At 71.0% G+C, this 54,236-nt stretch carries 52 protein-coding genes (1 of these 52 only partly in view); 24 read left to right on the plus strand and 28 right to left on the minus strand.

Annotated features, from left to right (window positions below):
* Both ACZ6SA_RS20720 and ACZ6SA_RS20725 read left to right on the plus strand, forming a co-directional pair.
* Positions 1-320: the 3' end of a S9 family peptidase gene (locus tag ACZ6SA_RS20720; RefSeq protein WP_465829641.1), read on the plus strand. Its footprint begins 1,744 nt before the window's first position; the window shows 320 of its 2,064 coding nt (coding positions 1,745-2,064); its start codon lies off the left edge, out of view; the stop codon is at positions 318-320.
* A gap of 170 nt (positions 321-490) precedes the next feature.
* Positions 491-1,873, plus strand: a complete 1,383-nt coding sequence (locus tag ACZ6SA_RS20725; protein ID WP_465829643.1) for an alpha/beta fold hydrolase — start codon at positions 491-493, stop codon at positions 1,871-1,873.
* A 46-nt stretch (positions 1,874-1,919) separates the two neighbouring features.
* Here ACZ6SA_RS20725 and ACZ6SA_RS20730 read toward each other — a convergent pair whose 3' ends face one another.
* From ACZ6SA_RS20730 to ACZ6SA_RS20740, 3 genes are all read right to left on the minus strand, one after another.
* A complete protein-coding gene (locus tag ACZ6SA_RS20730) occupies positions 1,920-3,677 on the minus strand; it encodes an ABC transporter ATP-binding protein (protein WP_347646353.1) in 1,758 nt (585 codons plus the stop codon).
* Positions 3,678-3,680: 3 nt separating this feature from the next.
* Positions 3,681-5,369, minus strand: a complete 1,689-nt coding sequence (locus ACZ6SA_RS20735) for an ABC transporter ATP-binding protein (RefSeq protein ID WP_347646352.1) — start codon at positions 5,367-5,369, stop codon at positions 3,681-3,683.
* A gap of 317 nt (positions 5,370-5,686) precedes the next feature.
* Complete coding sequence (locus ACZ6SA_RS20740) at positions 5,687-6,862, minus strand: MFS transporter (protein WP_347646351.1); 1,176 nt, start codon at positions 6,860-6,862, stop codon at positions 5,687-5,689.
* A 255-nt stretch (positions 6,863-7,117) separates the two neighbouring features.
* On the opposite strand from ACZ6SA_RS20740, the gene ACZ6SA_RS20745 reads away from it, so the two are divergent.
* Both ACZ6SA_RS20745 and ACZ6SA_RS20750 read left to right on the plus strand, forming a co-directional pair.
* Positions 7,118-7,753, plus strand: a complete 636-nt coding sequence (locus ACZ6SA_RS20745; RefSeq protein ID WP_465829646.1) for a phosphotransferase — start codon at positions 7,118-7,120, stop codon at positions 7,751-7,753.
* Between the two features lie 35 nt (positions 7,754-7,788).
* Positions 7,789-8,595 carry an SDR family oxidoreductase gene (locus ACZ6SA_RS20750; protein WP_465829648.1) on the plus strand — a complete coding sequence of 269 codons (807 nt, stop codon included), beginning with the start codon at positions 7,789-7,791 and terminating at the stop codon, positions 8,593-8,595.
* On the opposite strand, the gene ACZ6SA_RS20755 is transcribed toward ACZ6SA_RS20750, so the two are convergent.
* Genes ACZ6SA_RS20755 through ACZ6SA_RS20765 form a run of 3 tightly spaced genes read right to left on the minus strand, consistent with a single transcriptional unit; the run spans position 8,558 to position 10,750 of the window.
* Positions 8,558-9,262, minus strand: a complete 705-nt coding sequence (locus tag ACZ6SA_RS20755; protein ID WP_465829650.1) for a phosphotransferase — start codon at positions 9,260-9,262, stop codon at positions 8,558-8,560. The genes ACZ6SA_RS20750 and ACZ6SA_RS20755 overlap by 38 nt on opposite strands.
* A 24-nt stretch (positions 9,263-9,286) precedes the next feature.
* Complete coding sequence (locus ACZ6SA_RS20760) at positions 9,287-9,850, minus strand: DUF305 domain-containing protein (protein WP_347646347.1); 564 nt, start codon at positions 9,848-9,850, stop codon at positions 9,287-9,289.
* Positions 9,851-9,907: 57 nt separating this feature from the next.
* Positions 9,908-10,750: a DUF1996 domain-containing protein gene (locus ACZ6SA_RS20765; RefSeq protein WP_465829653.1), complete on the minus strand. Its 843-nt coding sequence runs from the start codon at positions 10,748-10,750 to the stop codon at positions 9,908-9,910.
* Positions 10,751-11,330: 580 nt separating this feature from the next.
* Between ACZ6SA_RS20765 and ACZ6SA_RS20770 the strand changes: the two genes are divergently transcribed.
* Positions 11,331-12,485: an RtcB family protein gene (locus ACZ6SA_RS20770; protein ID WP_465829655.1), complete on the plus strand. Its 1,155-nt coding sequence runs from the start codon at positions 11,331-11,333 to the stop codon at positions 12,483-12,485.
* A 76-nt stretch (positions 12,486-12,561) separates the two neighbouring features.
* Entirely contained in the window at positions 12,562-12,945 is a 384-nt protein-coding gene (locus ACZ6SA_RS20775) for a nuclear transport factor 2 family protein (protein ID WP_347646344.1), read from the plus strand.
* 109 nt (positions 12,946-13,054) lie between these two features.
* Here the strand turns inward: ACZ6SA_RS20775 and ACZ6SA_RS20780 are convergent, their stop codons facing one another.
* Positions 13,055-14,494, minus strand: coding sequence for a DHA2 family efflux MFS transporter permease subunit (locus tag ACZ6SA_RS20780; RefSeq protein WP_465829657.1), 1,440 nt, complete (start codon positions 14,492-14,494; stop codon positions 13,055-13,057).
* 106 nt (positions 14,495-14,600) lie between these two features.
* Between ACZ6SA_RS20780 and ACZ6SA_RS20785 the strand changes: the two genes are divergently transcribed.
* The 5 genes from ACZ6SA_RS20785 (at position 14,601) to ACZ6SA_RS20805 (ending at position 17,440) form a co-directional block, all read left to right on the plus strand.
* On the plus strand, positions 14,601-15,230 hold the full coding sequence (locus tag ACZ6SA_RS20785) for a TetR/AcrR family transcriptional regulator (protein ID WP_347646342.1): 630 nt from the start codon (positions 14,601-14,603) through the stop codon (positions 15,228-15,230).
* A 58-nt stretch (positions 15,231-15,288) separates the two neighbouring features.
* Positions 15,289-15,537 carry a hypothetical protein gene (locus ACZ6SA_RS20790; RefSeq protein ID WP_347623248.1) on the plus strand — a complete coding sequence of 83 codons (249 nt, stop codon included), beginning with the start codon at positions 15,289-15,291 and terminating at the stop codon, positions 15,535-15,537.
* The gene (locus ACZ6SA_RS20795; RefSeq protein ID WP_347646341.1) at positions 15,534-15,941 is read left to right on the plus strand and encodes a hypothetical protein; all 408 of its coding nucleotides are present in this window, start codon (positions 15,534-15,536) and stop codon (positions 15,939-15,941) included. Before ACZ6SA_RS20790 ends, ACZ6SA_RS20795 begins: the two co-directional genes overlap by 4 nt.
* 205 nt (positions 15,942-16,146) lie before the next feature.
* A complete protein-coding gene (locus ACZ6SA_RS20800; RefSeq protein WP_347646340.1) occupies positions 16,147-16,635 on the plus strand; it encodes a hypothetical protein in 489 nt (162 codons plus the stop codon).
* A complete protein-coding gene (locus ACZ6SA_RS20805; protein ID WP_465829661.1) occupies positions 16,610-17,440 on the plus strand; it encodes an alpha/beta fold hydrolase in 831 nt (276 codons plus the stop codon). Before ACZ6SA_RS20800 ends, ACZ6SA_RS20805 begins: the two co-directional genes overlap by 26 nt.
* A gap of 10 nt (positions 17,441-17,450) precedes the next feature.
* On the opposite strand, the gene ACZ6SA_RS20810 is transcribed toward ACZ6SA_RS20805, so the two are convergent.
* From ACZ6SA_RS20810 to ACZ6SA_RS20820, 3 genes are all read right to left on the minus strand, one after another.
* Positions 17,451-18,191 (minus strand): succinate dehydrogenase/fumarate reductase iron-sulfur subunit, encoded by a 741-nt coding sequence (locus ACZ6SA_RS20810; protein ID WP_347646338.1) that lies wholly within the window; start codon positions 18,189-18,191, stop codon positions 17,451-17,453.
* A gap of 76 nt (positions 18,192-18,267) precedes the next feature.
* Positions 18,268-20,190, minus strand: a complete 1,923-nt coding sequence (locus ACZ6SA_RS20815; RefSeq protein WP_465829663.1) for a fumarate reductase/succinate dehydrogenase flavoprotein subunit — start codon at positions 20,188-20,190, stop codon at positions 18,268-18,270.
* Positions 20,187-20,933: a succinate dehydrogenase cytochrome b subunit gene (locus ACZ6SA_RS20820; protein WP_347646336.1), complete on the minus strand. Its 747-nt coding sequence runs from the start codon at positions 20,931-20,933 to the stop codon at positions 20,187-20,189. The genes ACZ6SA_RS20815 and ACZ6SA_RS20820 overlap by 4 nt, the downstream gene beginning before the upstream one ends.
* Before the next feature lie 134 nt (positions 20,934-21,067).
* Between ACZ6SA_RS20820 and ACZ6SA_RS20825 the strand changes: the two genes are divergently transcribed.
* The 7 genes from ACZ6SA_RS20825 (at position 21,068) to ACZ6SA_RS20855 (ending at position 28,393) form a co-directional block, all read left to right on the plus strand.
* Positions 21,068-21,997 (plus strand): LysR family transcriptional regulator, encoded by a 930-nt coding sequence (locus tag ACZ6SA_RS20825; RefSeq protein WP_347646335.1) that lies wholly within the window; start codon positions 21,068-21,070, stop codon positions 21,995-21,997.
* A 32-nt stretch (positions 21,998-22,029) separates the two neighbouring features.
* Positions 22,030-23,163 (plus strand): PP2C family protein-serine/threonine phosphatase, encoded by a 1,134-nt coding sequence (locus ACZ6SA_RS20830; protein ID WP_347646334.1) that lies wholly within the window; start codon positions 22,030-22,032, stop codon positions 23,161-23,163.
* Positions 23,160-24,296 carry a sensor histidine kinase gene (locus ACZ6SA_RS20835; RefSeq protein WP_465829666.1) on the plus strand — a complete coding sequence of 379 codons (1,137 nt, stop codon included), beginning with the start codon at positions 23,160-23,162 and terminating at the stop codon, positions 24,294-24,296. The genes ACZ6SA_RS20830 and ACZ6SA_RS20835 overlap by 4 nt, the downstream gene beginning before the upstream one ends.
* 5 nt (positions 24,297-24,301) lie before the next feature.
* On the plus strand, positions 24,302-24,748 hold the full coding sequence (locus ACZ6SA_RS20840) for a response regulator (RefSeq protein WP_347646332.1): 447 nt from the start codon (positions 24,302-24,304) through the stop codon (positions 24,746-24,748).
* A gap of 193 nt (positions 24,749-24,941) precedes the next feature.
* Positions 24,942-25,730 carry a hypothetical protein gene (locus ACZ6SA_RS20845; RefSeq protein WP_347646331.1) on the plus strand — a complete coding sequence of 263 codons (789 nt, stop codon included), beginning with the start codon at positions 24,942-24,944 and terminating at the stop codon, positions 25,728-25,730.
* Between the two features lie 24 nt (positions 25,731-25,754).
* Positions 25,755-27,644: a fumarate reductase/succinate dehydrogenase flavoprotein subunit gene (locus ACZ6SA_RS20850; RefSeq protein ID WP_347646330.1), complete on the plus strand. Its 1,890-nt coding sequence runs from the start codon at positions 25,755-25,757 to the stop codon at positions 27,642-27,644.
* On the plus strand, positions 27,641-28,393 hold the full coding sequence (locus ACZ6SA_RS20855) for a succinate dehydrogenase/fumarate reductase iron-sulfur subunit (RefSeq protein WP_132600105.1): 753 nt from the start codon (positions 27,641-27,643) through the stop codon (positions 28,391-28,393). The genes ACZ6SA_RS20850 and ACZ6SA_RS20855 overlap by 4 nt, the downstream gene beginning before the upstream one ends.
* Before the next feature lie 89 nt (positions 28,394-28,482).
* Here ACZ6SA_RS20855 and ACZ6SA_RS20860 read toward each other — a convergent pair whose 3' ends face one another.
* The 13 genes from ACZ6SA_RS20860 to ACZ6SA_RS20920 all read right to left on the minus strand — a co-directional run bounded on the left by ACZ6SA_RS20860 (position 28,483) and on the right by ACZ6SA_RS20920 (position 45,799).
* On the minus strand, positions 28,483-29,817 hold the full coding sequence (locus tag ACZ6SA_RS20860) for a hypothetical protein (RefSeq protein WP_465829670.1): 1,335 nt from the start codon (positions 29,815-29,817) through the stop codon (positions 28,483-28,485).
* A gap of 73 nt (positions 29,818-29,890) precedes the next feature.
* Positions 29,891-31,741, minus strand: coding sequence for a DNA polymerase III subunit gamma/tau domain-containing protein (locus tag ACZ6SA_RS20865; RefSeq protein ID WP_465829672.1), 1,851 nt, complete (start codon positions 31,739-31,741; stop codon positions 29,891-29,893).
* Between the two features lie 122 nt (positions 31,742-31,863).
* Positions 31,864-32,256, minus strand: a complete 393-nt coding sequence (locus ACZ6SA_RS20870) for a (deoxy)nucleoside triphosphate pyrophosphohydrolase (RefSeq protein ID WP_347646327.1) — start codon at positions 32,254-32,256, stop codon at positions 31,864-31,866.
* 13 nt (positions 32,257-32,269) lie between these two features.
* Positions 32,270-33,355: a C40 family peptidase gene (locus ACZ6SA_RS20875; RefSeq protein WP_347646326.1), complete on the minus strand. Its 1,086-nt coding sequence runs from the start codon at positions 33,353-33,355 to the stop codon at positions 32,270-32,272.
* Positions 33,352-33,978: a hypothetical protein gene (locus ACZ6SA_RS20880; protein WP_347646325.1), complete on the minus strand. Its 627-nt coding sequence runs from the start codon at positions 33,976-33,978 to the stop codon at positions 33,352-33,354. Before ACZ6SA_RS20880 ends, ACZ6SA_RS20875 begins: the two co-directional genes overlap by 4 nt.
* Before the next feature lie 159 nt (positions 33,979-34,137).
* On the minus strand, positions 34,138-36,381 hold the full coding sequence (locus ACZ6SA_RS20885) for a type IV secretion system protein (RefSeq protein ID WP_347646324.1): 2,244 nt from the start codon (positions 36,379-36,381) through the stop codon (positions 34,138-34,140).
* Positions 36,378-38,855 carry an ATP-binding protein gene (locus tag ACZ6SA_RS20890; RefSeq protein WP_347646323.1) on the minus strand — a complete coding sequence of 826 codons (2,478 nt, stop codon included), beginning with the start codon at positions 38,853-38,855 and terminating at the stop codon, positions 36,378-36,380. Before ACZ6SA_RS20890 ends, ACZ6SA_RS20885 begins: the two co-directional genes overlap by 4 nt.
* A 47-nt stretch (positions 38,856-38,902) precedes the next feature.
* Positions 38,903-41,839: a TcpE family conjugal transfer membrane protein gene (locus ACZ6SA_RS20895; protein ID WP_465829676.1), complete on the minus strand. Its 2,937-nt coding sequence runs from the start codon at positions 41,837-41,839 to the stop codon at positions 38,903-38,905.
* 53 nt (positions 41,840-41,892) lie between these two features.
* The gene (locus tag ACZ6SA_RS20900) at positions 41,893-42,138 is read right to left on the minus strand and encodes a hypothetical protein (protein ID WP_246091063.1); all 246 of its coding nucleotides are present in this window, start codon (positions 42,136-42,138) and stop codon (positions 41,893-41,895) included.
* Positions 42,139-42,218: 80 nt separating this feature from the next.
* Positions 42,219-43,235, minus strand: a complete 1,017-nt coding sequence (locus ACZ6SA_RS20905; RefSeq protein ID WP_347646463.1) for a conjugal transfer protein — start codon at positions 43,233-43,235, stop codon at positions 42,219-42,221.
* Positions 43,236-43,563: 328 nt separating this feature from the next.
* Entirely contained in the window at positions 43,564-43,863 is a 300-nt protein-coding gene (locus ACZ6SA_RS20910) for a hypothetical protein (RefSeq protein ID WP_347646321.1), read from the minus strand.
* A 116-nt stretch (positions 43,864-43,979) separates the two neighbouring features.
* Complete coding sequence (ychF, locus tag ACZ6SA_RS20915; protein ID WP_347646320.1) at positions 43,980-45,056, minus strand: redox-regulated ATPase YchF; 1,077 nt, start codon at positions 45,054-45,056, stop codon at positions 43,980-43,982.
* 11 nt (positions 45,057-45,067) lie between these two features.
* Complete coding sequence (locus tag ACZ6SA_RS20920) at positions 45,068-45,799, minus strand: hypothetical protein (protein WP_465829679.1); 732 nt, start codon at positions 45,797-45,799, stop codon at positions 45,068-45,070.
* Between the two features lie 96 nt (positions 45,800-45,895).
* On the opposite strand from ACZ6SA_RS20920, the gene ACZ6SA_RS20925 reads away from it, so the two are divergent.
* Both ACZ6SA_RS20925 and ACZ6SA_RS20930 read left to right on the plus strand, forming a co-directional pair.
* Positions 45,896-47,167 (plus strand): DNA recombination protein RmuC, encoded by a 1,272-nt coding sequence (locus ACZ6SA_RS20925; protein ID WP_443152341.1) that lies wholly within the window; start codon positions 45,896-45,898, stop codon positions 47,165-47,167.
* 14 nt (positions 47,168-47,181) lie between these two features.
* Positions 47,182-47,691, plus strand: coding sequence for a DUF6542 domain-containing protein (locus tag ACZ6SA_RS20930; protein WP_347646318.1), 510 nt, complete (start codon positions 47,182-47,184; stop codon positions 47,689-47,691).
* Positions 47,692-47,713: 22 nt separating this feature from the next.
* On the opposite strand, the gene ACZ6SA_RS20935 is transcribed toward ACZ6SA_RS20930, so the two are convergent.
* Positions 47,714-48,679: a 4-hydroxy-3-methylbut-2-enyl diphosphate reductase gene (locus tag ACZ6SA_RS20935; RefSeq protein ID WP_347646317.1), complete on the minus strand. Its 966-nt coding sequence runs from the start codon at positions 48,677-48,679 to the stop codon at positions 47,714-47,716.
* A gap of 101 nt (positions 48,680-48,780) precedes the next feature.
* Between ACZ6SA_RS20935 and ACZ6SA_RS20940 the strand changes: the two genes are divergently transcribed.
* Genes ACZ6SA_RS20940 through ACZ6SA_RS20950 form a run of 3 tightly spaced genes read left to right on the plus strand, consistent with a single transcriptional unit; the run spans position 48,781 to position 51,618 of the window.
* A complete protein-coding gene (locus ACZ6SA_RS20940; RefSeq protein WP_347646316.1) occupies positions 48,781-49,734 on the plus strand; it encodes a DUF8129 domain-containing protein in 954 nt (317 codons plus the stop codon).
* A 57-nt stretch (positions 49,735-49,791) separates the two neighbouring features.
* Complete coding sequence (gene xseA, locus ACZ6SA_RS20945; RefSeq protein WP_347646315.1) at positions 49,792-51,006, plus strand: exodeoxyribonuclease VII large subunit; 1,215 nt, start codon at positions 49,792-49,794, stop codon at positions 51,004-51,006.
* Positions 51,007-51,021: 15 nt separating this feature from the next.
* Positions 51,022-51,618, plus strand: coding sequence for an MBL fold metallo-hydrolase (locus tag ACZ6SA_RS20950; RefSeq protein ID WP_347646314.1), 597 nt, complete (start codon positions 51,022-51,024; stop codon positions 51,616-51,618).
* Here the strand turns inward: ACZ6SA_RS20950 and ACZ6SA_RS20955 are convergent.
* The gene (locus ACZ6SA_RS20955; protein ID WP_347646313.1) at positions 51,585-52,217 is read right to left on the minus strand and encodes a TetR/AcrR family transcriptional regulator; all 633 of its coding nucleotides are present in this window, start codon (positions 52,215-52,217) and stop codon (positions 51,585-51,587) included. The two genes, ACZ6SA_RS20950 and ACZ6SA_RS20955, sit on opposite strands and share 34 nt — an antisense overlap.
* An 83-nt stretch (positions 52,218-52,300) precedes the next feature.
* Here ACZ6SA_RS20955 and ACZ6SA_RS20960 point away from each other — a divergent pair, with 83 nt between their 5' ends.
* Positions 52,301-52,711: a nitroreductase family deazaflavin-dependent oxidoreductase gene (locus ACZ6SA_RS20960; protein WP_465829684.1), complete on the plus strand. Its 411-nt coding sequence runs from the start codon at positions 52,301-52,303 to the stop codon at positions 52,709-52,711.
* A 232-nt stretch (positions 52,712-52,943) separates the two neighbouring features.
* Here ACZ6SA_RS20960 and ACZ6SA_RS20965 read toward each other — a convergent pair whose 3' ends face one another.
* The 3 genes from ACZ6SA_RS20965 to ACZ6SA_RS20975 all read right to left on the minus strand — a co-directional run bounded on the left by ACZ6SA_RS20965 (position 52,944) and on the right by ACZ6SA_RS20975 (position 54,127).
* Positions 52,944-53,180, minus strand: a complete 237-nt coding sequence (locus ACZ6SA_RS20965; RefSeq protein ID WP_132512172.1) for an exodeoxyribonuclease VII small subunit — start codon at positions 53,178-53,180, stop codon at positions 52,944-52,946.
* An 87-nt stretch (positions 53,181-53,267) separates the two neighbouring features.
* Positions 53,268-53,798 carry a DUF4245 domain-containing protein gene (locus tag ACZ6SA_RS20970; RefSeq protein WP_347646311.1) on the minus strand — a complete coding sequence of 177 codons (531 nt, stop codon included), beginning with the start codon at positions 53,796-53,798 and terminating at the stop codon, positions 53,268-53,270.
* A gap of 11 nt (positions 53,799-53,809) precedes the next feature.
* A complete protein-coding gene (locus ACZ6SA_RS20975) occupies positions 53,810-54,127 on the minus strand; it encodes a hypothetical protein (RefSeq protein ID WP_465829687.1) in 318 nt (105 codons plus the stop codon).
* Positions 54,128-54,236: the final 109 nt, after the last annotated feature.

A 54,236-nucleotide genomic window follows, 5' to 3' on the forward strand; every position in this document is an offset into this window, starting at 1 on the left:
TGACCGACTGGCGGCTGTACGACACGTGCTACACCGAGCGCTACCTGGGCCACCCCGACGAGCAGCCCGAGGTGTACGAGAAGTCGTCGTTGTTCGCCGATGCGAGCAAACTCGAACGCCCGCTGCTGCTGGTCCACGGCCTGGCCGACGACAACGTGGTGGCCGCGCACACGCTGCGCCTGTCCTCGGCGCTGCTCGCGGCGGGGCGCCGGCACAGCGTGCTCCCGCTGTCCGGCGTGACGCACATGACGCCTCAGGAGGTGGTGGCGGAGAACCTGCTGCTGCTGCAGCTGGACTTCCTCAAGCAGGCACTCGCCTGACGGCCGCCGCGCACAGGATCCTTGGGCGGGCCCGACCCGCCGCACCGACAGAACTCCTCAAAGCGGGCGCAGGGCTGACGGTCTGACAAACCCAGGTCCGACACCCACGCCACGAAGATCAAACCCTGGTCCGACGCGATCCCGCCGCCCTCTGCGGGATCGTGAACGCCATGCTGAAACCCCTCGCCCTGACCCTGGCGCTGCTGGGCGCGGGCCTGTCCGCCCCAGCGGCGGCGGCCACCGCCCAGGAGTGGCGCTCGTGCCCCCAAGACAAGATCGATATGGTCTGCGCGGACCTTCGGGTCCCGGCCGACTGGAGCAAACCCGACGGCCGCACGATCACCCTGAAGCTGGGGCGGCTCAAGGCCACCGGCGCCTCGGAGGGCTCGGTGCTGGTGGCCTACGGCGGCCCTGGCGGCCCCGGCATCGCCCTGACCCAGGCCAATCCCGGCTGGTGGGCCAAGCTCCGCGAGCGTATGGACATCGTCACGTGGGACACCCGGGGCTACGGCGAGCAGTTCCAAGGCCTCAGCACCGGCCTGCAGTGCGCCTGGACCCGCGTCCCCCTCCCCGACGACCCGGAAGACGACGCCGCCTTCGGCCGGCTGTCCGACACCAACCGCGGCTACGCCGAGGCCTGCCGGCTCAAGGAGCCCGAGCTGTTCGCCCACATGAGCTCCGCCGACCACGCCGCAGACATGGAGGCCATCAGGAAGTTCCTCGGCGACGCCCGGCTCAACTTCTACGGCGCCTCCTACGCGGGCATCTACGGCCAGGCATATGCCCGCCTCTTCCCCGGCCGCATCCGCACGATGGTCCTCGACGGCACGATCAACCACAGCACCGCGAGCTGGAAACGCGAGCTGGAGGAGTCGGCCAAGACCAACGAGCGCTTCCTGCAGCGCTTCTTCACCTGGTGCAAGGCCAACGGCTGCTCCGACGTCCCCGGCCGCTGGCGGGCGCTGATCGCCAGAGCCGAGCGCACCCCCGTCCCCACCACGACGGCCAATGTCGCCTACAACGGCCGCGACCTGCAGTCCTTCGCCATCAGCAGGGCCCGGCAGGGCAAACCGGCCTGGCCTGACCTGGCCCAGACGATCCGCAAGGCCGCCAGGGGCGACGCGTCCGGCTTCGTGCCCGCTCGCGGCGCCCGCTACCCCGACCAGGCCACGGGCGTCACGGAGTGCACCGACTGGCCCCGCTTCGCCGACCGTGAGGAGATGGCCGCCACCCAAGCCCGCCTGCGCAAGATCGCCCCCAACGCGGGCACCGCCAACACCCTGTCCACGGCGATGCTGGGCTGCATCGGCTGGCCGGTCCCCGTGACCAACAAGCCCGCCCCTCTCCCCAAGGGCCTGCCGCCCCTGCTCGGGGCAGGAGCGTGGGGCGAGTCCGACGCGGTGGCGCGGGCACTGTCCCCGGTCTCGGGCAGCGCCGTCATCCATCACGACGGGCCCGGCCACACGCTCTATGGCTTCAACGAGTGCGCCCGCGACCACATCAACCGCTACTTCACCGACCGCACCGTCCCCGCCAAGTCCGCACGATGCTGACGGGATCCCTCCGGAGATGCCGTCCCGCCCCCGTGGGCAAGCGGTGTCATTGGCGAGCGGAGGAGGTGCCGTGCCAGCTGGTCCAGAGGGCCGCGTAGGAGCCGCCCGCCGCCACCAGCTCGTCGTGGGAGCCCAGCTCGCTGATCCGCCCGTCCTCCACGACGGCCACCCGGTCGGCGTCGTGCGCCGTGTAGAGCCGGTGGGCGATCGCGATGACCGTCCGCCCGTCGAGCACGGCGGCCAGCGAGCGTTCCAGGTGCCTGGCGGCGCGTGGGTCGATGAGGGAGGTGGCCTCGTCCAGCACCAGGGTGTGCGGGTCGGCGAGCACGAGCCGGGCCAGGGCGAGCTGCTGCGCCTGCGCGGGCGAGACGGCCAGCCCGCCGGATCCCACGTGCGTCTCCAGGCCGGCGGGCAGCTCCAGCACCCACTCGAGCGCGTCCACCGCTTCGAGCGCCTTCCTCACGGCCTGGTCGTCGGCGTCGGAGCGGGCGATCACCAGGTTGTCGCGCACCGTGCCCTTGAACACGTGATGTTCCTGGGTGACGAGCGCGACGTGGCCGCGCAGGTCGTCGAGCGGCAGCTCGACCAGCGGCACCCCGCCCACGGCCACCGCGCCGGCGCGCGGTCCGTGGATGCCGGCCAGCAACCGCCCGAGCGTGGACTTCCCGGCGCCCGACGGCCCGACCATGGCCAGCCGCTCCCCCGGCTGGACGGTCAGCGACACGCCGTGCAGCACGTCGCGGCCCTCACGGTAGGCATAACGCACGTCCGACGCCTCCAGCAGCTCGCCGGAGGGCGACGACGACGCGGAGGCCACCCGGTCGTCGGGCACGTTGGCCACGCCGAGCAGACGCGCCATGGAAGCTCCGCCCACCTGCAGCTCGTCGATCCACATGAGAAACCTGTCGAGCGGGTCGATGAGCTGCTGGGCATAGAGCGTCGCGGTCGTCACCTGGGCGAGCGCCACCCAGCCGTTGGTGTAGAAGAGGCCGCCGACCAGCAGTGTGGCCACGACCGGCAGCACATAGCCCAGCTCGACGGCAGGGAACCACACGGTGCGCAGGTGCAGCGTGTAGCGTTCGGCGGCGTACGATCGCGCGATGTCGTCGTCGGTGCGGGCCCGGCGCCGCTCCTGCAGCCCGAGCGCCTCCACCGCCCTGGCGCCTTCGACGGTCTCGGCCAGCCCTTCGGTGAGGTCGGCGTAGGCGGCGTTCTCACGGAGATAGCCGTCGCGCGCCCGCTTCAGATACCACCGGGTGGAGATCCACAACACCGGGCCGGCGATCAGCATGGGCAGCATGAGCAGCGGGCTGACCAGGAGCAGGGCGCCCACGGTGATCACGAAGGTGACGGACGCGATGAGCGTCTCGGGCACGGCGTGCCGCACGGTGCGCGACAGGGCGTCGACGTCACGGGAGGTCCTGGTGATCAGGTCGCCGGCGCCGGCCCGCTCGACCGTGGACAGCGGCAGCCCGAGCACCCGGTCGACGAACTCCTCGCGCAGCTCGGCCAGCACCTTCTCGCCGAGCCTGGCGGAGGCCAGCACGGCATAGCGCACGAGGACACCCTGCAGCAGCAGGAACCCCCCGATGGCGGCGGCCACGACGACGACGTCGACCTCGGCTCCATACTGCACGTCCTGCACCAGCCTGCCGAGCTGCCACGGCACGGCCAGCCCGGCCACGGCGGCCAGACCGTGCAGGAGGAGGGCGAGCGTGAGCTCGCGCGGATAGCGCAGGGTCAGCCGCCTGGCGTAGGCGCGCACCTGTTTGGCGTCGGCGACCGGAAGGATCTCGCGGGCCATGGGTCAGTCCTCCCCGCGGGTCACGGTCGCGGCGTAGGCGGGCGTGCTGTCGAGCAGCTGGCGGTGTGCGCCCTCGGCCAGCACCCTGCCGTCCTCGACGTAGATGACGTGGTCGGTGCGGTCGAGCACCAGCGGGCTGGTCGTGCAGATCAGCGTGGTGCGGCCGGCGCGGGCCTTGGCCAGCCGGCCGGCGATACGGGCCTCGCTGTGGGCGTCGACGGCGCTGGTGGGCTCGACCAGGATGAGCACCTCGGGGTCGGCCAGCAACGCCCTGACCAGGCGCAGCCGCTGCTGCTGCCCGCCGGAGAACTCACGACCGGCCTCGGCCACGACCGTGTCGAGCCCGTCAGGCAGAGCCTCGACGATGTCGTCGGCGCAGGCCGCGTGGAGTGCCTCGCGCAGCTGCGCGTCGGTGGCGCCGCCGCGCACGTCGAGCTCGTCGCGCAGGCGCCCGGTGAACAGGCGGGCGCTGTTGTCGGCGACGAGGATGCGCTCGCGGACCTCGGCGATGGGCAGGTCGGCCAGGTCTGCCGCGCCGAAGGTGACGTCGCCGTCGGCGTAGCGGCCGAGCCGGTCGGCGATGGCGGCGGCGTCGTCGGGCGAGCTCGCGGCGATGGCGGTCAGCGAGCAGGGCTGGAGGGTGACGCCGCTGTAGGAGTCGCGCAGCACGCCACCGGGGCTGCTCCCGGCGCCGCCGGCGACCTCGGGCTCGATCGACAGGATGCGGATCACGCGACCGGCGGCGACGTGGCCCTTGGTGAGCTTGTCGGCGGCCTCGGTGAGGGTGCGCAGGGGGCCGATGAGGAAGACCGCGTAGAGATAGAAGGAAACGAGCTGGCCGGTGGGGATCTCGCCGGCGACGGCGAACGAGGCGCCGACGCCGGTCACGATGGCGATGAGCAGGCCGGGCAGCACGATCTGGGCGCCTTCGAGTACCGACTCGACCCTGGCCACGCCGACGCCCGCCTGGCGGACGAGCTGCGACTCCTCGCGGTAACGGCCGGCGAACACGTGCTCGCCGCCGATGCCGCGCAGCACCCGCAGCCCGGCCACGATGTCGCTCGCCCTGGTGGACAGGTCGCCGACCAGCTCGCGGTGCCTGAGCTGCCGCCGGTGCAGGGGGCGCAGCAGCGGCGAGACGGCGAGGGCCATGATGGGCACGCCGAACAACACGAGCAGGCCGAGCGGCAGCGAGGTCGAGATGAGGATCACGGTGACGGTGACGATCGCCACGATGGAGCCGGTGCCGCGCAGCAGGATGTCCATGGAGTTGCCGATGTGGGCGATGTCGGAGTTGCCGACGCTGACGACCTCGCCGGTGGACAGCCGCTTGGGCAGCGTCGCGCCGAGCCTGGCGGCCTGCCTGGCGGTCACCTGCACGGTGCGGTAGGCGGCCGACAGCCAGGTGTGCACGGCCATCCGGTGGCGCATCAGCCCGGTGTAGGCCTGCAGCAGCCCGAGCGCCAGCAGGACACCCGCCCAGAGCAGCAGCGCCCGGGTGTCCTTGGCGGTGACGGCGTCGATGCCCCTGCCGAGCACGGCCGGCATCAGGGCCTGCACCAGCCACCACAGGGTCGCGAAGCCGATGCCCGGCAGGAGAGACGGCCACTGCCTGCGCGCAGTCCACCACAAATAACGCAGCGGGCTGCGGATGTCGGGCACGCCAGGATCGGCCTCAGGAAGGGAGCGCATAGCCTGACAACCTTGACAAGGCGCGAGGCGGCCCGGCAAACGGTTTTCGACCTGCTGGAACGTTCCCCTGGACGGTCGGGTCCCGACGGCGGCGCCGGACAAACCCGACGAAACCGGCAGAAGCTCCGGCGTCACCTCAGCCTTTCACCCCGTGGGCGATGCGCAGGTCCGCCGCCGCCCTGAGGATGGCGTCGAGCCTCCAGCGCGGGTGTGGCGGCCGGTGCGCAGGGTGGCCGGCACCATCTGATCACCGGACATGTCCCGGTTCGGGTCCGTGGTCGCGGTCGACGAGTGACGGGGCCGGTGCGGCGGTTGCGCTAGCGCCCCTGGAGGCCCTTGAAGGCCCGCATCGTGTACGCCAGCGTCACCAGCGCCGTGAGCGCGAGCAACGCGAAGCCGACCGTGTACGCCCCGGTGGCGGCGTAGACCGCCCCCATGACGAGCGGCGGGAAATAGCCGCCGAGCCCTCCTGCCGCGCCGACGAGCCCGGTCACCGTCCCCACCCTGGACGCCTCGACCAGCTTCGCGACGAGCGCGAACACGCCGCCCGTCCCGAGTCCGAGGAAGAGCGCCATGAGCACGAAGCTCGCCCCCGCGGGCAGCTCGGCCGGCGGCTCCAGCGCCAGTACGAGCGCCATGACCGTGGTGCCGCCGAAAGCGATGAGCAGGACCTTGACCGGGCCGATCCGGTCGGAGAGCGTGCCGCCGAGCGGCCGGGCCAGCACCGCCGCGATCGAGAACCCGGCCGTGCGCAGCCCCGCGCCGGTCTGGGCGAAGCGGTACACGTTCTGCAGCAGGGTCGGCAGGTACGTCGAGAAGGCCACGAACCCGCCGAAGGCCACCGCGTACAGGAAGGCCGACTGCCAGGTCGCCTTGAGCGCCATAGCCTTCCTGATCCGGGGCCACGCGGGGGCGGTCGCGGGCGACCAGCGCGGCGAGTCGCGGCTCGCGCCCAGCATGACGAGACCCGTCACCGCGAGCGCCGCCGCCATCAGCACGTGCGTGAAAGGCCGCCCGAACGTCTCCACCAGGACCGGCGTGCAGAACGCCGACAGCGCCGTGCCGCCCATGCCGGCCCCGAACACGCCGGTGGCGAAACCCCGGCGGGCGGGTTCGTACCATGCGTTGACGAAGGGGATGCCGATCGCGAACGACGTGCCGGGGACGCCCAGCAGGAATCCCCAGAACAGCAGCCAGCCGTACGACGTGGACCAGCCGGTGAACAGGACGGGCACGATCGAGACGAAGCAGACGACCGCGAACATGCGCCGGCCTCCGAACCGGTCGGCCAGCATCCCCACCGGGATCCGCCCCAGCGAGCCGACCACCACGGGGATCGCCACCAGCAGCGAGAGCTGCGTCTGCGACAACCGCAGCTGCCTGCTGTAGCTTCCGGACAGCGGACCGATGAGGTTCCACGCCCAGAACGTCACCGCGAAGGCCACCGTGGCCAGCACCAGGTTCCGCACCTGGCCTGCACGAAGTTCGGACATGCACTCTGTGTAACAGATTCTCGCTTTCCTGTGACGGCGTGAGGGCGTGCGGCGACGACCCGGGCGGACACTCTTTACATGGTGCCCACCGTGGCCGGGATGGTGCTGTCCGCGCCTTTCCCGGTCAGCCGCCCGGAGCGCGCTTCTTCCACCCCGCTGGGCGGTCTGCCCCGTCCTTACATCGTGTATCGCGAGCGCGGGCGATAGTGCGCGGGTGCACCCGGCACGGGTCCCGGTGCGCCAGAATCGACCCTTGTGAAGCACGGGTACACCAACAGCACGGTCGGCGACGGCGCCCTGGTCGTGAAGTGCTACCAGGGGCCCGAGGCGGCGTTCAGGCTCAGCACGGAGAGCAGATATCTGCGCCGCCTGCGCGGCCGCATTCCCGTCCCCCGCGTCCACCAGGTCACCTCGACGAGCCTGACCACCCGCTGGGTCGAGGGCTCCCACGGCCAGGACCTCCTGGACGACGGCCGCGCCGCGGAGGTGCTCGCCGAGTGCGGCCGCATGCTGGCCCGCATCCACAGGCTCGGCATCGTCCACGGCGACTACGGGCCGCAGAACATGCTGTTCCACCCGGCCACGTTCGAGACGACCGCGATCCTCGACTGGGAGTGGGCCCATCCGGGTCGGCCGGTCGAGGACCTCGCCTGGTGCGAGTGGATCGTCCGGATGCACCACCCCGAGCACGTGCCGCTGCTGCCGCGGTTCTTCTCCGCCTACGGCGAGCCCGTGCCCGGCTGGGCGGAGCGCCACGCGGCGATGCTGGCCCGCTGCCGTGATCTGCTCGACTTCTGCGTCCGCTGGGAGCCCGGCGGCGGCGAGAAGATGTGGCGCGAGCGCATCGACACCACGGCCGCCTGGACCGAGCGGGCCGCCGGACGTCTTTGACAGGTTCTGTCGGTGTCCTTTGCTTGACTCGGGGCATGACTCGGCTCGTGATCCTCGTCCTCGGAGCGACAGGCACCATCGGGCGGCGCGTGGCGGAGCGGCTGCGCGCGGCCGGCCACGCCGTGCGTGCAGCCTCCAGAGGCGGTGAGACCACGTTCGACTGGGCGCGGCCCGGCACGTGGGAGCCCGCGGTGAGAGGGGTGTCCAGGGTCTTTCTCATGGCCCCCGACGGCGTCCCGATCGACCCCGCGTTCGTGTCGCTGGCAGTGGATCAGGGGGTCGAGCAGATCGTGCTGCTGTCCAGCGACGGCATCGAGGTCATGGGCGATGAGCGGCTGATGGCCGCGGAGCGCACGGTCCGCGACAGCGGCGCCGGGTGGACGATCCTGCGGCCGAGCTGGTTCGACCAGAACTTCGACGAGGGTTTCCTGCGGCCCGCGGTCATGGCGGGCGAGCTGATGGTGCCGCTGGGCGCCGTGCGCCAGGCGTTCGTCGACGCCGGCGACATCGCGGCCGTCGCCGCCGCGGCCCTCACGCGGGACGGCCACGCGGGGCACTCCTACGAGATCACGGGGCCGCGCGCCCTGTCGTTCGGGGAGGCCGCGGAGATCATCGGCTGGGCGGTCGGCCGCGAGATCATCTATCTGGGCGGCGAGGAGGAGTACATCGCGGCGCAGGGCTTCTCCGGCGACGCCATCCGTGCGGCCAAGGCGTTCACCGCCCTGCGTGCCCTCGGCGACCAGCCGGTCACCGAGGTCGTGAGCCAGGTGACCGACCGGCCGCCGAAGCCGTTCGAGAGCTACGTCACCGAGACGGCGGCGCGGGGCGCCTGGCGGCCGTGAGGCCCAGCTCGCGCACCAGGGCAGCCGCCGCGTCGAGCAGTTCCAGCTCCCTGGTGGTCATCGTGGGGTTCGCGCTCCGGCGGGCCTTGGCGCGGTCGAGGGCGTCGCCGTAGCCCATCGCGGGGCCGAGTCCGGCCAGCAGCGCGCCGAGCACCACCCGCGCCGCCGGCGCGCTCTCGTCCCGTGCGTCGGCCGCGACCTGCGCGAGGATCATCGCTGACATGGCGCAGTCCTCCTCCGGACTGCCCTCCTCGGTGTTGGACCAGTCGATCACGATCGGTCCGCGGGCCGTGAGCATGACGTTGTCCGGGTGCAGGTCCAGGTGGAGCACCCGGGCATCGGGGTCGGCCGAGTGCCGGGCCGGGATCCGGTGCAGGCGCAGGAGCAGCCGCGCGATAGCGTCGCCCGCCGCCTCGAGTCCCAGGTCGCCGTCGAGCATCGCCCGTAACATCGTCGGCCCGGCCAGCCGCTCCATCACCAGGTCGCCGGGCGGCCCTTCTCCCGGATGGACGCGGGGGACGGGATAACCGTGCCCCGCCACGTAGTCCATGACCGCGGCCTCCCGGCGCGCGTCGATGCCCGACCGGTAGCGGCGCAGCACCCGCACCTCGTCGATCGCGTACACGTCGGCGCTGCGGCCCTGCCCCAGCAGTTCGCCTGGCTCCATCCGGTCAACCTACCGAGCCGCGCCTCACGTGCGTCCGGCGATCCTGTCCAGCTCGGCCAGGTGGGCGGTGTGGTCGCGCCGCATGGCGGAGGCGAGCTCGCGGGCCTGTCGCGCGCCGCCCGCGCTCTGCTCGCCCTTCGCCACCAGCGCGAGCTGCTTCAGGTACGCCCGCAGCAACGTGACGAACCGCCGGTCGAACGCGTCGTCCCGCAGCCCGGACAGCGCCGTCAGGTCGGCGGCGGTGGGCATGCCGGGCATGTCATGCCTGGCGTGCGGGTTCTCGCCGGCGACCCGGGCCTGGGCGAGCAGGGCGCGCAGCCGGCCGCGCCCGCTCTCGTGCTCCGCGCCGAGCCGGGCTGCCAGGCCGGCGAGCGGCCGGTCGGCCGCGCGGTCCCGCGCGAGCTCCAGGAGGGGCAGCGCCCGCGTGTGCAGGGCCTCGGCCAGTTGCAGCCAGGCCACGTCCGTGGTGGTGAAGGCGCCGCTGGAGGCGGGCGCCTGAACAGGAGCAGGAACAGGAACGGGGTCAGGAGCGGCCGAGCAGCCGAGCAGCAGGACGGCCGGCAGCAGGAATCCGAGCACCCGTGACACGCGTACGACCTCCGGAGGGCCCGGGCGGTGACGGCCCGCCCGGGCGAGAAGCAGACGTTACGACGGCCGCCCGTCGGCCCCGCACTTGATGACCGGCCGGATGCAGTCGCGCACCCGGCGCTCCATCTCCGCCGCCGGCCACGCGTTGAAGAAGTCACCGTGCATCGTGAAACCGCCACCCGACGCCAGCCGGAAGTGCGAGGGGTCGCCGCTCACCGGGTAACGGATCACCTGCCGCAGCTTGGGCACCGGCACGGGGTGCGTGCTCGGGCAGGCGCCGCCCACCGGATAGGCCATGTGGCTCTTGTGGTCGGCGGAGTCGAGGTCGCGCCCGTTCCAGCACTGCGGGAAGTCCAGGTACGACTCCAGCATCGTCCCCGGCGGGCAGGTGACGAAGTCCTTCGACGCGCCGACGTGCCCGGCGTGCAGGCAGGACCACCGGGAGATCGTCGTGTGGTCGGGCCCGGTCGCCATGGCGTTGCCCGCGACGATCCGCAACCCGAGGGGCAGCGGCTGGGTCCTGGCGACGATGTCGTCGCGCACGCCCTCGCCGAGGTAGTAGAACGTGACGATGGCCGGCTCCACGGGTGCGCCGTCCCTGTAGAGGGTCGGCACCCAGTACGACGACTTGTCCACGGCCGGGTTGCAGTTCGTGGCGCCGTTGAGCAGGTCGTTGAGCTGGGTGTGGGCGTTGGTGACGCGGCTGCCGAAGAAGCTGTGCATGTGCGAGGCGCCCGGCAGGCCGGGGAAGACGATCGGGTCGTCGGGCAGCCGGTGGCTGAACGGGCAGTCGGCGAGGAACTCCGCAACCCGTACGGGCTTGGCCACCGCCGGGCGGGGCACGACGGCGACCAGGCCGATCAGCAGGGTCAGCAGCGCTGAGAGTCGTGAGGCGAGCATGGCGGCTCCCTTGGGCGTCATGGGTGGACGCGCACGATGTCGGTGAGCATCCGTGACGGGGAACGGCGTGGCCGTGTCGGGCGCTCCCGGCCGGTCGCCGCCGGTCGCGAGGGCGGGGGATGGCGGGTCGTAGACCACGGGTCGGGGTGTGGACTCACGACGTCTCCGTCAGGGTGCGAAGCGGGGGGTGTTCGGGGAGCGCTCCCTGATTGGGAGAGTGCTCGCCTCTCCTGCTGCTGTCAAGATGCTCGTTACCAGATGAAAACCCACCTGACACGCACGAGACCGCTCCTTACACACCCATACGCGGCTTCTACCAGTGAGAACGACTCATCTCCCACCGACCGCGACCCTTCTCCCGCGCCGCACCGAACAGGAAACAGTAACCCGGCCATGACCCGCCCGGAACCCCGCACCGAACACCGACAAGGGAGCGCTCTCCCACAAAGGGAGACAACCGCCATGAATGTCAGCCCACGTGAACCTGGAACGGTCGGCGTGACCCGCAGCCGGTAAAATGGGTGGGAAATCCTTACTGGCCCCGCCAAACTGATCAACGAACCAGTAAGGAGCAACTTTCATGCCGAACCAGCCCGCACCGAACCTGCTGTCGTGGGCCAGCGAGATCGACGAAGGCGCGATCATGCAGGCCGCACGCACCGCCCGCCTGCCGTTCGTCTCCGGCCACGTCGCTCTCATGCCCGACGCGCACGTCGGCATCGGTGCGACGGTCGGCTCGGTGATCCCCACAGAGAACGCGATCATTCCCGCCGCCGTCGGCGTCGACATCGGTTGCGGCATGGTGGCCACCGAGACGACGCTCACGGCCGCGGACCTGCCCGACACGCTCGCGGCCCTGATGCCCATGGTGGAGCACCGCATCCCCGCCGGCGTCGGCAAGGGCCACGACGACCCGTCGACCGACCGCGCCCTCAGCGACCTCGGGCTCCCCCACACCGATCTCAACCCGAAGCAGACGAAGAAGGTGGCCGACCAGTTTGGCACCCTCGGCTCCGGCAACCACTTCGTCGAGGTCTGCCTCGACGAGCGCGACCACGTCTGGACGGTGCTGCACTCGGGTTCGCGCGGCATCGGCAACCAGCTCGCCCAGCTGCACATCACGGGCGCCAAGAAGCTGATGAGGAAGCAGGAGGTCGGCCTGGAGGATCCGGACCTGGCGTACTTCGTCCAGAGCACGCCGGAGTTCACCGCGTACATCGAGGACATGTTGTGGGCCCAGCGCTACGCGATGGCCTCGCGTGCCCGGATGGACAGGGTCCTGATCAATGCCCTGTTCCGGGTCGTCGGCCAGGGCCGCCGTGTCCGCACGATCAACTGCCACCACAACTTCACCCAGCAGGAGACCCACTTCGGCAAGTCGATGTGGATCACTCGCAAGGGCGCCATCAAGGCCGACAGGGGTGACGAGGGCGTGATCCCGGGCTCGATGGGCACGCGCTCGTACATCGTGCGCGGGCGCGGAAACCCCGAGTCGTACACCTCGTGCTCCCACGGGGCGGGCCGCCGCATGTCGCGCACGAAGGCCAAGCGCGAGCTGTCGGCGAGCTCGCTCACCGCGGCCATGAGCGGCCGCACCTGGAACGCCGACCGGGCCGCCGCACTGGTGGACGAGCACCCTGAGGCGTACAAGCCCATCGACCAGGTGATGGCGGACCAGACCGATTTGGTGGAGGTACGGCACACGTTGCGCCAGATCTTCAACTACAAGGGCTGACCGGACTCCGGCTCCCCGCCTGCGCGACAGGCGGGGAGCCGTCTTTCTGTCGGTGCCAGAACGTAGGGTTCGGCGGGTGGACGAGACCTCCAGAACCCGGCGTGCCGTGCAGGCCTACGTCGACAACACCGAGCGGCGGGATTGGCAGGCGCTCGGCGACCTGCTCGATGAGGACGTGGTGTACGAGATGCCGCAGACCCGCGAGCGCATCCGCGGGAAGCCGGCCTTTCTCCAGTTCAACAGGGATTATCCCGGTGACTGGCACCTACGGGTGCGGCGCGTCGTCGCCGACGGTCTCCATGCGGCGGCGTGGATCGACGCTCGCGTGGGCGATGAGCCGCTGGACGCGTGCGTCTGGTTCGACGTCTCGCCCCATGGGCTGATCAGCCGCGTCACCGATTACTGGCCGGAGCCCTACGATCCGCCGGCCGGCCGCGAGCACCTCGTGGAGCGCTGGTGACCCGTCCACCGGGTGCGGCGTTCCACGCCAGGGGCACCACGAACGCCAATTCCACACAAGTGGTCCGCATCAAGAACCTGCCGGTGCCGTGGCGCGGGGTGTTCCGTCATCAGGTTCTCACCGCCTCCTTCTGTACGACCTGCGCAGGCGGCCCGCCGGGCAGGAGCGGGATGACCGCCAGCACGATAACCAGCACGGTCACGACGAGCCAGAAGATGCCGTGGAAACCGGCGATCACGTCCCCGGCGGTCTGCAGGACGAGCGTGACGACCGCCACGCCGAGCGCGGCGCCGAGCTGGTTGAGCATGTAGAGCACCGAGCTGCCCTGCGCCACCATGGGCTCGGGCAGCGTGCGATAGAGCGAGCCCATGGTGGGCGCGCTGAAACATCCGCTGCCCAGGCCGAGCGTGAGCGCCGCCAGCGCCGGCCGGATCTCGGGCGTGTGGGCTCCCATCCGGGTGAAGGAGAGCGCGCTGAGCAGGGCGACGACGGTGCCCGCGATGGCCAGTCCGCGCGCGCCGATCCGGTCCGACAGCCACCCGGCCAGCGGCATCGCGATGGAGCCGCCGAGCCCGAGCGGCGCCATCAGCAGCCCGGCGGCGAGCACGCCGTGCCCGTGGGCCTGCTGGTAGTACAGCGGCAGCGCGAACAGCGCCCCGAAGAGGGACAACCCGCCGAGCCCCATGATCGTGACGCTGGCCGTGAACCCGCGGTTGGCGAACAGGCGCAGGTCGATCAGCGGCGGTTTCCTCCGCCCGATGAGCGAACCGGCGGGTGAACCCGCCGGGCGCGCCCGCAGCGCGTGCACCGCATAGCCGGCCAGCAGCAGCACGCCCGTGGCCAGCGGCAGCAGCGCCTGCCAGGCGGCGAACGACCCCTGCTCGGCCGTCTGCGACAGCGCCAGGACGACGGCCGCGAATCCGGGCCCGAGCAGCGCCAGTCCCACGACGTCCAGCCGGGTGGGCGACACGCCGGACGTCCCATGGGACGGCTCGTCGGCGGGGACCACCCGTACGGCCAGCAGCAGGGCGACCAGTCCGACGGGCACGCTGAGCAGGAACATCCACCGCCACGACAGTCCGGCGAGCACCGCGCCGCCCGCGATCGGCCCGAGCACGGGCCCGAGCGAGAGCACCACGCCCATCAGTCCCATCACCCGTCCGGCCCGGCGCGGCCCGGCGGCCCTGGCCAGCAGGATCAGCACGAGCGGGTCGAGCAGTCCCGCCCCGAACCCCTGGAGCACCCGGAAGGCGATCAGGCTGCCGACGTTCCAGGCCAGTCCGGCCAGCAACGATCCGGCCAGGAAGAGCGACAACCCGGCCAGCCAGAGCCGCCTGCCGCCGAACCGGTCGACGGCCCAGGTGGTGAACGGGATGGTGGCGGTGACCGCGAGCAGGAAGCCGGTGGACGTCCAGCCGACCGTGCTGAGCGAGGTGGCGAAGGCGACGGCCAGGGTGTCGATGGCGACGGCGGCCATCGTGCTGTTGAGGATGCCCAGCAGCCCACCGAGCAGGATCACGCCGATCATGCCGAGGAGCCGGGAATCCATCCGGTCATCCGATGGAATTGAACTCATGGGTTCAACGTAGTTATCTCATACGTTCGCATGCAACCCGTACGTCCACGGGAGTGAACCAGCGCGTACAATCACCGGCATGGCCACCAGCACACGCGGGCGCATCGACAAACGCCAGGCGATCCTCGGCGGCGCGTTCGCCGTGTTCGCCCGCCTGGGATACGCGCAGGCCTGCGTGCAGGACATCGCGGACGAGGCCGGCGTGGCCAAACCGACGGTCTACAACCACATGACCGACAAGGCCACGCTGTTCCGGCACGCCGTGGAGGCCGCCTCGCAGGCCGCGCTCGATGCCCGGATCGGCGCGCTCGCGCCGCTGGCCGATCCGGGCGACGATCTGGCCGGCGCGCTGGAGGGCGTCGCGCACGCGCTGCTCCGCCTGCACACCGACGAACGTTCGTGCGCGTTGAAACGGCTGCTCTACTCCGAGATCACGAGATTTCCTGACATCCTCGACGTCGTGACCGGCAGCGGCCCCCACCATCTCACCCAGGCGCTGGCCGACCGCCTGGCCCGGCTCGCACTCTCCGGCCGCCTGCGCGCCGCCGATCCCGACCTCGCGGCCGAGCAGTTCCTCGCCCTGCTCCTCGGCCCGCTGGAGGCCCGCTCCCGCCTGGGCACCCGCCAGATCAGCGACGCCGAGCTCCGTGACCTGGCCCGCGCCACCGTGCGCACCTTCGTGCGCGCCTGGGGCCGGAACGCGCCATAGCCAATGTCGGCGACAAGGCCTCTTGTCGGTGGTAGGCAAGAGATATAGTCTGCCGCGTGTGGTGGAACGAGACGACTACGCGGCCATCCGCGATCGGATCATCGGGCTCTCCCACACCCATGGCTTGCGCTGCGACTGGGCGGAGACGACCAGGCGGCAGCGCTTCCTCCTGCTGTGGGACGCCGAGGGCCGCGTCGCGGCCCGCGCGATCGTCCCGCTCTACCCCGGGGAGACGCCCCATCTGGTCGACTCCCTCGAGCAGGGGCTCGCTCACCTGTTCGGCGACCACTGGCTGGAGGATTCATGACCGCGGACCGCGTTGACGTTCACATCACTCTGGCGGGCAGCCTGTGGCTGGCCCAGGTGGACGGCGTGGCCGGCGGCATGTCCGCGCGCACGCTGAAGGAGCTGCACGCCGACGTCACCGAAGGGCTGCCGTTCCTGTTCGCCGACCGCGACCGGCCGCCCGCGCCCGTCTTCCACTACGCGCTGCCCGGCCTGTCCGAGCAGGACCTCGACGACTTCGCCGCGCTCCAGCGCCAAGCCGCCGCGATCGCCGAAGACTACACGCGCACGCTGAAGAAACGCGTCAAGCACATGCACGAGCTGGGCCTGTCCGACGGCGACATCGGAGAGCTGCTCGGCCTGACCAAGCAGCGCATCCAGCAGATCCGCGCCAACGCCAACGACGAGTCCCGCCAGACCGCCTGACGGAGCTTCCCGCCTGGTCCGACGCGCCAGCCTCCGACAGACGGACGGTCGGGTCGACGGGCTCCACGCCCGAGCACCAGCGCGCCACTTCCACCCGGCCATCGGCCGGGCACGGCACGTCCACACAGCCGGCGTGGCCGAGACCGATGGTGACGCCTTCGTAGTACTTGACGTGAAGGAGCAAGTACTTGCTATTGTGCGTCAAGTGAGTACGCGCGAGCACGTGGCGTTGGCAGGCGAGCTGGTCGAGCTGGTCGAGCGGCGGATCGTCGATCCGCTGGAGATCCTCTTCGGCTCCGGCGAGCAGGTGGACCCGGTCAGGGCCCGCCTGCGGATCGAGGCCGAGGTGTGGGCCGCCCAGTTGCTGGGCCCCGACGAGAGCCTCGCGGTCCGTACGGCGGCGAGGTTGATCGCGGCCGCCTTCCCCGGCGACGGCCCGTTCGATCCCCCCGACGAGTGGTGGAGCACCGCCTTCGGCAGGGCCGTGGCCAGGCGCGCCGGCCATCCGGGCAAGGAGGCGGTGCCGTTCGCCACGGCGGGCGCGATGCTCGGCATCACCCGGCAGGGAGTTCACGACCTGGTCAAGCGCGCGAAGCTCGACCGGCATCCCGACGGCGGGGTGAGCACCCACTCGATCCGCGAACGGCTGAACCAACCTCAGGAGCGTCATGCCGCACGACGTCACCATCACTGACCACGACATCCCCCTCGCCGTACGCGACCACGGCGGGCCCGGCGAGCCCGTCCTCCTCCTCCACGGCCTGGGCGGCACGCTGGAGGCGTGGGACCGGCTCGAACTCGCCGGCCACCGAGCCGTGGCGCCTGACCTGCGGGGCCACGGCCTGTCCGGCGACGGCCCGTGGGAGTGGGAGAGGGCGCTGGACGACCTCGAGGCGGTGGTGGCACACCTGGACCTCGGCAACCCGGCCGTCGCCGGTCACTCGCTGGGCGGCATGCTCGCCGTGTTGTGGGCCAGGCGACATCCCGAATGCCCGGCGATCGTCAACCTCGACGGGCTGCGCTCCGCCGAGAGTTCCCCGGACAACTACCCCGGGATGGACCCCGTGACGAGGGACCGGGAGCTGGCGAGCCTCAAGGCCGTGTTCGACGAGCAGTCCGCGAGCATGGGCCGGCCGCTGCCCGCAGAGCTCCGGCCCATGTTCCCCGCCAGGGCTCTCGCCGAAAGGGACGGGCAGGTCCACGCCCGGCCCGGCGCGGAACTCCTCGAAGCGGTGCGCCACACCCCGGAGTTCCGCGACACGATCCCCCTGCTGCACGAGGTCACCTGCGACGCCCTGGTCGTGATCCCGACCCGCGACCCGCAGGCCATGCCGGGCGGCGAGCTGATGGCGGCGTTCAGGAGAGGAGTGCGCCGCGACCTCGCCTCCCTGCCGCCCCACATCCGGGTCAGGGAGCTGGACTCCGGCCATGACCTGCTCGCCGAGCAGCCGCAGGCGGTCGCCGCCCTGATCACGGACTTCCTCGCCGCCCCGAGGTGAGGTCGGCGGGCTACTTGGCGTTGGCCTTGAGATAGTCGCTGTTCATCTGGGCGATCGTGTCCAGCGGGATGCCCTTGGGGCAGACCGCCGTGCACTCCCCCGTGTTCGTGCAGCCGCCGAACCCCTCCGCGTCCATCTGGTCCACCATGGCCTTGGCGCGGGACACACGTTCCGGCTGACCCTGGGGAAGCAGGCTCAGGTGAGTGATCTTGGCGGCGGTGAACAGCGAGGCCGAGCCGTTCGGGCAGGCGGCCACACAGGCCCCGCAGCCGATGCACGTCGCCGCGTCGAACGCGTCGTCCGCGTCCTCCTTGCGTACGGGGACGCTGTGGGCGTCGGGCGCCGAACCGGCGGGAACGGAGACGAAGCCGCCCGCCTGGATGATCCGGTCGAACGCGCTGCGGTCCACCACCAGGTCCTTCACCACCGGGAACGGCGCCGCCCGCCACGGTTCGATGGTGATCGTGGCGCCGTCCTCGAAGTGGCGCATGTGCAGCTGGCACGTCGTCGTGGCGCGCTGCTCGCCGTGCGCCACGCCGTTGATCACCATGCCGCACATGCCGCAGATGCCCTCGCGGCAGTCGTGGTCGAAGGCGATCGGGTCGTCGCCCTCCAGGATGAGGCGCTCGTTCAGGACGTCCAGCATCTCCAGGAAGGACATGTCCGGGGAGACGTCCTCCACCCGGTACGTCACCATCCGCCCGTCGGCAGAGGGGCCGCTCTGCCGCCAGACCTTCAAGGTCAGGTTCACGCCCGGGGCTCCTTCGCTTCGCTCAGTCGCCCATTCCCGGGCATGAACAGGTTGCTGCGTCTGATGGTTCGCTCGCTCACTTGTAGCTCCGCTGGGTCATCTTGACGTACTCGTACTCGAGCGGTTCCTTGTGCAGCACCGGCCCGTCAGGGGTGCGCTCCCAGGCCGACACGTGCGCGAAGCGGTCGTCGTCGCGCAGCGCCTCGCCGTCGGAGTCCTGTGACTCGGCGCGGAAGTGGCCGCCGCACGACTCCGTGCGGACCAGGGCGTCCAGGCACATGAGCTCGGCGAGGTCGAAGAAGTCGGCGACGCGGCCGGCCTTCTCCAGGACCTGGTTCAGCTCCTCGGCGGTGCCGGTCACCTTGACGTTCTGCCAGAACTCCGCGCGCAGCTCCGGGATGCGCTCCAGCGCCTTGCGCAGCGACTCCTCCGTGCGCTCCATGCCGCAGTAGTCCCACATGAGCTTGCCCAGCTCGCGGTGGAAGGAGTCGGGGGTGCGGGTGCCGTTCACCGACATCAGCCGATCGATCTTGTCGCGGACCCTGATCTCGGCCGCGGCCACGGCCTCCTCGTCGACGTCGTTGTACGGGCCGTCCGCGAGATAGTCACCGAGGGTGGTGGGAAGCACGAAATATCCGTCGGCGAGCCCCTGCATCAGCGCCGACGCGCCGAGCCGGTTGGCGCCGTGGTCGGAGAAGTTGGCCTCCCCGATGACGAACAGGCCGGGGATCGTGGACTGCAGGTCGTAGTCCACCCACAACCCGCCCATCGTGTAGTGCACGGCGGGGTAGATGCGCATCGGCACGTCGTACGGGTTCTCACCCGTGATGCGCTCGTACATCTCGAACAGGTTGCCGTACTTCTTCTCCACGGCGTCGCGCCCGAGCCGGCCGATCGCGTCGCGGAAGTCCAGGTAGACGCCGAGCCCGCCGGGCCCGACGCCGCGGCCCTCGTCGCAGACGTTCTTGGCGGCCCTGGAGGCGATGTCGCGGGGCACGAGGTTCCCGAACGCGGGGTAGATCCGCTCCAGGTAGTAGTCGCGCTCCTGCTCCGGGATGTCACCGGGGGCGCGCGTGTCGTTCTTGCGCAGCGGCACCCAGACGCGGCCGTCGTTGCGCAGCGACTCCGACATCAGGGTCAGCTTCGACTGGTACTCGCCGGAGACCGGGATGCAGGTGGGGTGGATCTGCGTGTAGCAGGGGTTGGCGAAGTACGCGCCCCGCTCGTGCGCCCGCCAGATCGCCGTGGTGTTGCAGCCCTTGGCGTTGGTGGACAGGAAGAACACGTTGCCGTAGCCGCCGGTGGCCAGCACCACGGCGTCGGCCACGTGGCGCTCGATCTCGCCGGTCACCATGTCGCGCACGATGACGCCGCGGGCCCGCCCCTCGGAGACGATCAGGTCGAGCATCTCGTGCCGGGTGTGCATGGTGACGGTCCCGGCCGCGACCTGCCGCTCCAGCGCCTGGTACGCGCCCAGCAGCAGCTGCTGGCCCGTCTGGCCGCGGGCGTAGAACGTACGGGAGACCTGGGCGCCGCCGAACGAGCGGGTGTCGAGCAGGCCTCCGTACTCGCGGGCGAACGGCACGCCCTGCGCGACGGCCTGGTCGATGATGTTCACCGAGACCTGGGCGAGGCGGTAGACGTTCGACTCGCGTGCGCGGAAGTCGCCACCCTTCACGGTGTCGTAGAAGAGCCGGTAGATGCTGTCGCCGTCGCCGCGGTAGTTCTTCGCGGCGTTGATCCCGCCCTGCGCGGCGATGGAGTGGGCGCGTCGGGGTGAGTCCTGGTAGCAGAACGAGGTGACGTTGTAGCCCAGCTCGCCCAGCGTCGCGGCGGCCGAGCCGCCCGCCAGGCCGGTGCCCACCACGATCACGTGGAGTTTGCGCTTGTTGGCCGGGTTGACCAGCTTGGCGCTGAACTTCCGCTTCTCCCACCGCTCCTCGATGGGTCCGGAAGGCGCCTTCGCGTCCCGGATCTCCGAGCCCTCCGTGTACTTCACTGCACAACTCCGAACGTGATCGCGAGGGGCGGGGCGAGGAAACCGATGACCAGCACGGCGGCCAGCAACCCTGCCCCGAGGCGCAGCGTCCTGTTGCGGGCCCGGTTGGCCCAGCCGAGGGTCTGGAACGCGCTCCAGACGCCGTGCCTCAAATGCAGGCCGACCATGACGACGGCGACGACGTAGATGAGCGTCACCCACCACCGGGAGGCGTCGAAGCCCGCGACCATCCGGTCGGCGGGGGCGGAGTCGAAGCCCTTGGGGTTGACGACGCCGAAGGTCAGGTCGAGCAGGTGCCAGACCAGGTACAGCGCGATCGTCAGGCCGCCGAACCGCATGATGTGGGTGGCGTAGCCGCCGGCCTGCGACTTCTTGGCGACGTACTTCACCGGCCTGGCCTTGCCCGCCCGCCGGGCCAGCGAGATCGCGGCCCACATGTGCAGGACGACGGACACGGCGAGCACGACCTCCACGACCGTCAGCACCGTGCGGTAGGGGACTATCGGCTCGAGCAACGTGCGCAGCGCGTGCGCGTACTCGTTGAACGAGTCGCGGCCGAAGAAGATCTTGAGGTTGCCGAGCATGTGGAGGACGAGGAAGAGCACCATCACGGCGCCCGTGACGGCCATGACGGCTTTCTTGCCGTTCGAGGAACCCATGAAGCCGCGCGCTCTGCGGCGCTTCCTGGTGCTGGGAGGGGTGACGGGCGCTGTGGCGGCGCCGCGCTCTATCGTGGCTGTCACGTCTCCAGACGCTATGTACGCAGCGATGATCCGTCCAAGTCATCGTAGGTCTCGTTTCGATAGCCACCGGCTATGATGCGGGTCTGTACGGTCGCCCCACTCCGGGGACGGTCGGCCGATGCGAGGAATGTCACATGCAGCTGCAACAACTGGCCTACTTCGTCGCGGTCGCGGAGACCAGGCACTTCACGCAGGCGGCCGAGCGCATGCGTGTCGCGCAGCCGTCCCTCAGCAAGCAGATCAAGACCCTGGAGAGCGATCTGGGCACCCGGCTGTTCTCCCGGGCCCGGGGCAACGTCACGCTGACCGCGGCGGGCGAGGCGCTGCTGCCGCTGGCGCGCCGGATCCTCGCCGACGCCGACACCGCCCGGCAGGAGGTGGCCGAGCTCGCGGGGCTCCGGCGTGGCCGGGTGCGGCTCGGCGCCACGCCGTCGTTGTGCGCGGGGCTGCTGGCCGACGCGCTGGCCCGCTTCCACCGCGCGTACCCGGGGATCGAGCTGCTGGTGGAGGAGGGCGGCTCGCGTGACCTGGTCAGGGCGCTGGCCCGCGGCCAGCTCGACCTGTCGCTGATCATCATGCCGCTGCACAGCGACGACCCGGCCCTGGTGACGGAGGAGATCCTCAGGGAGAACCTCGTGGTCGCCGCACCCTCCCACGAGGCGGCACGCGGACGATACCTGCACATCGAGGAGCTGCGCGGCCGGCAGATGGTGATGTTCCGGCGCGGCTACGACCTGCGCGATGCCACGCTGGCGGCGTGCCGTCAGGCGGGGTTCGAGCCGAGGTTCGCGGTGCAGGGCGGCGAGATGGACGCGGTGCTGCGGTTCGTGGAGGCGGGCCTGGGCGTGGCCGTGGTGCCGTCGATGGTGCTCGACGGGCGGCCCGGCCTGTCGGGCACGCCGCTCGCGCCGCCGGGGCTCAGCCGCACGATCGCCCTGGCCCACCGCAAGGATGTCGAGCCGGCCAGAGCGGCACAGGCGTTTCGCGAGATCCTGCTAGCTTTCGTGGTGGAATCTGAGCACGAAGGCACGCTTCCGCAAGGCGTGGAGCTCATCGCAAAATGAGCACCACTACTCCGACCCCCCGAAGAGGCGTCTTGACGGCAAATCTCTCAATAACGCTGACGCTGCTCCTCATCGAGGATGACGACGGCGACGCCTTCCTCGTCGAAGAGCTGCTCAAGGAGGCGGAAGCCCCACCAAGGATCTTCCGGGCGCGAAGTCTGCGCGAGGCGAAGGAGAAGCTGACCGAGCACATCCAGTGCGTGCTGGTCGACCTGACCTTGCCCGACGCCAACCGCCTGGAGGCCCTGGAGGAGGTCCTGGAGCTGGCCCCGCACGCCGCCGTGCTCGTGCTCACCGGCCTGCGGGACGTCCACGTCGGCGTCGGCGCCGTCCAGGCCGGCGCCCAGGACTACCTGGTCAAACAGGACATCGACGCGCGGCTGCTGGCCAGAGCCATCCGATACGCGATGGAGCGCAAGCGGGCCGACCTGGCCCACCTGGCGCTGCTGCAGGCGGAGCTGTCGGCAAAGGAGAACGCCAGGCTGGAGGGCGCGCTGCTGCCCGACGCGCTGCTGCGTACCGACGCGATCGAGCACGTCACCCGCTACCTGCCGGGCAGCGGCGGCACGCTGGCCGGCGACTTCTTCGACACCGTGCAGACGCCGGACGGCTCCCTGCACGTCGTGATCGGCGACGTGTGCGGGCACGGACCCGACGAGGCGGCGCTCGGAGTGGCGCTGCGCATCGCCTGGCGCACGCTGGTGCTGGCCGGGCAGACGGACGAGACGATGCTGCGCACGCTCGACGCGCTGCTGCGGGCCGAGCGCCAGGCCCCCGAGATCTTCACCACGCTCTGCACGGCCACCATCTCCCCCGACCTGCTGCACGCGAAGATGCACGTGATCGGCCACCCGCCTCCCGTGCTGGTGCGCGACGGAGGCGCCGAGGCGGTGTGCGACACGCCCTCCGGCCCACCGCTCGGCATCTTCCCCGACGTTGAGTGGCGCGTGATCGACGTCCCGCTGGGCGAGGAGTGGACGATGATGCTCTACACCGACGGCCTGATCGAGGCGGCCGTGGGCGAGCCCGACGGGGAGATCGGGGTGGACGGCCTGATCGAGCTCGTACGCGCCCACGGAGACATCGACCTCGACCGGCTCATCACCCACGTCGGCACGCTGAGCGACGACCTCGCCGTGATCCTGCTGCGCAGGAGGAAAGCATGAGCATCCACCCGCTGCCGCCCGCCCCGGAGCCCACGGGGCTGGGCCGGCTGCCGGTCGCCCGCTGGTTCCTGTTCGTCGGGGCGATCGCCGGCATCGCCTTCGTGGCCGGGGTCACGGTCATCCTGGTGATGAGCGCCCGCACCATGGAGCTGTCCCCGCGCCCCGAGGTCGCCACGCAGCTCACCCGGCTGAACGTCGCGCTGATCGTGGTGTTCGCGGTGCTGCTGGCCTGCGGCGTCGGACTGGCGTTCATCGTGCGCCACGCCGTGCTCAACCCCATCGACCGGCTCACCACACAGGTGCGTACGGTCGCCGGCGGCGACTTCGACCACGTCCTGCACGTCGACCGGCCGGCGGAGCTGGCCGAGCTGGCCGGCCACGTCGACTCCATGCGCGACCGCATCGTCGCGGCCTGGCGGGTCGCCGCCGACCAGAGCGAGGAGCTGCGCAGGTCCAACGGCGAGCTGGAGCAGTTCGCCTACGTCGCCAGCCACGACCTCCAGGAGCCGCTGCGCAAGGTCGCCAGCTTCACCCAGATGCTGGAGCAGCGGTACGGCACGCAACTCGACGACCGGGCCAAGCAGTACATCCACTACGCGGTCGACGGCGCCAAGCGCATGCAACTGCTCATTAACGACCTGCTCGACTTCTCCAGGGTCGGCCGGGTCACCAGCGGCAAGACCGCGATCGAGTCGGGCGTGGCGCTGGACGCGGCGCTGGAGAACCTCTCGGCCGTGATCGAGGACACCGGCGCCACGGTGACCCGCGACGAGCTGCCCCGGGTCACCGGCAACCGGATGCAGCTCACCCGGCTCTTCCAGAACCTGGTCGAGAACGCCGTGAAGTTCCGCGCCGAGGAGCCTCCGCGCATCCACATCGGTGCGGAGAGGTCCGGCGACATGTGGGAGTTCAGCTGCTCCGACAACGGCATCGGGATCGAGCCGAAGTACGCCGACCGCATCTTCCTGATTTTTCAGCGTCTCCACCCCCGCGACGTCTATCCCGGCACCGGAATCGGGCTCGCCCTGTGCCGCAAGATCGTCGAGTACCACGGTGGCCGGTTGTGGCTGGACGGTGACACCGAGGGCAGGGGCACGACGTTCCGCTGGACACTACCTGTGGCTGGAGGCTGATCACGATGGACGTACGACCGATCGATGTGCTTCTCGTCGAGGATGACCAGGCGGACATCCTGCTGACGAAGGAGGCGTTCGACCTCAACAAGGTCCGCAACCGCCTCAACGTGGTCAACGACGGCGAGCAGGCGCTGGCCTACCTGCGCGGGGAGGGCGACTACCGCGACGCGACCCGCCCCGACCTCATCCTGCTCGACCTCAATCTGCCGAGGATGAGCGGCAGCGAGGTGTTGCGGGAGGTCAAGGACGACCCGCTGCTGCGCACGATCCCGGTGGTGATCCTGACGACGTCGGAGGCGGAGGAGGACATTCTGCGCAGCTACCGGCTGCACGCCAACGCGTACGTGTCCAAGCCGGTGGACTTTGAGCAATTTATCCGCGTTGTCCGACAGATAGATAATTTTTTCGTAACGGTGGTTAAACTTCCTACCTCGGGGCAGCCCATGTGACGCACCTACGTGACAGGAATCACAGCGGGTCATCGAAATTGTGAGTGACCCCGCTCACTAAACTCGATCCTGTCGTCGTAACGTATCCCCCACCAACGCGCGCCTGAGCGGAGATCGCCATCCGCGCGCCCAGCGAATACGAAAACCACGGACCCCCTGCGCGATGGGTCCGCGGGAGGTGGAGAGGTCCGCGATGACCCAAACGACGCCCGACGCACCAGCGAGAAGGCAGCGTGCCCAGGTCAAGGTGCGCACGCTGCGCACCGACCGATGGTGGCTCGTACCGCTAGTGACGTTCCTCGGGCTCAGCTCATTCCTTGTCTACGGCGTGTGGGCGATCATCGACACGAGCAACTTCGTCGATCCCTACATCGCCCCGTTCGCCTCGCCCTGCCTGACGACTCAGGAGGTCTGCGACGGCGCGCGGCTGTTCGGATGGGCGCCCGTCGGCGGCTGGTACGCGCTCCCGCCGGGGCTGCTGATCCTCGGCCTGCCCGGCGGGTTCCGGCTGACGTGCTACTACTACCGCAAGTCCTACTACCGCTCGTTCTGGCTGTCGCCGGCGGCGTGCGCCGTGCAGGAGCCCCATGGGAAGTACACCGGTGAGACCCGGTTCCCGCTGATCATCCAGAACATCCACCGCTACTTCTTCTACTTCGCGGTGGTGATCGGCGCCATCCTCACCTACGACGCCGTCCTGGCGCTGGTGCACAAGCCGCTGGGCCTCGGCTCGTGGATCCTGCTCCTCAACGCCGTGCTCATCCTCGGCTACACCTTCGGCTGCCACTCGTGCCGCCACATCACCGCGGGCCGGCTCAACCACTTCTCCCGTCACCCGCTGCGCTATCGGGCCTGGACGTTCGTCTCCAAGCTCAACGCCAAGCACCAGCAGCTCGCGTGGGCCTCGATGTTCTCCGTCATGGGCGCCGACCTCTATGTACGCCTGGTCGCCAAGGGCATCATCGCCTTCCCGTTCGCGTAAGGACCAGCTTCAGTGGAAAACCCGATGAACACAGAGCGCCACGAGTACGACGTCGTCGTCATCGGCGCGGGCGGCGCCGGCCTGCGGGCCGCGATCGAGGCGCGCCAGCAGGGCAAGCGCACGGCGATCGTCTGCAAGTCGCTGTTCGGCAAGGCGCACACCGTCATGGCCGAGGGCGGCGCCGCCGCAGCGATGGGCAACGTCAACCCCGACGACAACTGGATGGTGCACTTCCGTGACACCATGCGGGGCGGCAAGTTCCTCAACAACTGGCGGATGGCCGAGCTGCACGCCAAGGAGGCGCCCGACCGCGTCTGGGAGCTCGAGGCCTGGGGCGCGCTCTTCGACCGCACCAAGGACGGCAAGATCAGCCAGCGGAACTTCGGCGGGCACGAGTATCCACGGCTCGCCCACGTGGGTGACCGCACAGGGCTGGAGATGATCCGCACCCTGCAGCAGCGCGTCGTCGCCCTCCAGCAGGAGGACTACGAGACCCACGGCGACTACGAGGCCTACATCAAGGTCTTCGCCGAGTGCACGGTCACCCGGCTGCTCAAGGACGGCGACGCGATCTCCGGCGCGTTCGGCTACTGGCGCGAGTCGGGAAGTTTCATCCTCTTCGACGCGCCGGCCATCGTCCTGGCCACCGGCGGGATCGGCAAGTCCTACGTCGTCACCTCCAACTCCTGGGAGTACACCGGCGACGGCCACGCCCTGGCCCTGCTCGCCGGCGCCAACCTGATCAACATGGAGTTCATCCAGTTCCACCCCACGGGGATGGTCTGGCCGCCGTCCGTGCGCGGCATCCTCGTCACCGAGTCCGTCCGCGGTGACGGCGGCGTGCTGCGCAACTCCGAGGGCAAGCGCTTCATGTTCGATTACGTCCCCGACGTGTTCAAGGACAAGTACGCCACCAGCGAGGAAGAGGGCGACCGCTGGTACACCGACCAGGCCAACAACCGGCGCCCGCCGGAGCTGCTGCCGCGTGACGAGGTGGCCCGCGCGATCAACGCCGAGGTCAAGGCCGGTCGCGGCTCGCCCCAGGGCGGTGTCTTCCTCGACGTCTCCACCCGGCTGCCCGCCGAGGAGATCAAGAAGCGGCTGCCGTCGATGCACCACCAGTTCAAGGAGCTGGCCGACGTCGACATCACCGCCGAGCCCATGCAGGTGGGCCCGACCTGCCACTACATCATGGGCGGCGTCGAGGTCGACGCCGACACCGGCGCGGCGGCCGTGCCCGGCCTGTTCGCGGCCGGCGAGGTCTCCGGCGGCATGCACGGCTCCAACCGGCTGGGCGGCAACTCGCTGTCCGACCTGCTGGTGTTCGGTCGCCGGGCGGGCGCGGGCGCGGCGGCGTACGTGGACGGGCTCGCGGCCCGGCCCAAGGTGGCCGACGACGCGGTCGAAGCGGCCCGCGAGGAGGCGATCGCGCCGCTCGGACGCAGCGGCGAGAACCCCTACGAGGTGCACCACGAGCTCCAGCGCACCATGAACGAACTCGTCGGCATCATCCGCAAGCCCGACGAGGTCGCCGAGGCTCTCCAGGTCGTGGAGAAGCTGAAGGAGCGCGTGGCGCTGGTCGGCGCGGCCGGCTCGCGCGTCTACAACCCCGGCTGGCACCTCGCGATCGACCTGCGCAACATGGTGCTGGTGTCGGAGTGCGTGGCGCGCGCCGCGCTGCTGCGCGAGGAGAGCCGCGGCGGGCACACCCGCGACGACTTCCCCGGGATGAACCCGGAGTGGCGCCGCAAGCTGCTCGTCTGCTCCACCGAGGGCGGCTCGGCCGTCCGCGTCGAGGAGAGGATCCAGCCGCGCATGCGCGACGATCTGATCAGCCTCTTCGAACGCGACGAGCTGAGCAAATACCTCACCGACGAAGAGATGACCGAGTTCGACGGGATAGCGAAGTCATGAGCTACAAGGCAAAGTTCAAGGTCTGGCGCGGTGAGGGCGGCGAGGGCAGGCTCGAGGACTTCACCGTGGAGGTCAACGAGGGCGAGGTCGTCCTCGACATCATCCACCGGCTCCAGGCCACGCAGGCGCCCGACCTGGCCGTGCGCTGGAACTGCAAGGCGGGCAAGTGCGGCTCGTGCAGCATGGAGATCAACGGTAAGCCGCGGCTGGGCTGCATGACCCGGATGTCCACCTTCGAGGAGGACGAGACCATCACGGTCACGCCCATGCGCACGTTCCCCGTCATCAAGGACCTCGTCACCGACGTGTCCTACAACTACCAGAAGGCCCGGGAGGTCCCGTCCTTCACCCCGCCGGCCGACGTCCGGCCAGGCGAGTTCCGGATGAAGCAGGTCGATGTCGAGCGGTCCCAGGAGTTCCGCAAGTGCATCGAGTGCTTCATGTGCAACAACATCTGCCACGTGATCCGCGACCACGAGGAGAACAAGCCGGCCTTCTCCGGCCCGCGCTTCCTCATGCGGATCGCCGAGCTGGACATGCACCCGTACGACGTGGCGGACCGGCAGGAGACGGCCCAGGAGGAGCACGGGCTCGGCTACTGCAACATCACCAAGTGCTGCACCGAGGTCTGCCCCGAACACATCAAGATCACCGACAACGCGCTGATCCCCATGAAGGAGCGCGTGGTCGACCGGAAGTACGACCCGCTGGTGTGGCTGGGCAACAAGATCTTCAAGCGCACCTCGTAGGGCGCTGACACGGAAGGCGGGGGCCGGATGATCCGGCCCCCGCCTTCGTGCGTCCACGTCCTTCGCGGCGTGCGCCTGCCTTGCGCGCCCTACTTCTTGCGGCCCCAGCGGCGCTTGCGCTTGGCGTCGCCCGGCGCCTCCTGCGGGGGCTCCTGGCCCTCCTGCGTGCCTGCCGGCTGCTCGGGCTCCGGCTCCTGGTCCGGCAGCGGCTGGATCGCGGTCACGTCGCCGTCGGCGGGCAGGTAGGGCGGCGGGTCGTAGTTACCGCCGCGGACGGGCGGCTCGAACAGCGAGGCCGACGGGCCCTGCCAGGGCTCCGCGTCACCCGGCTCCGCGGCCGAGGCCGGCGCGCTCGGACGCTCACTCTCCTCGTCGTACGGGCTCGCACCCCCCGGCGGAATGTCCGCAGGCGGGATCACCGGCTCGAACGGGTCACGGTATTCGCTCTGCTTGGGCGGCTCGTGGCTGTAGGAGCCGAACTCGTCCGGGTGCAGCACCACCGGCTCCTCCGCCGGGGGCGGCTCCTCGTGCGGGTAGTCCTGCGGCGGAGCCGGCTGCGGGTCCTGGTAGACGGCGCCGTAATGCACCTGGCCGCCCGGATAGGTCTGCACGGGGACGAAGCTGATGATCGGCGCGTACGCCGTGCCGCCCGGATAGCCGGGGGCGGGGAAGCCGGCCGTGGCGTAGCCCGGGCCCGCCGGGTAGCCGCCGCCAGGAGGCATCTCCGGCGGGGCCATCGGCCCCGCCTTGCGTACCGCCGCCGCGTGGGCCATCCGGCGCAGCCGCCCCTCGAAGATGAGGACGGCGAAGAGCGCGAGGAGCACCAGCACCAGCGCCGGGATGCTGAGCTTCTGCGTCAGCGTGCGCTGGTCGAACTCGGGCGCCGCGTTCCGCAACTCCAGCGGCACCTCCTCGGAGGAGGCAGGCGGCGTCTCGCTCAACGGCGCGCTGGGGGGCGTCTCGGTCGGCGCGACGGTCGGCATCTCCACGCTCTCCTCAGGAGTGGCGGGGGCGGAGGTGCTGGGCGGCACCTCGACGCTCTGCGTGGGAAGCGGCTGCGGCTGCTGCTGCGGGGTGGACGGCGCGGTGCTCGGGGTCGGGCTCTTGGTGGTCTTCTTCGGCGTGGGGCTCTTGGTGGTCTTCGTAGGAGTCGCGGTGACGGTCTGGGTGATCGTCGTCTGCGGATCCTGCTCCTCCTCCGGCTCGTCAGGAGGGGGCTCGCCCGCCGTCGCCGTGACCGTCACCGTGGTCTCGGGATTCTCCGGCCACGCATCGCACACATCGCCGGGATTGCACCCCTCCACCGGGTCGTACGCCGCCGTGGAGGCGCTGGCGCTCTGCACGATGAACGGGGCCGCGCCCGCACCGGCGAGGCCCAGCGCCAGGACGATCGCGGACACGGCTGTCGCTCGCCTGCGCTCCACCGTTGCCCTCCGCCAGTCCCGAAACCATGGTCAAAGGAATACTAGCCGGGTCAAAGTAACAGTAAAGACTGATTTACAACTCCAATTTACGGTTTCGGCCCTGTTGTACCGTGACAATGAGTCTCAACGCCCCCAGCAGCAGTCCGACGGCTGCGGCAGCCAGCCAGAAACCCGTCGCGCCGTCCACGATGCTGACCCCCTCTTCCGGGCGCACACGTTTGGCCGACGACACCATTTCGAACGGCAACGGGGCCGACCCTGGACTTGCGGCCGGCGGGAACGACATCTCCGGGGACGGAACGGTTCCCGCGGTCGCCGCCACCTGCGGCGCCCCATCGGGGAACGCGTGCGCGAACCCGTCAGGCATCTCCTGCGCGTTCCCGTAGGGCAACGACTGCGTGGACCCGTGGGACCGGGTCGAGCCCTGAGCCTGCGCTGCCCCCCGGTTCTGCGCGGACAGGGACTGCCGGCCCTGAGCCTGCGCCGTCTTCTGAGCCTGCGCGGTCTTCTGGGGCTGCGCCGTCTTCTGGGGCTGCGCCGTCTTCTGAGCCTGCGCTGCGCCAGGCTGCGCGGCGCCCTGAGGCTGCCCGGCGCCCTGAGGTGCGACAGCCTGAGGCACCACGCCTTGGGGCTGGCCGGACCCCCGCGACTGCGCTCCCCCATGAGACCGAGAGCCGTTGGATGGGAAGCCCTGAGCCTGGGTCCCGATAGGCGGTTGTTGCGCGGGCTCGGGATCTGCTCCCTGCTCCTGCGCTGACGTTCCCGGCGCCCGCTGCGGGGAGACGGCGGGCGGCACCTGCTCCTCAGCCTGGCCCCGCATGGCCGGTGGTCCCTGCGCCTCGCGCCGCGTACCCTCCAACTCGCGGATCGCCTGACCGTGCTCCTGCGCGCCGGCCTCCGCAGGCTCCCACGCTTCCACGCCACGCTCCCGCACCCCGGGATCGCCCGCACCGCGCCACACCGGGGAATGCCGCTCGGCGCCGGCCGGTCGGCGTCCTTCCACAGCGACACCCGCGGGTGAGCGTGCCTCGCCAGAACCGGGAGGCGGCCCGTCTCCCGTCTCCGGCCCGACGGGCCGTCGGCCGTCCACGCCGGAACCTGGAGGCGGTCCATCCTCCGCCCCGGGACCGACGGGCCGCGGGCCGTCCACGCCGGGACCGGGAGGCCACCAACCCCCTGCCACGGCACCGGACGGCGGCCAGAACTCCGCGCCAGGCCGTTCCCCCGCCCCAGGGCCGGCCGGCCCTTCGGCGACAGCGGGATGGCCGGCGTCCTGCGACCGGTCGCGCACACCGTAGGGCACCCGTGCCCCGCCGCCGGACTCGTCCGGTCCCGACGAACCCGGCGGCGCCGGTACGGTGCTCGTGACCCGCGTGGAGACGGTGTCGGCCGTGGTCGTCAGCCCGTCACCGGTGCCGGTGCGCATCCAGGCGGCCGCCGCCAGCGCCACGGCCCTGGCCCCGGCCGGCGCGGTGAGCGTCACCTCAACGGATCGTTCCCCGGCGACCTCGCCCAGCCTGCACACCCGCGTTCCCGGAAGGGTGGCGCTGGCGCGGGTGGAGCCGGAAGGGACTGACAACGCGCGTACGGCAAGCTCCTCGGAGGCCACCTCGCCCGCCGTCACCACCTCCGCCCGGGAGCCTCCCGCAGGCTCCTCCCGGCTCGCCCCGGGAATGCCGGCATGCTCCGGCATGACAGCCCCCGGCCCGAAACTCCAGGCGGGACGATCGGGCGACGGGGCGCAGACGACCTCCGCCAGCGCTTCCGCCGGGCTGGCCGCCACCGCGACCCTCGCACCCCTGCCCATCCCGTTCAGCCGTACCTTGAACCGCTGGACGTCCCCCGTCCTGACCCGCTTGCCCGCGCCGTCAGACCCCTTGATCCGCTCGAGCACCAGCGACACCCCCGTGGCCCCCACGGGCACACAGGGCACCGCCGTCAGAAGGAGGGCTCCGGCAATGATCCAGCCACGCCGCATCATTCCCACTCCCCCGTTGCGACAAATCACACTGAGTCACCATCATGACACACAGGGTGAGGAGTCCATCACCGGGGCAGCAGGTTCTCCACGGTCTTCATGATGGGCAGGTCAGCGCCCAGCCAGTCGACGTCGTAATAGTCGCCTGGACCGAGCCACCGCAGCGCCAGGTGCTCCTTGGCTTCGGGCACGCCCGAGATCAGGGAGCACAGCCACACGCGCATGACATACCCCGCCGAGAGCGGCCAGTCACCGCCCACGCGTTCGCCCACCGCGATCTCGACGCCGAGTTCCTCGCGGCACTCCCGCACGAGCGCCGCCCGCTCGTCCTCCCCCGGATCCACCTTCCCGCCGGGGAACTCCCACCCGCCGGCCAGCGCCGCCGGCTCGGCGCGCTGGGCCGCGAGCACCCGGCCGCCAGGGGCGACGATCACCGCGGCCACGACCACGACCGTGCTCATCACGTCACATTCCTCACAGGGATGGATTCTGCAGCTTCTTGAGCTGTTCGAGCACGTCGGGGTTCTGGAGAGGGCGGGTGAAGCCCACCCGGTTGGTACGGGCCTGGTAGCTGGTGACCTTGATCGGCCCGCACAGCCGGCAGCGCGCCTCCAGCATCTTGCCCTTGGACACGACCAGGCCGACGTGGCCAGGGTTGTTCGCGGACGTGCCGGGACCGGAGTTGAAGAACACCAGGTCACCCGGCTGCTCGTCCCCTTCCTGGATCTTCACCCCGAACGGCCACTGCACGAACGTCGTACGCGGGATCACTAACCCCGCCGCCCGGTAGGCCGCGTAGATGACGCCCGAGCAGTCGAACGCGTCGGGCCCCGTGCCGCCCCACAGGTACGGCTTGCCGCGCTGGTCGAGCGCGTACTCGAGGATCTTGGCCACGACGTCGCTCGGCGCGGCCTCGATCAGCGGGTCGTCGCACTCCTCCGAGGCCTGCGGCGGCACCTTCACCTCGCCGGACCTGGCGTATTTCCTGGCGATCTCGACCACCTGGTCGACGTACCACCAGGCCCGGTTGTAGACGAACAGCGCCTGCCGCACGTTCTCCGGCGCGCCGTTGCGCTTGAGCATCTTCGCGGCGCCCAGGATGGCGTCGGCCGGGTTGTAGACGTCGCCCACGCCGTCGCCGTCGCCGTCGGAGGCGTAGCCGTTGAAGTCGGACGACATCGGGATCCTGGCCTTGCCGCCCCACGTGGAGATCAGGAACTGCATCGGCCCCGCCGCGCCCGCGTGGTTGGTGCCGTTCTTGACGCCGGGCAGGTCGGAGCGGCCGTGGTCGGTCTCGCGCTTGCCCACGGCGGCCAGGATGTTCCACTGCACGCCGATCTTCTTGCCGTGCTTCTTGTACAGCTCCAGGTATCTGCCGGGAATGTCGGAGGAGCCCGAGTCGGACACCTCCTCCACCTGCGTGTCGTCCTCGCAGTCGACGGAGCCGCCGCCGGAGATGAAGGACGGCAACGAGATCAGCAACATCGGCGAGACGATGACCGCCACCAGGATCAACGCCCCGGCGAGACCGATCACCAGGGCGAGACGCGTACCTTTCACTCCAGAATGTCCCCCTCCTGGCCCTCCGTCGACGGACGGAGGTCGAAGACCCGCCAGTCGGCTCCCTCCTGGCTCACCGTGACCGCGTACTCCTCGTTGTGCTGCTTGCCGCCGCTCTTCGCGGCGACCTGCCGGCTGGCGCTGATCACGAAGACGATGGAGGTCTTCTCGACCTGCCTGATCTCCTTCAGCCTGGCCGTGGCCGTGGAGACGATCTCGTCGTTGCGGTTCTGCTCGATGGTGCCCGCCGAGGAGAGCGTTCTGGTCAGCTCGTTGCCGAACTCGGCCGTCGTGTACGCCTTCAGCCGCGTCGCGTAGGCCGCCGGATCCTCGTCGTAACGGAACGTGCCGTACTCGGCGGTGAACCGCTCGGCCAGGTCCGCTGCCGCGGCGAGCTGCTCCTTCTGCATGGGCAGGTAGGAGTAGACGTCGAACGGCTCGGCGCTCGCGGTCGCCAGCGGCGTGCTCGAAGCCACCGGCGTGACGGCCGCGGGGGTCGCCTCAGGCGCGGGCTCCGCCTGCTCCTCCGAGGGCGGACCGATCGTCAGGTAGACGCCGACCGCGGCGACGACCACGACGATGACGGCGAAGGCCAGCCCGCGCCGGTCACCTGGCTGTGCCATCAGATCCTCCTGAGGGGACCGTCGCCAGAACCTCAGCCATTGTCGCCACCTCCGGATGGGATCGGCTTCGTGCTTTCAGGCATCGGTCAGGGCTTGGCCGTCGTCTCCCGCGCAAGCGGGGCGAGAAGCCGCTCCCTTCGGGGCGCGGAGCAGTCACATTCAGTCCTTGTCCGGGGAGTTCGGCTTGAGCCAGAACGGCACCGAGGGGCTGTCACCCCCGGAGCCGCCACCGTCGCTGCCGCTGCGCAGCCAGAGCGGTGGCGCCTCCGAGGAGCGGGACGACGACTCGCCGGAGCTGAAGATCCGGGAGCCCGCCTGGCCGCCGCGCGGCCTGGCCTGGCCCCCTCCGCCGCCGGACCGCGTCCTGCCGGAGCCGCCGGAACCGTTCGATCCGCCGAACAGCCCGCCGCCGGAACCGCGGGAACGTGTGCCGCCCGACCCGCCGAACCGGGACCCGCGCGAGCCGCCGGACGAGCCGTTACGCGAGCCGCCCGACGAGCCGCCGCGCCGCGCCCAGCCGCCACCGGACCCGCCGCCGAACCAGCCGCCGCCGGAGCCCGCGGACCCGCCGGAGCCCGCGCCCGCGCCGGCCGCGCCACCGGAGCCTCCAGGACCGCCGCCGGGCCTGGCGCCACCCGCCCCGCCGCGCGTGCGGGTGGGCGTGCCCAGATTGAGCGGCGGCGCCGTGCCCCTGCGTGGTTCGAGCGGCGCCCTGGTCGCCGCCTTGCCGCCCTGCTGGTCGGTGTCGAGGGGCGCCGCCGTGGCGGGCACGCGAGTGCCGGAAGGAGTGCCCTCGCCTTCCTCGGCGCGTACCCTCGCCTGCCCGGTCGCCGCCGTGGCCGCCGCACCCGCCGGGTTGGCCGCGGCCGCCGCCCTGATGACCGGCTCGGCCTTGCGCAGCCCCCAGCGTCCGATCCTGGCCGACGCGACCGGCGGCAGCGCGCCCGCGGACCGTTCGAGCACGGACGAGCTGGCCGCCTCGCCGAGCATGCGGGTGGTGACCGTGTGGCCGTTCAGCGAGGCGAACAGGTGCTGGAACGGGCGGCGGTAGAAGAACACCGCGATCGTCAGCAGGGCCATGAACAGCACCTGCAGCCCCCACGGCATGGCCGTGGAGATGATCAGCGCGTAGCCGTACACGAGCACGCTGAGCACGATCGTCAGCACGGCCTGTCTCAGCAGCGTGCCGACGAGCATCTCCACCCAGCGCATGGCGATGATCCGCCCGCTGCCCGGATGCACCCCGATGAGCAGGAAGATCGGCCCGAGGATGAGCAGCAGCAGGAAGCCCACCTTCAACACCAGCAGCGAGACCGCCACCAGGAAGATGAGCGTGCCGGCCACCAGCGCGGCGATGAACGCGCCGACGGCCACGCCTAGCCGGTTGGACCAGTCCCTGCCGGAGAAGACGGTGTAGCGGGGGTCGTTCCTCAGCTGGGAGGCCAGCTCCGCGTACTCCGACTGGCGGGCCCCCACGTCGGGGGCGGGCTGGCCGGCGACGGCGGGCGGGATCGACTGGATCTCCAGCATCTTGCGGCCGAAGTCGCGCACGATGGGCTGCTGCGGGTCGGCGGTGCCGAACTGGCCCACCAGCCACGGCTTGCAGACCAGCGTGGACCACAGCGCGTCGGCGTTCTGCTCGACGCCCGGCGTGCCGCCCTGACCGAAGCCGCCCGGCTTGAGCTCGGGATCGGCGTCGCCCGGAGGCGGCAGGCAGGACGCGCCGCCCGCGCCGGGCAGGCCGGAGAACGCCGAGTTGACGACCTCGCCGGTCTTGTCGGTGACCACCTTGCCGAGCCCGGTGAAGTCGCCGGGCCGGCTGAAGAACCAGACCGCGACGGTGACCGCCAGGACCATCCAGATCACGCCTTCGGCGGTCGTGGTGGCCCGCTTGCGGATCAGGCCGTACCAGGCCAGCCAGATCGCGCCGATGATCACGATCGGGCGGAGGAGCGGCCAGTACATCGCGTTGGCCAGGCTCGTGACGATGTCGTCGACCACGTCCTTGATCGACTGCAGCGGCCCTTCCGTCGCCGCCGCCTGGTACGTGGTGATCGTCAGCCGGTCGACGGCCTTCGCCGCGGTGAAGATGCCGTTGGCCCACATGTTGCCGAGCACGGCGACGTAGTCGGAACAGCCCAGCTCGTGGGTGTGCCAGAACTGGCCGCTCATCCCGAACTGGCCGTAGTTGGTGGTCGGAGCCTGCGCCCCGCCCTCGGGGGGCGGCGGCTGGATCATGCCGTCGGTGCCGCCGCCGATCACCTCGGGTGCGAGCGCGCCCGACAGGTCGCAGGGCGCCGCGGCCGCCGGGGCGGACACACCGCCCACCACGACGGGCACCACGAGCACGGCGGTGACGAGCGCGAACGCCAGCGCGAGTCGTCGGGATAGCCGGACCTTCATGACCGTACCTCCTGCGCTCTGCCCACGCCCCCCTGAAGATCATCATGCCCGTCGGCGACGGGTTTGTCGTGTGTGGGGTTCGTGTCGAGCCAACGGAGAAGTTCCTCGGAGATCAGGTCTACTCCGATACGGCCCGCCCTGCCATCCAGATCACGGAACACGCATTCGCCGTTCCCCAGCGAGCGCAGCACGGCCTTGTGCTCTTCCGACTGCTCCACCCCGAGCAGGGACATGACGTGGTCCACCTCCACCCGTTCGGTGGACCTGAACGCGAAGACGGACGACAGGCAGTTGGTCACCTGCTCGTTCAGCAGGTCTCCCGCGTTCTGCGAGACCAGCACCAGAGCGGTGTTGCGGGAGCGGCCCATCCGGCTGACCTCGGGCACCAGCTTGGCGCCCTCGGGCGTGGAGGTGATCGCCCACGCCTCGTCCAGGAAGATCGCCTTGGGGGCGCGCCGGTCCAGGCCGTTCATCAGCCTGCGCGCGAACTGGGACACCAGGTAGAGCAGGGCCACCGACAGCCGCTGCTCGTAGGAGTAGTCGTCCCTGGTCGTGGCCACGTCGGGCAGCGTCAGCCCGCCCAGCGTGAACACGGTCGTCCACCCCTCCGTGTCGATCTGGTCGCCGCCGGAGGGGTCGAAACAGAGCCTGGCCAGGTGCATCTCCGACATGGAGCGCAGCACCGCGCCGAGGTTCTTCGACGCTGCGTCGCCGGCCTGCTCCAGGAAGTCGACGACCTTGCCCAGCGAAGGGTCGGGCGCGTTCGACACCGCGGCCACCGCCTGGATCATCGCCGACTCGCGCTCCTCCGACATGCGGGGCAGCAGCAGGCGCAGCGTCTCGGTGGCCATCGTCTTCTTCGCCGCGATGTCGTCGCCGAACGAGAACGGGTCGAGCAGCCCGGGCGCCGCCGACCCGAGCGGGATGATGCGCGCCTTACGCCCCCGCTTGTCGAGCAGCCGTACGAGCGACTCGGCGTCGCCCTTCGGGTCGATCACCGCGACCGTCACCCCGCGCAACGCCATCTGATAGATCATCAGCAGCGCGAGCGTCGTCTTGCCGCCGCCCGGCTCGCCGGTGATCGCGATGGCGGTCGGGCGGTTGCGGCTGGCCGCCAGCAGCGGGTCGAAGTGCACGATGCTGCGCGCCCTGCCCACCGTCTCGCCGATGTACGGGCCCAGCCAGCCCTCGCTGCCGTCGTCCAGCCGGTCGCCCAGGTCGACGGTCGCCGTGGCCATGCCGCCCGAGATCGTCCGCAGCGGCTGCCGCTGGGCATAGGCGTTGACCTGCACCTTCTCCCCCGGCAACGCCTCACGGAACAACGAGAACTGGTCGCCGGTCGAGTTGACCACGTCGATGCCCATGTCGCGGTAGTGCTCGACGACCGCCTCCACCCGCTGCACGCAGATGTCCTCGGTCGGGGCCGACACGATCAGGCGGTGCCAGCCGTACACGAACGGCAGCCGCTCCTTCGTGATGCCGTGCTCCAGCATCCTGGCCGCGTCGATCTGCTCCGCCAGCGCCAGCGGCGCCTCCGCGCCCGCCTCTCGAATGTGGTGGTCCATGTCACGCGCGTGCGCCAGCTTGCGCGCGACGTCCTTGGACGCCTTGACCGGCGGGATCAGCCGCATCCGCGACGAGATCTCCACGGGGAACGCGAGCTGGTCGGCGAAGTGCATCCACGGCTCGCCGTCGGGGAACGGCATGAGATCGGGGAAACGCGCGAACGACAGATGAGCCACGTACGAGTCGCCCTGCGGCTGCACGATCCGCAACAACGACCTGCCGTTGTGGATCTCGCCCTCCACCAGCGCCTCGATCTCGCCCCTGCCCCAGCGCCGCTTCGGGCTCGCCGACGGCGGCGGGTCGCCAAGGGCGCCCGCGGCCGCGTGCTGGAACAACCACGCCACCTCCACGGAGGTGGCGTGCCTGGCGTAGAGGGCGCTCGACGCGAGCGCCCTGCCCAGCCGCTCCGCCTGTTCCGTCCACCGCCCGATCTCGCTGTCGGGCACATGGTCGTCCTCCATGCCGAGAGACTTCTCGGTCTTCTGGTAGAAGCCGAGGAGCTGGCTGAGCACGCCGCTGCCGAGCTGCTTGCCGCGCGGCCCGAGCCGCACGCCGAGATAGACCTCCTTCGACCAGAAGTCCTTCGCCCAGACGTGCCGGTACATCTCCTCCAGGTAGTCGCGCCAGCCCGGCCCCTCGTCGGACGTGGCGTTGAGCGCCATGGCCCACTCCGCCGCGGGGTAGGTGCGGTGCGCGACCCTCAGGTGGACCTCGGCGTCGGGCATCCTGATCGCGGCCAGCGCGATCGTGATGTTGGTGGCCAGCGCCTCGCGCTCCTCAGGCGTGACGAACTCGTAGCTGACCGTCGGGAGTCTGAAGTACGCCCATGCGCAGGTGTCCGTGAGCAGGATGCGGTCGTCGAAATAGCGGACCGCGAGGCGCTGGTGCGCTCGTGATGCCCTGCTCATGCCGCCCCCTCAGCGCATGAACGGGCCAGGCCTGCTCGCTTGTTCACTTATCGCTCACCGATTCTCGTGCCCGGGGGGTCACTCGCCAACTCCTCCTCGCTCGGTCGGACGGTCTGTGCCTGTGCCGCGAAGCCCGCTATCACCACGCCCGCGAGGGCGAGGTAGGCTCGCCGCCCGGCCGCGCGCAACTGCCCCGGGTCGACGACCTCCGCACCGCCGGGCGCCAGATCGTCCTCCCAGGGGACCCTGACGATGGCCCGGCACCTGCCTCTGGCCACCGCCTCCGCCTGCTCGACGTCGGCCATCGAACGCCTGCTCACGCCGTTCACGACCATCACCGCACGCCTGCGCAGCTCCGCGCAGCCGTGCCCGTCGAGCCACTCGTACGTCATCGCCACCGCCTCGGACGCCTCCTCGCTCGCCGGCACCACGAGCACCAGCTGGTCGGCGTACGGCAGCACCCGTGCCGCCAGCGCCGCCGCCGGGTCGATGACGGCCAGCTTGTAGTGGCGGTCCAGCAGGCGCATCGACTCGCCCAGCCGGTGGTCGGAGAAGAGGGACCGGTCCGCCAGGCGTTGCTCGGCGCCGGCGTCGGTGTCCGCGCTGATCACCTCGAGCCCGGAGGCCGTCCTGGTGGTGTATCCGCGCATGGCGAGGTAGCCGCTGACCCGGTCGAGACCGGACAACAACGAGGTGAGCGTCTCGGGGGTCTCCAGCTCGATCTTGCTGGTCAGGGTGCTGCCGCCGGTGTTGGCGTCGACGGCCACCACCCTGTCGTCGCGGTAGCGGGCGAACGTGTGGCCGAGCATGAGCGCGGTCGTGCTCTGCCCGGCGCCGCCGGTGCAGCCCAGCACGACGACCCTGCGGCTGCCGCTGAACACGGCCCTCGCCCTGGCCTCGTCGATCTCGGAGCCGTCGGTGCGCACGCCACCTCCGCCGACGACCACCTGGGCGATCCGCCGCCACCCGCCGGAGTCGCGCCCGACCACCGACTCGACCCGGCGCACCCGGCCCTCACCCGGGCGCGGCCCGGGCACCGGTGGCACCAGCTCGCCGCCCCGTCCGGGTTCGCTCCGCAACGGCGGCGCCTCCCGCCCCGCGGCCCCCTGACCGCCGCGCCCACCAGCCACCCGGGCGTCACGGGCACGCGCCGCAGGGGCGTCACGGTCGGCTGCCGTACCGGGCGCCGGCGCGTCGCGGTCACCGGCCGCGCCAGGTGCGGGCGCGTCGCGGCCGCCGGCCGTGGCGGGCGCCGGCGCGTCGCGCTCCCCTGCCACGTCGGATCCGGGCGCGTCGCGGCCCTCGCCGGTCGTCCTGCCCGGTCCGGGCCCGTCGACGGGGACCAGCGTCGGCCTCACCCGACGGCCCGCCGCCTGGCCCCGCGTCGAGGGCTGCGGGGTGCCTGGCGCTTCCCGTACGTCCGCGACCTGGCCGGAGGTGTTCCCCGCCTCTTCGTCCTTCGCGCTCCTGGACCCGACACCGACGGCGTCAGGCACGTCATGCGCGGCGTCACCCGCTCGCGGCGGGACGGCGGCCGGTGTGCCGTCTCCTGATCCCCTCGCGACGGCACCCTCCGAAGGGCTGTCCGCCTCTTCGGAGACAGGGTCACCAGCGGCAACCGGCGGAACGTCAGCGGCCCCAGGCGCGTCACCGGTAGCGGCCGGGGGAACGTCGACGGCCTTCGCCGTGTCGGGCGCCGTAGGGACGGTTTCTGCGCGGTCGTCCTCTGTGGCGGAGGCTCCCACGCGGTCATCTCCTGCGTGAGCTGCCGTGGGAGTGGCTCTTGTGCGGTCGTCTCCTGCGGGAGCGGCTCCCGTGGAGGTGCCTGCCGCACGGTCGTCCGTGGGCGTTGCGGGGCGGGGCAGGGGCTTGACGTCGGGGTTGAGCGGCGGCCAGATCCGTTGCGTGCCCTTCAGCACCAGGGCCGGCCCCAGCCGGGGCGGCTGCCCCTTCCTGTGCTGATCGCGTGCGACCTCGTCCTCGTGCCGCTCGCCGTCCCGCCGCTGTCCCCCGTCGTGGCGCGCGCCGTCGCGCGCATCGTCACCGGCGTCGGGGCGCGCATCGTCGCGGACGTGCTCGGCCGGTGCGGGCTCCGGCGTCCCGGCAGGCGCGTCGGCGCTCGCCGCGAGCCTTCTCAACCTCCGCAGCGCCTCGGTGTCGATCGGCTTGCCGGCGACGGGCTTGCGGCTCTCCGCCGTCTTGATCGGGACGACCGCGTCCCGCGCGGCCCGCGCCTCGGCGTCCGTCTCGCCGAACGATGTACGCCTGTCACCGGGCTCGGGCGCGCCGGAGCCCGGTGACGGCACGGGCGAGCGGTCGTGACGGCGTTCAGCGCCGTCTGAGAGCCCCTTCTCGCGCCGGATCGCGCCTCCCGCGGTGCCGCGTGCCGGCGAGGGGGGCGCCTGGTGTGCCTGGGCCTTGAGCGCCGGCGCGGTGCCGCGGCGCGTGCCCCAGCCGGGACGCGCGCCCGGCTGCTCGCCCACCGGGGCCTGCGCGGCAGCGGCAGCGGCGGCGGCCACGACGGGCCGCACCTGGCGAGGCCCGGTGGTCCGCTGGCCCTCGCGCCTGCGCTGCGCCTGGCGGGCCTTGCGCGGCTTCTTCGCCTTGACCCTGGCGGGGGTGGCGCGCCAGACGCGAGCGGAGAACGTGACGGTCTCGGGCTCGGCGCCCGGCGCGAGGCGGTACCAGGCTCTGGGCTGGCCGAGGTAGCGGAGCTGGGACTCGAGCAGTTCGGTGAGCCGCTTGCCCTCGATGACGGGACGGGTGGACAACCACGTGACGATCCCGGGCGGGACGAGGAACAGCACGTGCCACGGCATCTCCACCGGCACGCCCACCAGGACCAGCAGGAGCGACCACGGAACGAACACCCCGACGAAGACGCCGATCCAGACGATCGGCAGCGGCATCGGCAGGCGAAGGTCGTAAAGCTTGTACAGCCGCTTCTCTATCCGCCAGATGTTCGTGTACGTGGGCAGGTCCACACGGCCCTCCTCTCGCCCGCTCGTTCATGACCGCCGGGGAGCGGTCTCAACCCTTACGTGATGCCCAGCGCGCCCGCGATCGCCTTCGCCGTCACCTCGATGATGTTGGGAACGTAGAAGATCACTCCGATGGCCACGGCCAGGATGAGGAACTGCACGAACCGCGTGATCTCGCGGGTGAAGAGGAAGAACAGCGCGACCACGGAGACGACGACCAGGAACAGCGGCGCGAAGAACGCGCGCAGGAAGTCGGCGAGCCCTCCGGTGTCGATGCCGGTCGACACCGGTGTCGGCGTCATCTCGATCAAGGTGAGCAGTACGGTCTTATAGGTCACTTCTTGTCCTCCCGGGGGGTACCGATCAGCAGCGTGGCCATGCCCTAATCAGCGACCCGGCCGGCGCCGCGGATATCGGCGACGAACCACTTGTCGCCCTGCTTCTCGACGGTCAGGCGATAGGCCTGCTCCAGACGCCCGCCGGCCGCCGCCGGGTCGGTGGAGTCGGGAGTGGGCGGGGCGTCGCCGTTCGGCACCGTCCACACCACCACCGCCTGGATCTCTCTGGTGGCACCCCCCACAGGCACCACGACTTCCTTGAGCTCCGCGAAGGTGAAGGCGCCGCCGAAGCTCGGCAGGCTCTTGCCTGCGGCGACGTAGCGCTGCAGCCCGGCGGCGTCACCGTCGGCGTAGTCCTTGAAGAAGCCCTCCAGCTGCGGCTTGAGCTCTGCCGCGGCCGCGTCGTCGGTTTCGGGCTTGGCCACCTGGGGGAGGTCGGCCGGGGCCGGGGCGGGCAGGATCGCCGGACGCCCTGAGACGACGAACCTCTCTCCGGCGTCGTCGCCGGAGAAGTAGATCGGGACCGACACCATCATCCTGCGCGGGCCGGTCTGGAAGGCCACGCTCACCACCGCGTTGTGGGCGTCGGCCGCCTCGATGTCGTAGGCCTGGATGGCGACGGCCGCCAGCTTGCCGAAGCCGTCCCAGCCCATTTGCGGGTCCATGCCCTGGGCCAGGAACGCGGCGAGTTTGCTGGATCTGCTCGCCGCGTCGTCGGGGTTGAAATTCAGGTAGACGCCCGCGAACTGGGCGGCGAATGCCATGCCTCGCTCGGCGGGGAATCCATGGTGCTCCTGCACCGCACCATTGGGCGCGGCAACCTCCTGCTGGGTAAACCTCTCAAATGGGGCACGAATCCCATTCACCACGACAACCACAATAAGTGCCCAGAGAATGATGCGGCCGGTCCATACCAGCCACCGTCCGCCGCCGCCCGACCAGCCGCCGCGCCGGGGCCGGCGAGGCGGCGGCGCGTCGAAGTCGTCCGTGTCGAGGCGCGCGGAAAGCTCGGGCTCGCCAGCGATCCGAGGATCGTGCTGGACGGTAGACCTACGAGCCATCACGCCTCCGCTCGCGCCGATCCCCCCGGCTGGCGCGGTGTCGTCCGTTGCCGATCCCCATCATCCGCGGTGAAGTAGTCACCCTATCCGGTCTCCGCCATTGTTCCAGGAAAGCCACGCCCATGCTGCGGCATGACCGTCCTCACGGCAAACCGGGCCCGCATGACAGGCCCCAGACCCGATTCCAGTGAGTTCCCGGCGTAAACGGCTTTTGACCAGGCCAAACGCCTAAAAACGCATAGCGCGGCGGCCACGGATTCCTGTCCAAATCGCGCATGGACTCTCGCGACCTGCGGATTCGGCATAGGTCACGAACGGAGGCGGAGCGTCAGGCGGGCTCAGGATCCTGAGACGAGTGCGACCGGCGCCTGCTGTCCAGGTCGACGACCGTCGGCTGCACCGCCCGCTCCAGGGAGCCGCGGAGATCGGCCAGCATGCCCGCGGGGCCCTGCTCGCGCATGCGGGTCACCATCTCGTTGCGCTCGTCGACCTTTCTGCGGAGGTACGCCTCGCGGTTGACACGCAGGCCGTACATGAGCTCGACCCTGATCAGGGCCAGCTCCTCCTCGAGGCTGATGCCCGTGAGCGTGGGTGCGGGGCGTCGTTTCCGGATGATGCGACGGATCATGAGGGTCTCCCGAGTCAGCGTGAACGCCGTGACGATTCGACGCGCGGACGCCCGCAGAGGTTGACGCATCAGTCGTCCCGGGATCAGACGTCCGATCCTTTCCCGGGACCGTCCGGTCAGACGTTGAAGCGGAACTCCACCACGTCACCGTCGCGCATGACGTAGTCCTTGCCCTCGATGCGGGCCTTGCCCGCGGACCTGGCGTTGGCGATGGAGCCCGCCTCGACCAGCTCGTCGAAGGAGACGATCTCGGCCTTGATGAAGCCGCGCTGGAAGTCGGTGTGGATCACGCCGGCCGCCTCCGGCGCCGTGGCGCCCTTGCTGATCGTCCAGGCCCTGGTCTCCTTCGGGCCTGCCGTCAGGTAGGTCTGCAGGCCGAGCGTCTCGAAGCCGACCCTGGCCAGCTGGCGCAGGCCCGACTCCTCCTGGCCGACCGACTGCAGCAGCTCAAGAGCCTCCTCCTCGTCGAGCTCGACCAGCTCGGACTCGATCTTGGCGTCGAGGAAGACGGCCTCGGCCGGCGCGACCAGCGTGGACAGCTGCTCCCTGAGCGCCGCGTCGGCCAGCTCGTCGGAGTCGAGGTTGAACACGTACAGGAAGGGCTTGGCCGTCAGCAGGTGCAGCTCGCGCAGCTCGTCGCGGTCGAGACCGCTCTCGAAGATGGTCTTGCCGGTCTCCAGCACCCTCAGGGCGCCCTCCGCGGCCTCGAGCGCGACCTTCTTGTCCTTGTTGTTGCGCGCCTCCTTCTGCAGGCGCGGGACGGCCTTCTCGACCGTCTGCAGGTCGGCCATGATCAACTCGGTGTTGATGGTCTCGATGTCGCGCTTGGGGGAGATCTCGCCGTCGACATGGGTGACGTCGGGGTCGTTGAAGACCCGGATGACCTGGCAGATCGCGTCGGTGTCGCGGATGTTGGCGAGGAACTGGTTGCCCCTTCCCTGCCCCTCGGAAGCCCCCTTGACCAGCCCGGCGATGTCGACGAACTCGACCTTGGCGGGCAGGATGCGGGCCGAGCCGAAGATCTCGGCCAGCTTGGGCAGGCGGTCGTCGGGCACGCCCACGATGCCCACGTTGGGCTCGATCGTGGCGAACGGGTAGTTCGCCGCGAGCGCGTTGCCGGACTTGGTCAGCGCGTTGAAGAGCGTGGACTTGCCGACGTTGGGCAGGCCGACGATGCCGATGGAGAGACTCACGGACGTCGAGTTTACTTGCTCAGCACGTCCAGACAGGTCACCGGGCGCGGGGCGGAGGCCGAGCGCAGGTAACGCTCGGAGCGCGCCGGGCAGTCCTTCGCGGCCGACTCGAACGACAGCACCCTGGCCCACGCCCGGGCCGAGCCGCAGGTCACCCGGGTGACGTCCGAGCGGTCGGCCACCCGGCCCGGCGGCCGCGCCACGCACGCGCCCCGGTCGAGCACCTGTCCGCCAGGGCCCAGGCAGACCGTCCTGGTGCCGCTGCCGAGGGTGTCCAGGGTGTCCTCGGGGCAGGCTGCGGCGTCCGGCGTGATCGCGACGGCTCTGCCGTACCAGCCGGACCGGGCGCACGGCCGCTCGCGGCCGTCGTGCGCCACGCAGTCGCCCGCCCTGAGCAGGCCGCCGCCACCGCCGGGGGCGCCGGGGTGCGGGTCGAGGAAGTTGCGTACGCACGCCGTACGGCCCGGCCCGACGCGCAGGACGTCGTCGGTGTCCTCGGGGCAGTCGCCCGGACCCGGCGGGTCGGGAGCGATGGCCACCACCTCGGAGACGCCGCCGTTGCACGGGGTCAGCGCGAAGTCGCCGGTGACGCACGCGCCCGGCGACCAGCGCAGCGCGGCAGGCCCCGGCGTCCGCTCGGGCCGCGAGCTCCTCGCCGCGCCGGCGATGACGGCCCCGGCCAGCGCGACCAGCGCCACCGCCACCGAGACGCCCACCACCACCTGCTTCGCGAGCGTGTCCATCCCACTACTCTCGGCGACGAGAGTCTCGGCGCACAAGCGGAACGCCCAAGCGTGTCGGGGAGATCCGCGCCCGGGAGTCCTGCAATCATCGATGAAGTGGATGTCATCTCGCTTCTCACAGGTCTCGCCGTCGGGCTGCTCATCGGTTTCCTCGTCGCCAGGACACGCGCGGCGGTGCGGGTGGCCGAGGCCGACGCCCGGGCGAGGTCGGCCGCGGAGAAGCTGGTCTACGTCGAGGAGCAGCTCGCCGAACGCTTCCAGGCCCTGTCCACGCGCGCGCTCGACGTCAACAACGTGCGCTTCCTGGAGCTGGCCGAGACCAGGCTCGCCGCCAGCCGCGCCGAGGCCACCGGCGACCTGGAGCAGCGCAGGCAGGCCGTCGAGCACCTGGTCGAGCCGCTGAAGGACGCGCTGTCCCGGGTCGAGTCGCAGCTGCGCGACACCGAGTCGGGCCAGCGCGCCGCGCGTGCGGAGCTGGCCAAGCAGATGGAGTTCGTACGCCAGAGCCACGAGCAGCTGCGTTCCCAGACCACCGCCCTGGTCAGGGCCCTGCAGCGGCCCGAGGCGCGCGGCCGGTGGGGTGAGCTCCAGCTGCGCAGGGTCGCCGAGATCGCCGGGATGCAGCGCTACTGCGACTTCGACGAACAGGTCGCCGAGGGCTCCATGCGGCCCGACATGGTCGTCAGGCTGGCCGGCGGCAAGAACATCGTGGTCGACTCCAAGGTGTCGCTGGCGGCCTACCTGGAGGCCGCGGAGGCATCCGACGAGTCGCTCGCCACGGTCAGGCTCGACGCGCACGCCAGGCACGTGCGCGAGCACATCGACCGGCTGGCCGCCAAGTCCTACTGGCAGGGGTTCAACCCGTCGCCGGAGTTCGTCGTGCTGTTCATCCCCGGCGAGGCGTTCCTGGCGCCCGCCCTCGAACGCGACCCCGGGCTGCTGGAATACGCCATGACGCGGCGGGTGCACATCGCCACGCCGACGACGCTGATCACGATGCTGCGCACCGCGCACTACGCCTGGCAGCAGGCGGCGCTCAGCGAGAACGCGCGGGCGGTGTTCGAGCTGGGCAAGGAGCTGTACGAACGGCTCTCGACCCTGGGCAGGAACGTCGACTCGCTCGGCAGGGCGCTGACGCGGGCCGTGGAGGCGTACAACAAGTCGGTCGGATCGCTCGAAAGCCGCGTGCTGGTCACCGCGCGCAAGCTGCACGATCTGGGCGTCGTCGACGGCGACCTCGACTCCCCCGAGATGCTCGAAGGGCTGCCCAGGCCCCTCGCCTCACCCGAACTGCTCGAAACCGCTTCTCAGCCAACCTCGTCACTGATTTCGCACCCGAACGGTAAGTTGGCCAACGGGTCGCAGTAGACGGGGGTGGGCCAGTGGCCGGGAAAGGCAGGCGTTCGGCGGTCAAGCTGACCGCGCGCGGCGCCATCGCGCTCTCCCTGGTCGCCACCCTCGCGGGCTACGTGCTGACCGCCCTGCTCGACGTCCCCCACCTGGTGGGCGGTGCGTTCGTCGTGGCCAGCCTGCTGGGCGTGCTGCTCGTCAACCGGCGCGAGCTGCTGTCACTGGTGGTGACGCCGCCGCTGGTGTTCTTCTGCGCCACGCTCTTCGTCGAGCTCGGCCGGGCGTTCGGCTCGGTGTCGATCGTGCAGTCGCTGGCGCTCGGGCTCTACACGTCGCTGACGCAGGGGGGGCCGTGGTTGTTCGCCGGCTCGGCCGCCGTGCTGGGCGTCGCGTGGCGGCGCGGGCTGCGGGACAACGTACGCGACCTGCGTGAGGAGCTGAAGGCGGGCGCGGAGGTGCCGCGCCCGCGCCAGCCGTTCGTGCCCGAGCCGGAGGGCTACTTCGAGCCGAAGGTGTACGGCACGCCGCGCGGCGACGACTGAGACAGGTTCCGATCGCCCCGCGTCATGAGACCCGCAGGTCCTTGCGCAGCTCGTGGGGCAGGGCGAAGCGCATGCGCTCGTCGACCGGCTGCACCTCCGTCACGTCGCCGAACCCGTGCTCGGCCAGCCGTGCCAGCACCCCGTCCACGAGCTCTTCGGGAACGGACGCGCCGCTGGTCACACCGACCGTGGTGACGCCGTCGAGCCACTCGTCACGGATGAACGTGGCGTCGTCGACGAGGTAGGCGGCCTCGGCGCCGTAGTCTTTCGCCACCTCGACCAGCCGCTTGGAGTTGGAGGAGTTCTCCGAGCCGACCACGATGACCAGCTGCGAGTCGGCGGCGATCTCCTTGACCGCGACCTGCCGGTTCTGGGTGGCGTAGCAGATGTCGTCGCTCGGCGGGTCGATCAGCGTGGGGAAACGCTCCTTGAGCCGGGCGACCGTCTCGGTGGTCTCGTCGACCGACAGCGTGGTCTGCGACAGCCACACGAGCTTGCTCGGGTCTTTCACCTGCACCTTGTCGACCGCGTCGAGCCCGTCGACCAGCTGGATGTGGTCGGGCGCCTCGCCGGAGGTGCCCTCGACCTCCTCGTGGCCCTCGTGCCCGATCAGCAGGATGTCGTAGTCCTGGCCCGCGAACCGCTTCGCCTCGTTGTGCACCTTGGTGACCAGCGGGCAGGTGGCGTCGATGGTGCGCAGCCGGCGGGCTCTGGCCTCCTCGTGCACGACGGGCGCGACGCCGTGGGCGGAGAACACGACGATCTCGCCCTCCGGCACCTCCTCGGTCTCCTCGACGAAGATGGCACCCCTGGCCTCGAGCGTCTTGACGACGTGGGTGTTGTGGACGATCTGCTTGCGCACGTAGATCGGCGCGCCGTACTGCTCCAAAGCCTTCTCGACCGCTACCACGGCTCGATCGACTCCGGCGCAGTAGCCACGTGGTTTGGCTACGAGGACTCGGCGGGAAGTGGGGGTCTGGGGCTCCATACTTCTTATGCTACGTGGAGCGGCCAGTAGGCCCGCGCGTGCGTGGCCGCCCGCGGTTTGCCACACTGGCCGTCCAATACTGACCTCCCAGGGAGACGTACATGTCCCTCAGCGACGTGATACGCAACATCGCCAAAACCGTTACCAACAAGGACGAGCTCAAGGAGAAGGCCAAGGACCTGCCGCTTCTCGTCGCCCAGACCGCGCTCAGCGCCGCCGGGCAGGCGATGCTGCTCGTCGACCGGGTGAAGAACTCCGTCAGGGGCTCGGGCGAGAAGGAGGAGCAGGACTCCCGCCCCGCCGTCGACCAGCTCGCCGCGCCCGCCGCGGAGGACGAGGAGAAGCCCGCCCGCAAGGAGCCGGTCATCTTCGCCCCTCGCCCGGGGGCCGCCGAGCCGAACGGCACCGGCAAGAGCAGGCCCGACCCGGTCATCTTCGCCCCGGCCGGCAAGACGGAGCCCGCCACCGCTGAGCCCGCCGAGCCCGCCGAGCCCACGGGCAAGGCCGCGGAGACCAAGCCCGCGGAGGCGAAGGCTGCGGAGGCGAAGCTCGCCGAAGCCAAGCCCGCGGAGGCGAAGCTCGCCGAAGCCAAGCCCGCGGAGGCGAAGGCTCCGGAGGTCAAGCCCGCCGAAGCCAGGACCGCGCAGGCAGCGGCGGCACCCGCCACGCCCGAGGCCGCGGAGCCCGCCGTCGAGGACAAGCCGGCGGTCACGGAGGAGCCCGCCGTCGCGGAGAGGGCCGCCGCCGCGAAGCCTGCCGCGAAGCCGAAGGCGACGCAGGCCAAGCCCAAGGCCGCGAGGAAGCCCGCCGCCAGGAAGTCCGCCGCCAAGGAGCCCGCCGCGGCGCCCGAGCCCGTGACGGCCCCGGTGACCGACCTGGCCGAGCCGCTGCCCGGCTACGCGGAGCTGACCGTCGCCTCCCTCCGCGCGAGGATGCGCGGAAAGACCGCCGAGCAGATCAGCGCCTTCCTGGCCTACGAGCGGGCGACGACGGCCAGGGCCGAGGTCATCCGCATGTTCGAGAACCGCCTCGCCAAGCTGCAGGCCGGCGACTAGCGGGGAAGAAACGTCCGGCCGCGGGAAGCGAGCCTCCCCGCCGCGTAGTCTTCCGCCATGACCTCGAAGACCTCGCCCGAGTCACCCTTGCCGATCCGCACTGTCCTGCAGATGGTGGGCGGCTGGATCGGCAGGCTCGGCACCGTCTGGGTCGAGGGCCAGATCACCGACCTGAGCGCCCGCGGCGGCACGGTGTTCATGACCCTGCGTGACCCGGTCGCCAACGTGTCGGCCAGGGTCACTGCCCCTCGCGGGGTCTATGAGGCGGCCATGCCGAGACCGGCCGACGGCGCCAGGGTGGTCGTGCACGTCAAGCCCGACTTCTGGGTCAACAGAGGATCGTTCGCCTTCACCGCGATGGAGATCCGCCCGGTCGGCGTGGGCGAGCTGCTGGCCAGGCTCGAACGCCTCAGGCAGCTGCTGGCCGCCGAGGGGCTGTTCAACGCCGACAGGAAGCGGCGGCTGCCCTTCCTGCCCGGCACGATCGGGCTCATCTGCGGCCGCGACTCGGCGGCCGAGCGCGACGTGCTGGAGAACTCCCGCAGGCGCTGGCCCGCCGTGCGGTTCAAGGTCGAGGAGGTGGCCGTCCAGGGACCGTACGCGGTGGGCGAGGTGACCGAGGCACTGGGCAGGCTCGACGCCGACTCCTCCGTCGACGTGATCGTCATCGCCCGGGGCGGCGGCTCGCTGGAGGATCTGCTGCCGTTCTCCGACGAGACGCTGGTGCGCTCCGTGGCCTCCTGCCGCACCCCGGTGGTGAGCGCGATCGGCCACGAGCAGGACAGCCCGCTGCTCGACCTGGTGGCCGACGTACGCGCCTCCACGCCCACCGACGCGGCCAAGAAGGTCGTGCCCGACGTCGGCGAGCAGCTCACGCTGGTGCGCCAGCTGCGCGACCGGGGCCGGCGGGTGCTGAGCGGCTGGCTCGACCGCGAGATGTCATGGCTGACGTCGGTACGGTCCCGGCCGTCACTGGCCGATCCCGTACGCGAGCTCGAACGGAGGGCCGAGCAGGTGGACGCGCTGCGCGAGCGCGCCAGGCGGTCGTTGACCGGTTCGCTCGACCGGGCGTCCGACGACCTCACCCACCTGCGTGCCCGGCTGGTCGCGCTGTCGCCGGCCGCCACCTTGGAGCGCGGCTACGCCATCGTGCAGCACCCGTCCGGTGACGTGGTGCGCCGGGCGAAGGACGTCTCCCCCGGCACCGTGCTGACGATCCGCCTCACGGACGACCGCCTGACCGTGCGCACGGAGGAGCCCGATGAGACCTGACCTGAGGTCCGGCGAATGAAGGTCACGAAGTTCACGCACGCCTGCGTACGCGTGGAGCATGAGGGGCGCAGGCTGGTCATCGACCCGGGGACGTGGACCGAGCCCTCCGCTCTGGACGGCGCGGACGCGGTGCTGGTCACGCACGAGCACGGCGACCACGCTGACGTGCTGCGGCTGCTGGGGGCGGGTGTGCGGGTGTACGCGCCGGGCGGGGCCGAGCTGGGGCGGCTGCCGTACACACCGGTGAGCGCCGGTGAGGAGCTCTCGGTGGCGGGCTTCCACGTGCGGGCCTGCGGTGGGCGGCACGCGCCGGTCTATGACGGTCTGCCCGACTGTGCCAACATCGGCTACCTCGTCGAGCACGCCCTCTACCATCCCGGAGACTCGCTGCACGTGCCGCAGGAGCCGGTGGAGACGCTGCTGGTGCCGTTGCAGGCGTCGTGGCTGAAGACGGCCGAGGTGATCGACTTCGTACGCGCGGTGCGGGCGCGGCGGGCGTACGGGATCCATGACGCCCAGGTCAACGAGAGAGGGCTGGCGAGCGTGAACGGGTGGCTGGCCCAGGAGACCGGCCCCGGCTACCGCTGGCTGCCTCCGGGCGGGACGCTGTAGCCGCGCCTGACCACCGTGGCCAGCCGGCCCAGGCCGGCCTTGATCTCCTCGATCGTCATGCCGCGCTCTTCCTGCTGGAAGGCGATCAGGCGGGCGTTGGCGGGCGCGAGGAGCGCGTCGGCCAGGAACGCCGGGTCTGCCGCAGGGCAGGCCTGGGCGAGCAGCGTGGCCAGGTGGACGTGGTGCACCCGGTACGGCCCGCCGTACCGGATGGTCTTGCCGCACTTCTCCAGCTGCACGAACAGCCCGTGCTGGGCCACGACCCGGTCGACCAGAGCGTCCAGGAACGCGGTGATCCGTTCGGCGGCGGGGGCGCCGGGCCCGAGCGGCGGCGGCCCGGCGAGGAAGGACTCCTGGAACTGCCGCTCCTGGTCGTCGATCAGGGCCAGGACGAGCCCGGTGCGGTCGCCGAAGCGCCGGTAGACGGTGCCGACGCCGACGCCGGCGACGCGGGCCACCTCGTCGAGCGAGATGTCGTCCGCGCCGTGCTCGGCGATCATCCTGGCGGCCACCTCGATGATCTTCCGTCGGTTACGGGCGGCGTCGGCCCGTTCCGGCTGGGGCTGCCCGATCACGGGCAGGATTCGGCGTCCGCACACGGGGGGAGCATACAGCTTGTAAGCGGAGAATTCTCCGATTAATCTTCGAACCGGAGATCTCTCCGATTCCCTGAGGAGCCGTGATGAAGGATTTCAACCAGCAGGTCATAACCGAGTTCCGCGCCAACGAGGGGCGGGTCGGGGGCATGTTCGAGGGGGCGCCGCTGCTGCTGCTCACCACCACGGGAGCCAGGAGCGGCAAGCAGAGCACCACCCCGTTGATGTACCTGCCGGACGGCGACCGCCACGTCGTCATCGCGTCCGCCGGCGGCGCCGACAAGCACCCGGCGTGGTACCACAACCTGCGCGCCACCCCCAAGGCCACCATCGAGGTCGGCGCGGACACGTTCGAGGCCAGTGCCGTCGCCGTGGAGGGCGAGGAACGCGACCGGCTCTACGCGCGGATGGTGGCGCAGGCACCCCAGTTCGCCGAGTACGAGGCCAAGACCACCCGCCGCATCCCGGTGGTCGTCCTCGTGCCGGCCGGCTCCTGACGCTCCTGAACCGCGACCGGCCACCAGGCCCCGGACCGGCCGCGGCAGGAACGGCAGCGGATCCCGCCGCAGGCGGAAGGCGCCGGCCTGGCCGCAGCAGCCTTGCGGCGGTCGGGCACAAGGGGGGCGCGGCGGGCCCGCAGCCAGGACGGCGGTGCGGCGATCGCGCCGCACCGCCCAGCCACCAGGCGTGCCGGCGGGTCGGAACGTGGCGTCGCCCGACGTGGGCGGGTCAGAACGGGGCGTCGCCCGCGTCGTCCGACGTCGGATCGGAGCGGCGGGCCATGGCCGCGGCGAGCTTGACCCGGGCCCCCTGCAGCCACTCCTCGCAGACGGCGGCCAGCTTCTCGCCCCGCTCCCAGAGCTCGATCGACTGCTCCAGCGTGAGCCCGCCGGTCTCCAGGCGGCGCACCACCTCGGTCAGCTCCTCGCGGGCCTGCTCATATGAGGGTGCCTTCTCGTCTGCCACGGCACCCACCCTAGACGCGACGGCGCGTGCCCGGGCGCAGGCGCGTACCCGCACGCGAGCGGCAAAGCATGCCCTGGCGGGCGCGAGTCAGCCCTGAGGGCGTTGCTGGAGGAGGGCGGCCAGCTCGGCCAGCTCGGGCCAGCCGGCGGTGCCGGTGATCACCAGGGTCACGTCGGGCAGCATCCGCACCAGGGTGCGCTGGTTCTTGTCCTCGCGGAAGCGCTGCTCCCACGTGACCCCGCCGATCTGCTGCGTGCCCACGGCCTTGTCGCTGTTGGCCATGCGGCTCGCGAACCCGGCGGGCGGCTTCTCGTCGCTCTGCGCGAACATCGCGTGCTCCCGCTCGGCGGTGGCGTAACCGAGGTAGAGGACCTTGGCGCCGCCCGTGCCGGCGGCGATCCGGTTGCTGTTGGGCACCCATCCGGCCGGGTCGTTCCGCGGCGCCCACACGCCGTAGGGCACCTCGTGGCCGAAGTTGGCGACGGTGATGGAGTAGTCGAGCCGGGGGATGTGCTCATCGCGGCTCTGCGGGGTGACCAGCAGGAACACCCCGGCTCCCACCAGGCAGACCAGCAGGGCTACCGCGTAGCCGTAGAAACCTTCGGTGAACCGTCGCACACCTGGCGAGGTTACCCGCTGGACGAGGCGGTCGCCGAAGTGGCCGGGCGGATCTGGCCGATGATGGCGAGGGCGTCCTCGGCCAGGCCCCGGTCGCCTGACCGTACGACCTCGGACACGGCCGCGGCCAGCGCCCCCGTGATCACCACGACCAGCGCGCCTTCGTCCTCGAACAGGGTGGCGTTGAGCTGCGCCCACTTGCGGAGCCGGTCGCGCATGATGACGTCGAAGCCGGGCGGGCCGTCGCCGCGCAGGAAGAGCGCGGCCAGCTCGCGCTCTTCCAGGCAGCCCTCCAGATAGGCGCGGGCGGCGCTGACGAACACGCGCATCGGGTCGGTCTCGGGGGGGGGGGGGGGGGGGGGGGGGGGGGGGGGGGGGGGGGGGGGGGGGGGGGGGGGGGGGGGGGGCCCCGAAAGAAGGGGGGGAGGGGGAGGGGGT

It is taken from the genome of Nonomuraea sp. NPDC049378 (genome assembly GCF_055586745.1).

Coding starts and splice junctions, on each gene's coding strand:
- ACZ6SA_RS20825 (WP_347646335.1), top strand. CDS start 21,068: ATGCAGCTGCAACAACTGGCCTACTTCGTCGCGGTCGCGGAGACCAGG.
- ACZ6SA_RS20780 (WP_465829657.1), bottom strand. CDS start 14,494: ATGGATTCCCGGCTCCTCGGCATGATCGGCGTGATCCTGCTCGGTGGG.
- ACZ6SA_RS20770 (WP_465829655.1), top strand. CDS start 11,331: ATGCCGAACCAGCCCGCACCGAACCTGCTGTCGTGGGCCAGCGAGATC.
- ACZ6SA_RS20785 (WP_347646342.1), top strand. CDS start 14,601: ATGGCCACCAGCACACGCGGGCGCATCGACAAACGCCAGGCGATCCTC.
- ACZ6SA_RS20950 (WP_347646314.1), top strand. CDS start 51,022: ATGAAGGTCACGAAGTTCACGCACGCCTGCGTACGCGTGGAGCATGAG.
- ACZ6SA_RS20905 (WP_347646463.1), bottom strand. CDS start 43,235: ATGGCTCGTAGGTCTACCGTCCAGCACGATCCTCGGATCGCTGGCGAG.
- ACZ6SA_RS20840 (WP_347646332.1), top strand. CDS start 24,302: ATGGACGTACGACCGATCGATGTGCTTCTCGTCGAGGATGACCAGGCG.
- ACZ6SA_RS20805 (WP_465829661.1), top strand. CDS start 16,610: ATGCCGCACGACGTCACCATCACTGACCACGACATCCCCCTCGCCGTA.
- ACZ6SA_RS20900 (WP_246091063.1), bottom strand. CDS start 42,138: ATGACGCCGACACCGGTGTCGACCGGCATCGACACCGGAGGGCTCGCC.
- ACZ6SA_RS20735 (WP_347646352.1), bottom strand. CDS start 5,369: ATGCGCTCCCTTCCTGAGGCCGATCCTGGCGTGCCCGACATCCGCAGC.
- ACZ6SA_RS20835 (WP_465829666.1), top strand. CDS start 23,160: ATGAGCATCCACCCGCTGCCGCCCGCCCCGGAGCCCACGGGGCTGGGC.
- ACZ6SA_RS20730 (WP_347646353.1), bottom strand. CDS start 3,677: ATGGCCCGCGAGATCCTTCCGGTCGCCGACGCCAAACAGGTGCGCGCC.
- ACZ6SA_RS20740 (WP_347646351.1), bottom strand. CDS start 6,862: ATGTCCGAACTTCGTGCAGGCCAGGTGCGGAACCTGGTGCTGGCCACG.
- ACZ6SA_RS20765 (WP_465829653.1), bottom strand. CDS start 10,750: ATGCTCGCCTCACGACTCTCAGCGCTGCTGACCCTGCTGATCGGCCTG.
- ACZ6SA_RS20795 (WP_347646341.1), top strand. CDS start 15,534: ATGACCGCGGACCGCGTTGACGTTCACATCACTCTGGCGGGCAGCCTG.
- ACZ6SA_RS20725 (WP_465829643.1), top strand. CDS start 491: ATGCTGAAACCCCTCGCCCTGACCCTGGCGCTGCTGGGCGCGGGCCTG.
- ACZ6SA_RS20910 (WP_347646321.1), bottom strand. CDS start 43,863: ATGATCCGTCGCATCATCCGGAAACGACGCCCCGCACCCACGCTCACG.
- ACZ6SA_RS20850 (WP_347646330.1), top strand. CDS start 25,755: ATGAACACAGAGCGCCACGAGTACGACGTCGTCGTCATCGGCGCGGGC.
- ACZ6SA_RS20975 (WP_465829687.1), bottom strand. CDS start 54,127: ATGCGCGTGTTCGTCAGCGCCGCCCGCGCCTATCTGGAGGGCTGCCTG.
- ACZ6SA_RS20855 (WP_132600105.1), top strand. CDS start 27,641: ATGAGCTACAAGGCAAAGTTCAAGGTCTGGCGCGGTGAGGGCGGCGAG.
- ACZ6SA_RS20845 (WP_347646331.1), top strand. CDS start 24,942: ATGACCCAAACGACGCCCGACGCACCAGCGAGAAGGCAGCGTGCCCAG.
- ACZ6SA_RS20890 (WP_347646323.1), bottom strand. CDS start 38,855: ATGAGCAGGGCATCACGAGCGCACCAGCGCCTCGCGGTCCGCTATTTC.
- ACZ6SA_RS20750 (WP_465829648.1), top strand. CDS start 7,789: ATGACTCGGCTCGTGATCCTCGTCCTCGGAGCGACAGGCACCATCGGG.
- xseA (WP_347646315.1), top strand. CDS start 49,792: ATGACCTCGAAGACCTCGCCCGAGTCACCCTTGCCGATCCGCACTGTC.
- ACZ6SA_RS20880 (WP_347646325.1), bottom strand. CDS start 33,978: ATGGCACAGCCAGGTGACCGGCGCGGGCTGGCCTTCGCCGTCATCGTC.
- ACZ6SA_RS20960 (WP_465829684.1), top strand. CDS start 52,301: ATGAAGGATTTCAACCAGCAGGTCATAACCGAGTTCCGCGCCAACGAG.
- ACZ6SA_RS20940 (WP_347646316.1), top strand. CDS start 48,781: ATGTCCCTCAGCGACGTGATACGCAACATCGCCAAAACCGTTACCAAC.
- ACZ6SA_RS20885 (WP_347646324.1), bottom strand. CDS start 36,381: ATGAAGGTCCGGCTATCCCGACGACTCGCGCTGGCGTTCGCGCTCGTC.
- ACZ6SA_RS20870 (WP_347646327.1), bottom strand. CDS start 32,256: ATGAGCACGGTCGTGGTCGTGGCCGCGGTGATCGTCGCCCCTGGCGGC.
- ACZ6SA_RS20920 (WP_465829679.1), bottom strand. CDS start 45,799: ATGGACACGCTCGCGAAGCAGGTGGTGGTGGGCGTCTCGGTGGCGGTG.
- ACZ6SA_RS20755 (WP_465829650.1), bottom strand. CDS start 9,262: ATGGAGCCAGGCGAACTGCTGGGGCAGGGCCGCAGCGCCGACGTGTAC.
- ACZ6SA_RS20935 (WP_347646317.1), bottom strand. CDS start 48,679: ATGGAGCCCCAGACCCCCACTTCCCGCCGAGTCCTCGTAGCCAAACCA.